We start from the raw sequence: 54,460 nt of genomic DNA, 5'->3' as shown, positions 1-54,460 counted from the left end.
GCCATGGTCAACTTCATCAACGACGAGCGGCAGATGTTCCGTGGGATGTACGTCCCACCCGCATCGCCCGACGACAAGGCGAACACCGAGAGCCGGGGCATAGTCTTCGACCTCAGCAACTTGGCCCGCGAGGCGCCAGCGGACTACGGCTTCTGCCCCCACGTGGTGGCCCAGGGGTCCCAACTGGCCCTGGACGACGTCTTTGACTACCCACGGTTCAGAGGGAACCCACTGGTCAACGACATGGGCGTGCGCTCCTACCTCGGCACCCCGCTCCTGGACAATTCGGGCATGATCCTCGGCACTGTGTGCGTGGCCGACACGGTGGCCCGAACCTGGGACCGCAAGCTGAAGGAGGGCATGCAGGAGCTCGCCCAGACGTTGCTGTCCGAATTCAAGCTGCGTGACAGTCTCCTGGCCCAACAACAAGAGCTTTTCGCCGTCTTCGACGGCGCTCCCTTCCCGATCATGCTGACCGAGGGCCCGAAGCACGTGCTGCGCTACGCAAACGGCAAGCAGGGCGCGGCCTTCGGCATGGTTCCTCAGTTCAGCCAGGGCCGGCAGGTATTGCCCGGCCTCGAGTCCCTCGGTGTCTTCAACGCGATGGACGAGGCCTTCCGGGCCGGTCGGCCCACAACCCTCCCCAGGGTGACGATCAACACGTACGACTCCCCCTCGCCCCAGGACTTCAGCTTCCTCTGCACTCCGGTCCGCACGTCACCTGGCGCACCCATCAGCGGAGTACTGACGGTGGCCATGAGCATCACTGGCCAGTCCTATCCTGGCAGCGACCAGCAGGCGTTCGCGGCCAACGTCCAGGAGCGGTTCGAAAAGCTCGGCTCAGGGGGCTTCCACAGGACGGTCCCCGGGCAGCGGGGCTGAACCACGGCGACGGTGAGCCGCTCACCGTCGCCTTCCCTACCCGTAGCCGTCGTAGTGACTCCTGGAATTCGCCTCGAAGGTGGGGGTCTTCTCTCTATGCCGGTCGGGCTTCGCGACGGACCAGCCCGGCCCGCAGAACGTTCACGGCGCCCACCGTGTCCGCGTGTGCGTGGTGGTCGCACGGGACGGAGTGGAACGTGTCCTCGGCGGGCCGGTTCTCCTTGGTGGTGTGCGGGTCGGTGCAACTGCCAGCAGTACGTGAAAACCTCAGCCGCTGCCGCTGGTGTACGCCGACGAACTGACCGACCGCGCCTGACCGTCCGACCGAGGCCGCTGCCCCGGAAATACCCGCCTGACAGACCCCACGCCGGGAACCGGTGCGACCGGATCCTGCTCGGCCGACGGGCCGGCGGAAACGGTCGGCCCGCGTCGGCTGCGGAGGGTGCGCTGTGGCCACCACAGGACGTACAGGACGGAACCGACCGCGAAGGCCAGCCGGATCAGGCCCCGCGCGGAGTCGGAAGGGACCAGCAGGGTGCTGCCGTAGAGAGAGATCAGGGCGATCCAGCTCACCCAGGGCACCAGCCGCCGCTGACCGATCGAGTCCCAGATCAGCGTGCCGAGCAGGACCGAGGCGTTGTAGTACGTGTACACGCTTGGGTCCAACACGATCCGCGCGTCGGCGGCCAGCACCACCACAGCGGCCCAGCGGTGCCTGCGCACCGCGAGCGCGCCCAGGGCCATGCCGAGGGTCATCTGCGCGGGGCGGTCCCACCAGGGGGTGCCCGGGTCGTTCACGCCGAACCAGCGCAGGGCGGAATCCGGCTGGTTGGGGATGGTGAAGTGCGCCGCAGCGAAGGTGTCCAGATGGGTCAGGTAGAACGGCAGCCAGGCGGCAGCCACCAGCCCGACCACCCAAGCGCCCGCCCTCAGCCGTACCGACCGGGGCAGCGCCAGCAGCAGCGACAGGAAGCCCACCGCCCAGGGCTTGGAGTCAACGGCCAGGGCCAGCAGGACCCCGACGGCGGTGGCGTTGCCGCGCACCAGCGCGCGCACGGCGAGGGTGGTGAAGAACAGCGCCAGCACGTCGTCAAGATGCCCGAAGCGCACCGCGACCTCCACCCACATGGGGATGAAGGCGGCCCCGGCGACCAGTACGCGCTGCTGGAGATGCCGGTGGTTCAGTCCGGTGCCCCGGTAGTGGTCGGCAGCAGTGCGACCTACCAGAACCAGCATGTACAGCCCGAGGCCCGACATGAACGCGTCCGCAAGCTTCTCGCCCACGGCCTCGGGGAACGGCGTGAACAGGCCGGCGACCACGAAACTGACCGGGCCGATCTGCAGTTCGGGGTGGTTGGCGTACAGCCCGAGGCCGCCGCCCGGAATCTCACCGAACAGCAGCTCCTCACCGGTTCTCAGATAGTGCCAGGACACGGCGCCGTGGCGATCGGCCACGACGAACCAGAGGGCCGTCCACACAGTCAGCAGAGCGGTGTGCCACCTCACCGGATGCCGTCCGAACCGAACGAGCCGCGCCCCGGTCCTGGGCGCGTCTGCCGCCGTATCCGCGTTCCGCACGTTCCGCCCTTCCTCCAGCCGCCACGGCGAGCGAGCCGTCTATCGCGAATCGGCGGCAGCATAACGGCACAATTTCCAGATTGCGTAAATATGACGTGACGCGTGGGCGGTGGGCGGAAGGGGGATGACCGCCGCGACATCGTGGTCGACCAGCCGCGCGCCTGAACCCACTGCACCGCGCCGCACGAGGTCAGTTGGCTCGCTGGTAGGTGCTTGCGGGTCCGGCGGCGCGGAATCCGTATCGGGCTCGGGCACGGTCGATGGCGGTTTCGAGGTCGCGTGTCCGCTCGTCGGTGGGGTCGAGGGTGAGCTGATGGGTGGCGGTCTCGGCGGGCTGTAGCCGCTCGGCTCGTACAGAGATCGCCCGGACGCGGGCCCGCTGCAGGCCGAGGGATGCGAGTAGGGCAAGGCCGGTGTCCGCGAGAGCGGGAAAGTGGGCGGTAGGCTCGCTCAGGGTCCGGGTGCGGGTGGTGTGCGTGCGATCGGCGTAGCGGACGGCAAGGGTGATCGCGCAGCAGACGCTGTTCTCGGACCTCATCCGGGCGCCAATTTGGTCGACGAGGCCGAGGACGGCCTCGTGGTGCGCGTCGGGGCTGAGCGCGTCTACGTCGAAGCGATGCTCGGCGGAGGCCGACCGAGGAGCGGCCCGTGTGACGACGAGGCGGTCGTCTCGGCCGTGGGAACGGTCGTGGGCCTTTGGGCCGGCGGCGGTGCCAAGAAGCCGCTGGAGAGTGGTAAGCGGAGTGTCCGCGATGTCGCCGATGCTGTAGATCCCGTACCGGGACAGGGATCGCGCCGCCGCGGGGCCAACTCCCGGCAGAGAAGCCGCACGCTGAGGTCGCAGGAACACGGCGACGTCGTACGGGGAGTCACCGACAACCGTGACAGAGCCAGGCGGGGAGAGCGCGGCCGCCATCGCCGCGACCATCCGCGACGGCCCGACACCCGCACTCGACTGGACCCCATACAGCGCGAGCGCGCGCAGCCGGATGACTGCGGCAAGTCCTTCGGCGTCGCGGTCCCAATACCGCAGGGCGCCGGTGAGGTCGACGTCGGCGGACCAGTCCGCGGAGTGCGGCTGCACGCGCGGGGTGATGCCTTCAAGGAGGGCCAGGAGCTTCTCGTACAGCTCCTCGTCCGGCTCCTGGAGGTGAAAATAGATGCGCATCATGGTGCGCGGGCTGGTCGTCATCCGGCGCTGCCGGGGCTGGTGTGGCCGAGTCGGGTGAAGTCAGCGGAGCGGGTACCGGCGGGCTGGAGGTCCGCGTACGGGTGGACCTTTGCTCCCGCGGTCCCGTTCGTGAGCGTCCGGGCGGGTGTGTCGGCTGGCAGGGCGGGGGTGGGTGCGGGTTCGTGGCGGCCGAGGAGGTCGAGGACGGCCTGCGGTCCGTGGTCGCGGCGGGCCGCGGCGAGCTCATCGAGGTCCCAGACCATTTGCCCGACCACGGTGCGCCTCGGGCCTCGGGCCTCAACTGTGCCGCGGACGAGCAGCATCCCATTGTGAAAGATGGTGTGCGCGCATGCCTCATGGGAGTCGTCGAGTTTACCGACCACTGAATTGAACGGATGGCTGTTGACCTGGGGTGATGCGTCGCGGTGCTGTCCGTGACGTGTGTCAGGGTCAGGCCGTGGTCTTGGCCGGGGCTGCGTGGCGGGCGGTCTTGAACGCGGAGATCAGCGGGATCAGGGCGAGGCCGGGGATGAGGACGATGCCGGGGATCGCGCCGAGGAGGAGCCCGCCGAAGACGGCGCCGGCGACGGAGCCGGCGACGGGGACGAGTCGCAGCTTGCCGGAACGAGCTGGGCCTTCTGCCTCGCCACCAGACAGCGGGCGCGACCTTGACGCCCAGCCAGGCCTCGCCGAACAGGCCACCGACCTGACGGACGCTCGGCAGGCCACTCGAAAGAGTGGGGCCTCGGGCCGACTCGAAAGTGGTTCACTCCCGGGGAGGCTTCCGACCTTCACGAAGATCACTTAACGTGCGCATGCACGCACACACAGCGATGAAAGGGAAGTTGTGTTCCGTACCGTGAAGCAGCGCCTGGCCGTCGGCGCCACCGCAGCAGTTCTCGCCGCCACTGCCGGCTCGTTCACCGCCTCGGCCGCTGATGCCGCGGGCACCGGCCTGACCTACGGCAGCAACATCCTGCTGCAGAACCAGTACGGAGGTAACGGCGGGTACCTCGACACCAACGGCGTCTCCAGCCAGGCCGGCGCCACGTACAACGTCAACACCAACCAGACCCCGAACAGCCGCGGCCGGCAACGTCGGTGTGGAAGGTCGTCTCCGCCACCGGAAAGGCGGCCGGTACGCACGTCACGAGCGGCGACGTCATCTACCTCGTCAACCAGTACGGCAGCGGCACCTACCTCGACACCAACGGCGTCTCCACCAAGAGCGGCGCCAAGTACATGGTGTCGGCCACCGCCACCAAGGACCGGGGCCCGGGCACGGGGAAGTGGCACATCTTCGGCAAGACGTCCTCGCCCACGGACGGCCGGATCCGCACCGACGACATCGTGCATCTTCTGAACGACTACGGGTCCACCAACGGCGGGTTCCTCGACACCAACGGTGGCGCCAACCAGTCCGGCGCCAAGTACGACGTCGTCACAAGCCACTACACCGACCGCGGCACCGGCACCGGCTCCTGGAAGGTCCTGCCCTCGAACTGACCCGGCCCGTGGTGCTGCCGCCCGCACACGGCGTTCACGCGCCGGCGGCAGCACCACGCCCACGCCCAGACCGCCACGGACATACGGGTTCCGTCGTGGAGGTGCCCGGACAGTGCCGGGCCGGGCGATCCTGACCCCAGTCGACTCGGGTGGCTCGGGCCGCGGTGCGGAGCCCTTGCCGCGCGTAGGGCTGTCACTGTGCCCGGCCACCGCGCGGCTTCGAGTCGATGCCGTCGTCACTGCCGGTCGAGGGCGGTAGCGACCTGGTCCATGACGCACTGCCAGTGCGCCCGTTGCCGTTCGCGCTCTTCAGCGCTTGCCAGGTGCTCCTGGTGGAAACGGAGCATCGTCGGGGCTCCGTCGGCTGCGGGGGTGAGGGCGACCTGGACCGTGGTGGTGCCGTGGGTGACGCGGATGCGGTCTGCGGGGCGGTAGCCGCGCACCTCGCCCGCCACTCCTTCGGTCGTCCGGTAGGGGGTGCCAGGTTCCGGGGTGAGGACCGCGCCGGGGCCGAGCCAGAGGGCGATGCCTTCAGGGCTGCTGATGAAGTCCCAGACGATGGCTGCGGGGTGGGGCAGGGTGCGGGACACGCCGATCTGCCAGCCGGCGTCCTTGGTGAGTCCTGTGGGCATGACGGTCATCCTTCCTCGGTGTGGCGGGCGCGCAGCGCCCTGACCTTGTAGCAGTTGCCGCAGTGCTCCATGGAGCACCAGCGGCGGCGGCCGGGGACCACATCAACATGCTCGGCCGCTACTCCTTCTACCTGCCGGACCTGCCCGGGGGATGCGGCCGCTACGTGACCCGGACGCGCCAGAGGACGACTGACTTCATGGTTGGTCCCTCCACTCCCGGCGCGCTGCTCGCCGTCGCGCACCTGCACGCACAGGACGCCCGCCCGCCCGACATCACGGTCCTGCTCGCCGAGCATATCGAGCAGGTGGTCGAGCGCTCAGGGATCAAGGCACCCCAGTAGGCGCACCACACGACGGCGGGCCCCAGGTTCTACCCCTGGGGCCCGCCGTCTCGCTGCCTCGCTCAGATCGCCGTCGTCCCGCGCCCCACGCTCAGGTACGTGAAGCCGAGCTTGCTCATCGCCTGCGGGTCGAGCAGATTCCGGCCGTCGAACAGGCCGGACGGGCCATGCCCGCAAGGGCCTCGCCCCACGGAACCTCACGCAACTCCGGCCACTCAGTGACGACGATCGCGGCGTCCGCCCCGCCCAACGCGTCGACCGGCGGCGCGCGGCGCTCGGTCGACGACCATTGGCTCGTTCGCGCCCAGTCGGCACTGGGCCTCGAACAGGGCCACCAGGTAGAAGCGCAGGGCGATCCCTCGCGGTAGGACCAGCCTCACCAGGGGGCCCGCTCTTCATCGGGCCGCTGGATCAGTTCAACGCGGAGAACGATCTCGGACGGCTTCCCAAGGATCTCGCGTTCTACGGAGGACTCGGTGCCCTGACCGTGACAGGGGCTCTGGAATGGCCGGTCGCCGTGGCCGTCGGTGGTGCCACCTGGCTGCTGCGCAGCGGCCGGAAGGATAGGCGTGACGCAGACGCCCAGCCGTAGGACGTCCTAGCGCACGGGAGGTGCGGCGCCCGGTGGTGGTAAGACTTGCCGAGCGCCGGATGGCTACACGGCGGCCGGTACGACGAAGCCCGTGCGTATGGAGCGTGAGCAAGTGGCCCACAGCTCCCACACGAGGCGCAGGATGATTGCCTCTGCAAGGGCAACAGCGATCTTCATCGCTACGGCTGCCAGGAATTCGGCCATGGTGGCTGACTTTCTGTAGATGCGGAATCTGAAACCCGACAATGCATCCCTTTCCTCCATAACAGGCGCCTCCCGGGCATGATTCTGGCGACTTTCAGATGAACAAACGATGTCGATCATGGCGCCAGGACTGTTTAAGCCAACAGCCACTCGATCGCTGAGCGGCCGCGGAGCTACACACAGACCCTGGGCACACGCGTTCCCTTGGCTCCGGCGCAAAGAAAGGCGGCCCCATCAGCGCAAGATGGCGACCTCCACCGCGGGTGGATGCCGGCGGGCATGGAGCTCGTCGGGCGGACCCCGATGAGTCACCGGCGAGGTGAACGAGGAAGGCGGCTGGCATCTGGGAGCAGCCAGTGTTGTGGACCGGACGAACAGCGCCGAAGGGCGCGAGCTGGAAGGGGCTCGCTTCACAGACGTCGAGATCACCCCGACTGGCTTTGTTAGTGAGTTATGGTTCTGGCTCACTTTCCGTGAACGGGTCACGGTGGGTCATGCGACGTAGTTCAACGGCTGTGGTTCCGGTGCGCTTCTATGGCGAGAAAGTCCTGCGCCGCGGAGCTGATCTGGTCGCGCACGTGCTGGTCCGGATGTTGATCGTCCAGCAGGTCGAGTGCTATCACCAGATCAACGACGGGTTGCAGCGCGTCGGGGTAGCCGAGTTCTGCTGCAGACTCCTGAAAGATCAGCTTGGCTCCGTGTACGGGATCGAGTTGGCATGCCACGATCTGGCCCGCCCACCAACGGGCTGCGGTCCATCGCGCCTTGGCAAGATCTTCCGAGGCCAGCGGCAGCAGACCCAACTCTTCCAGCACAAGATTGAACAGCTCGCGGGCCTGGGGGTACTCACCGCGCGCGAGCCCAGCCAGCAGGGGAAGCGACGGAGCCTCGATGTCGGCCATGAGAGCGTCCAGGCCCAACTGGACCAGGTAAGCGTCCGCGGGACGCTGCCAGGGTTCCATGGTCAAGTCTGCAGCGGCCATGCGGATCAGGCTGATCGCTACTTCTGCGTCCACGCTGTCGCCCCCTCATCATCTTTTCCGTAGAGGGAAGTCCTATCACCGAGAGCCGGGTGGTTGATCAGGTGGCCAGCAATACGCGCTTGCGTAGCAGGCTGAAACCGGCTCGGCCGAACATCTGACGCTTGAGCATCTTGATCCGGTTGACATGGCCTTCGACGACGCCGGAGTTCCAGGGCAGGGTGGGGCCGGCGATGACGGCATCGCGATCACGGTTGATGCCTGCGGCGAGGGTATGGAGGCTGGGTTGTCCGGGTGCCGGAGGATCCATCCGGCGACCGTCCGCGGTGAGGGAGGACGGGCGGTCACCTGCCGTGGCGAGGTGCGCTTCTTGTGCAGGTAGGCGCGGACACGCTGGTAGCTGCCTTTGTAGCCGAGGGGCGCGATCTCCTCCTAGAGCTTCCAGGCGTTCGTGCATCCCTCGCTCCAGCGGTCGTCGAGGTAGACATCTCACGATGCCAAGTTGTCAAGCAATCGCAGCCAGTTGGGAGGGGAACGCGATGTGCTCGTCGAACAGTTCGCCGGTCTGGAGGCAGTGGTAGAGCTGGCCGATCATGCGGTTGAACAGATGCCGCTGGGCCGCGGCGTGCCAGTCTCCTTGCTCACGTCGGCGGCGGTAGTGGGCTTCGGCTCCGGACGAGGACCGCAGGGCGGAGAAGGCCCATAGGCAGCCGGCGTGGTTGAGCCGGTCGTTCTTGACCATCCGGCGACCGACGTGGTGCTTCTTGCCAGATGCGCGAGTGACGGGGCGGATCCGGCGTAGGCCTTGAGGCCGCGGGCGTCGGTGAACCGCTGACGGTCGTCGCCGATTTCGGCAGGGGCGGGGTGAGCACCTCGCGGCGGCCTGCTTCACACGCCTGTGGTCGGCCCACGGAACCTGGGAACGCCTGCTCCAGCAGGTCCGGGCCGAGGCCGACGCGGCTGGTGAGATCGACTGGGACATCTCGGTCGACTCCACCATCGTGCGGGCGCATCAGCACGCCGCCGGCGCCCGCACCGAACCACCCCGCCTCAATGGGGAATGCAGCAGCAGAACAGCAGGGCGAAACGCAGTGGCAGAGCCTCGTCGCCCGCCTGGTGGAGGTGGTGCTGGAGGTGAGGGCCTGGACCGCTCGCGGGGCGGGTTCACCACCAAGCTCCACCTGAGCGCGGACGGCCGCTGCCGTCCGCGCTCCCTGATCGTCACATCAGGACAGCGGGCGGACTGCACGCAGTTCAAGCCCGTGCTGGAGAAGATCCGCGTCCCACGCATCGGGCCAGGCAGGCCGCGCAGAAAGCCTGACAGCCTCACGGCGGACAAGGCCTACAGCAACACCGCCACCACCCCGGCGTCTCGCTCGCTCTTCCCCGGTGGGACCGACCAGCCACCTGTCCGCGCTCCTGAGCAAGGCCGGTATCCCGATCGCCGCCGCTCGCGGCGCCGCCGTCCGGCAGCAACTTCTCGAACTTCCCGCACCCGTCGTCGCAGACGCTCTCGGCTACCACGACAAGACCACCAGCCGCCTCCACAACGAGACCGGCGGAACCTGGAGCCGATACGCCTCAGCGGATCAGGCAAGGTCGCCAGCGGGCTGGACTCCTCGGGGAACCGGCGACAGTTGAATAGGAGAGCCCACCAGTACCGAGGCCGATGATGCACGCACGCCCCGGACCGAACTGTTCAGGTACGACGAGACGGTCCAACTTGCCCGCCTTCGTCTTCTTGGCCGATGTCGACGTGCACCCAGCGAGGTTCGCCGTACATATGCGCGGTCGGCTACCACAAGCTCGGCACGTAGGGATCAATGTCGTCATCGTCATCGGCGGACCGTTCGGGGTAGGTGACCGGTTCAGGGCGGGGCTCGGCCGACGCGGGTGCACTGCCCTTGACGGTGATGGCAACCTGATGGGGCGGCACGGGGAATGTGACTCCACCCTCCCAGCACATGCCGGGAAAGAACAGCCCAGGCCAGGCTCTCCAGGAAACGAAATCGCCGTTCCACACCCCCGGCCAGCCGCATTGCTCCCACAATCGGCCGCCGGGTGCCATCGCCACGCAGCAGAACCGAGTGGAGCGCCCGCTTGGCGCACCGCGCGATTTCGCACCGTACTGCGGCTCGATGGGCAGCACCAGACGGAACGAAGTCACCCCGTTCCAGCGGCGTATCAGAGCACGCCCCGGCCCGCCTCCCGGACAGGACGCTGCCCGGCTCCGCTCCCGGCTCATCCCGGTTTCCACGTCCTTGACGGGCCGAGGGCAGGCCCTGGGAAGAGCACTGCGGTCTCGTTCAAGCCCTTGGAGCTCGCAGGTGTTGACGTCGGGCCAGCTCCTCGTCGTCGACCAGGGTGAGCATGGGCTGACCGGGCGCACACAACATGGTGACGAGGAATCGGCTCCAGGAGTCCGTCCGGTTGTTGCCGTCCTGGTAGTGGATGACATCGCCACCCGGCTCCCAGAACGTCTCCCCGGCCCTGATCACCCGCTCAGGCTCGCCTTCCAGCTCGAAGAGCATCTCCCCCTCCAGCATGTAGCCGAAGGCGGGTCCCGAGTGCCGGTGGGGAGGGGTGCCGGGATCACCGGGAGGGAATTCGACGAGAACCGTCATTGCCTCTGCTCCCTCTGGAACGAACGGCGGTTTCGTCGATTGCAGCACGGTGAGCGCCGTCTTCCACGCTTCCGAGCGTGGTCGGCCTCCGGCGCCGCCCGCCGTCGGTTCATCGTTCGCCATGGGTGAGGCCTCCTGTGGTGGGCGGGCTGGGTCAGGAGAGCCAGTCCGTGTAGTGGTGGGGGCGATGTGGGCGTCGCCCTTGGTGGTCCACGACAGGACCGCGGCGACGAACTCCATGAACTGGGTGGCGCGCACGATCGAGTACGGGACCGGCCCGGACTTGAGGATGTCCTCATGGAGGGTCTTGGCCTGGTAGTAGGCGAGGGCGGGTACGTGGTCCGTGCCGATGATCGAGAGGATGACGGCGTGCCCGACCCCGCCCTTCTGTCCGGCAGCCAACAGGTTCTCCATCGAGGTCTGGAAGAACGCGAGGGAGGCGTCGTCGAACGTCGGGGAATTCGTCAGATTGACGATGCCGTCGGCGCCGGCCACCGCTTCCTCCACGCCCTGCCCAGTGATCACGTCGACGCCCGTGGACATGGAATGCGGCACGGCCTCGTGCCCTGCCGCGCTCAGCTTCCTCACGACCTGCGATCCGATGAGGCCTGTACCGCCGATCACTGCGCACTTTCATCGGTCACCTTTCGTCGCGTACCGCTGGGTCATGCCCCCAGCCTGCGACGGCTCGGTGTGCGGCGCACGCGGGCCGTACCCGGCCGGCCGGCGCCCCCGTGACGCACCCGTACTGCTGAGCTCTGAGGCGCGGCACACCAGGTGCTGCTCTGGCTCGGCAGCGATCTGCCACCGTCAGGTCACCCAGGCCGCACGGGCCGTAGCGGCCGAAGCGGTCCGGCTCGATCGAACATACGATGGTCAGGAGCGTGCTCGGGCAGCTCGTTGTGCCGGCCGCCGGGAGCACGCAGGGCGGAGGGCCATGGCACAGGCCACCGACGCAACGCGGACCGTCATCCTGACTGTGGACGACGACCCGGGGGTCTCGCGCGCCATCGCCCGCGACCTGCGGCGCCGCTACGGCGGCGGCTACCGGATCGTACGCGCCGAGTCCGGCGAATCCGCGCTGGAGGCGCTGCGCGAGCTGAAGCTGCGCGGCGACCTGGTGGCCGTGATCCTCGCCGACTACCGGATGCCGCAAATGAACGGCATCGAGTTCCTCGAACAGGCCCTGGGTGTGTACCCGGGGGCGCGGCGCGTGCTGCTGACCGCCTATGCCGACACGGACGCTGCCATCGACGCGATCAACGTCGTCGACCTCGACCACTATCTCCTCAAGCCTTGGGATCCGCCCGAGGAGAAGCTCTACCCGGTCCTGGACGATCTCCTCACGGCCTGGCGGTCCAGCGACTACCGGCCGGTACCCGCCACCAAGGTGGTCGGGCACCGCTGGTCCGCTCCCTCCTCGCGGGCGCGCGAATTCCTGGCCCGCAACCAGGTGCCGTACCGCTGGTACTCCTCCGACGAACCGGAGGGACGGCGGCTTCTGGCGGCGGCCGGGGCCGACGGCCGACAGCTCCCCTTGGTGATCACGCCGGACGGTACTGCGCTGATCGAGCCGGAGTCGATCGAACTGGCCGCCCACGTGGGGCTCGCGACCACGCCGACCGCCGCGTTCTACGACCTCGTCATCATCGGCGGCGGCCCGGCCGGACTCGGCTCGGCGGTGTACGGGGCCTCCGAGGGGCTGCGGACCGTACTGGTCGAGCGGTCGGCGACCGGCGGACAGGCCGGCCAGAGTTCCCGCATCGAGAACTACCTCGGCTTCCCGGACGGCGTGTCCGGTGCGCAGCTGACCGATCGTGCCCGCCGCCAGGCGAGCCGCTTCGGTGCCGAGATCCTCACCGCTCGCGAGGTCACGGGGTTGGAGGTGAACGGTTCGGCGCGCGTCGTGCGCTTCTCCGAGGGCTCAGCGGTCGCCGCTCACAGTGTCATCCTGGCGACCGGTGTGTCGTACCGGCAGCTGGGGGCGCCGGGATGCGACGAGCTGACCGGGCGCGGGGTGTACTACGGCTCGTCCCTCACGGAGGCGTCGTCCTGTGAGGGCCAGGACGTGTACGTCGTCGGCGGCGCGAATTCCGCCGGGCAGGCGGCGGTGTTCCTGGCGCGGGGCGCGAAGTCGGTGACGATGCTGGTGCGCGGGGAGTCCGTGACAGCGTCGATGTCGTACTACCTGATCCAGCAGATCGACGAGGCTCCGAACATCACCGTGCGGCCCCGGACCGTCGTCGAGGAGGCGCACGGCGAGGAGCACCTGGAACAGCTGACTCTGCGGGATACCGTGACCGGCGCCACCGAAGTCGTCGATGCCCAGTGGATGTTCGTCTTCATCGGTGCCGCCCCGCTGACCGACTGGCTCGGCGGGACTGTGCTGCGCGACGAGAACGGTTTCATCCTCGCCGGACCGGATTTGACGCCGGATGGACGCCCCCCTGCCGGATGGGCACTGGACCGGCCGCCCTACCACCTGGAGACCAGCATCCCGGGTGTGTTCGTCGCGGGCGACGCGCGCGCCCGGTCCGCCAAGCGCGTCGCATCCGCCGTAGGAGAGGGAGCCATGGCCGTGATGCTTGTCCACCGCTTCCTGGAGCAGTCATGAGCGCACAGGTCATGGCCTGCGACCCGCACGAGATCGGCTCGCTGTTCCTCTTCGAGAAGCTCTCCCCGGAGCAGCTGGGACGGCTGTGCTCCGAGGGACGGATGGAACGGTTCGAACCCGGCCCGGTGTACACCGAGGGCGACCCGGCGACCTGCTTCTACGTGATGGTCGAGGGAACTGTCGTACTTTCCCGCCGGGTCGGCGGCGACGATGTGGAGGTCAGCCGGACCTCGCAGCGCGGCGTGTATGCGGGGGCCATGCAGGCGTATCTGGGCGACCGGGTACCGCAGACGTACATCAACTCCATGCGGGCGACCGAACCCACACGGTTCTTCGTACTGCCCGCGCAGTCGTTCGCGGACATCATGCGGGAGTGGTTCCCGATGCCGACGCACCTGCTGGAGGGGCTCTTCTTCGGCTCCAAGAACACCCAGCGGGCCATTGGCCAGCGGGAACGCCTGCTGGCGCTCGGATCGTTGTCCGCCGGACTTACCCACGAGCTCAACAATCCGGCCGCGGCCGCCGTCCGCGCCACCGCGGCGCTGCGTGAGCGGGTCGGCAGGATGCGGAACAAACTGGCGGTCATCGCCCAGGGCCGCTACTCCCGAGAGGCCCTCGCCGAGCTCATCGAGATCCAGGAACGCACCGCCGAACGCGTCGCCAAGGCACCGGTGCTGCCCCCTCTGGAGGTGTCCGACCGGGAGGACGAGCTCGCCGGCTGGCTGGAGGATCACGGCATCCCGGAGGGCTGGCGGGTCGCGCCGGCCTTCGTCCAGGCCGGGCTGGACACTGACTGGCTGGACCAGGTCGCGGCGACCGTGGGCGAAGGTATCCTGCCGGGGGCGATCGGCTGGCTCAACTACACGGTCGAGACCGAGCTGCTGATGGACGAGATCGAGGACTCCACCACCCGCATCTCCCGCCTGGTGGACGCGGCCAAGCAGTACGCGCAGCTCGACCGCGCCCCTCACCGGGATGTCGACGTCCACGAACTCCTCGACAGCACTCTGCTGATGCTGTCCGGCAAGATCGGCCCTCGGGTGAGGGTGGTCAAGGACTACGACCGTTCCCTCCCCGAAGTGCCCGCCTGCCCGGCGGAACTCAACCAAGTGTGGACCAACCTCATCGACAACGCGGTGGCCGCCATCGGCAGCACGGGCCACGACGGCACCCTGACGGTCCGCACGGCCAGGGAGGGCGACCGACTGCTCGTGGAATTCCGCGACACCGGCCCCGGCGTCCCCGAGGACATCCGCAGCCGCATCTTCGACCCCTTCTTCACCACCAAGTCCGTCGGGGAGGGCACCGGCCTCGGCCTCGACATCTGCTGGCGGATCGTCGTCAACAAACACCACGGCAGCCTCCAGGTCGAGTCCATACCGGGCGATACGCGATTCCAGGTGCTGCTGCCGCTGACCGCCCCCGAGACCGAAACCACGACCACCGAGGAGTCCTCATGACCGACATCGACGGCATCGCGGCGAGCGTTGCTCCCAGCAGTACCGGCTGCACGGACTGCGACGCAGTGGGGGGCTGGTGGTTCCACCTTCGGCGCTGCGCGCAGTGCGGCCACATCGGCTGCTGCGACTCGTCACCGGCCCAGCACGCCACCGCCCACTGGAAGTCCTCCGGGCATCCCGTGGTGCAGAGCTTCGAGCCGGGTGAGGAGTGGTACTGGAACTACGCCACCGACGTCCTGTACGAGTCCGGACCCGAACTGGCCCCGCCGACCAGTCACTCGGCCGCCCAGCCGACCCCGGGACCGGCCGACCGTGTCCCGCAGAACTGGCCGGACCTGCTCCATCCCTGAGAGCCGGCAGCGGAATGACCAAGACAGACACATACACGCTCATCTGTGGCTTGAAGAGGGGTGCAGGCTCTACTGGTCACCCAACAGCCCGATCGCAGCGCAACACTCTCCAGCCAGCTGCGCTCGTCACCATGCGTTACTCGGACCCCAGGGAGCATTCCCATGGCTGCTCAGACCGCATCAATCGTCCTTGAGCCCGAGGCACAGGACATCGCCGACGCAACCTCGCAACACCCGTTCCTGTACGAGCTGAAACCCACCGCGGCACGCAAGGTCCTCGACGACCTCCAGGCCGCACCGGTCGACAAGCTGCCCGTCGACGAGGAGTGGGTCACCGTTCCCGCTTCCGTGGGAGACGTACGGGTCCGCATCGTCAAGCCGCGGGGTGCCACTGGAACGCTGCCTGTCGTGCTGTACATGCATGGCGGTGGCTGGGTACTCGGCAATGCCGGCACGCACGACCGCCTGGTGCGCGAGTTGGCGGTCGGCGCCCGTGCGGCGGTGGCATTCGTGGAGTACACACCGTCGCCCGAGGCGCACTACCCCGTGGCCATCGAGCAGGGCTACGCCACCGCTAAGTGGATCGGCCGCGAGGGTGCGTCCAAGGGGCTGGATGCACAGCGCATGGCAGTGGCCGGGGAATCGGTCGGCGGAAACATGACGGCCGCACTCGCCCTCATGGCCAAGGAACGCGGTGACGTCACGTTCGTACAGCAGTCGATGTACTACCCCGTCACGGACGCGGCCATGAACACCGAATCCTACGACCAGTTCGCCACTGGCTACTACCTGAGCCGCAAGCTGATGGAGTGGTTCTGGGACGCGTACACGACCGACCTGGACCAGCGCGCGGAGATCACCGCATCTCCCAACCGCGCCGCCATCGACCAGCTCACCGGCCTGCCGCCCGCCCTGCTGATCGTCGACGAGGCCGACGTGCTCCGCGACGAGGGCGAGGCATTCGCCGCCAAACTCCGAGCAGCCGGCGTGCCGGTAACCACCGTGCGCTATGACGGCACGGTCCACGACTTCATGATGCTCAACTCGCTGAGCCGGTCCAAAGCCGCTCGCGGAGCCATCGACCAGGCCACGGCGTTCCTGCGAAACGCCCTCGGAACAGCCCAGGACTAGTAGTGCTTGGTCAGGTTGGTTGCGGTGGTGCGTGTCCTTCTGGCCTGGTGTGGCGTTGGGAGTGTGTGACTCCGGACGAAATTGCTGTGGTGCGTGGTGAGTTGGAGGCGTTCGCGGCGGAGGTGTTCGAGCCGTTCGCGCGGAAGGATCAGCGTCGGTGGGGGCAGGTCTACCTGAGGGGGTTGTTGACCGACGGTCGGCGCAAGTCGGTCGAGCCGATGGCGGCCCGGCTGGGTGAGGACGGGAATCGGCAGGCGCTGGCCAATTTCGTGACCACCAGCCCGTGGGATCCGGCGCATGTGCGGGCCAGGGTGGCCTGGAGAATGGAAGCGGCGATCCGGCCGTCCGCGCTCATTTTCGACGACACGGGGTTCTTGAAGGACGGGACCGCTTCGGCGTGTGTGTCGCGGCAGTACACCGGCACCGCCGGCAAGGTCACCAACTGCCAGGTCGGCGTCTCACTGCACCTCGCGTCCGACCACGCCTCGGCGGCCGTCAACTGGCGGCTGTTCCTGCCCGAGACATGGGATCCCCCACTCGCCGATGGCCGATCCGGACAAGGCCGCCCGGCGTGCCGTCTGCCAGATCCCCGAGGATGTCGGGCACGTGGAGAAGTGGCAGCTGGCTCTGGACATGCTCGATGAGACCCGCTCGTGGGGCATCGAGGTGCCGCTGGCCATCGCGGACGCCGGATACGGCGACGCCGCCGCGTTCCGGCACGGGGTGCAGGCCCGCGGCCTGAACTACGTGGTGGGGATCTCCAGCACGCTGTCGGCCCAGCCCGCCGGCGCGGTGCCGGTGACCGAGCCGTACTCCGGGACCGGACGCCCACCGGTGGCCAAGTATCCCGACAAGCCGCAGTCGGTGAAGGAGCTGGTCATCGCAGCGGGGAGGAAGGCCGCACGAGGAGTGCAGTGGTGGGAAGGCTCCCGGCCCGGCACCGGCCGCTCCGGCTTCAAGCGCGTCTACTCCCGCTTCGTGACCTTGCGCGTCCGGCCCGCCGGTGAACCCGAGCCAATCGGGTTCTGGCTGTCCGACCTGCCCTCCGGCATGCCTGTGACCACGCTGGTCCGGCTCGCCAAACTCCGCCGGCGCATCGAGCACGACTACCGGGAGATGAAGCAGGCCCTGGGCCTGGCCCACTTCGAAGGCCGAACCTGGGGCGGCTGGCACCACCAGCGCCGCCAGACACGCAAGCAGGACGCCCGGCCGGGGAGCTTCCCCGGCCGGGCGTTCGCGTCGCGGGACGCGCTCAGCTCGCGTCGGCCAGACTCCACAGGTGCACGGCCGTGCGGTCCTCGGCGAGGGTGGCCCACAGGCCGGGGCCGGCCGGCAATGGGCTGCCCGAGACCGGCAGGGAGTAGACGATCCGCCCGCGCAGGGCGAGTGTGCCCGGGTCCACGAGCCAGTGACGGGGCTCGGCGGTGTGCCCATCGGTGCTGACGACGGCGCCGTCCTCGTAGGGGTAGGCGCCCTCGTAATCCCAGCGCGCCATGTCCTCACCCGGCGCGGGTGGCACGACATCCCTGGCGTTGAGGCGTCCGGCCTCCTGCGCGCCGGGGGACTCGTGCAGATACAGCGCCCACTGGCCGGGATCCGTGCACAGGAAGTGCCCACCGGACGGACTGACGTCCTGCAGCAGTACCCCTTCGATGCGTTCGAAGCCCAGGTCGGTACCGTCCCAATGCCCCCACAGGGAAGGGGAGTCCTCATGCCCCTCACCGACGGTCAGTCCCATGTACGAGCCGTCGGGATGCGGGAAGTGGGCGGACGCCGAACCCACGGTCGAGGTCCTGGTCCGGCCGAGCACCGACCCGTCGGCCGCGTCGAGGACCAGCCACTCCTCGTGCGGCCAGTCCTGTGCGTGCCGCACATGGGCCCACACCAGCTTGCCGTCCGGGCTGAACGCGGCGGAACCGCGGCCTGCGCGCCGATGCCGCGAGTCGTCCACGTACTCCTCGAACGAGGCATCGGCCGCCGTGCACTTGGCGGCGGACCAGCACCCGTGCGGGAGCTCCCAGTGGACCTTGCCTGTCCGGTCCACGGCCCGTACGGCGTGCACGCCGCTGAACACGGCGAGGTCGCCCGTGGGAGAGACGGTGACATCGCCGAAGGGCCGAGGCCAGGGGGCGGGGAAGCGGAACTCGGCGCCGTGCTCCTGCCCTGTCGGGCCGAGCCCGACCACGGCGAGCTCGTCGTCCCCGCGCTGGACGAGCAGCCTGTGGCCGGGCCCGTACTGGATGCGCGGAGCGTCGGCGTCCGCGGCGCCGAGGGGGGTGGGGACCGCGGCAACGAGGCGGGCCGTGTGTGCCACAGCGGCCGCGTCTATGGGATCGGTGGACATGGACGGCATGCTTCCACATCCGAGTGGCAGGTAGCGTGCCGCCGCGGGGAGAGCCGCGGGATCCGGACCGAGGCGAACGTCGACGTGAATGCGCAGGCGCACGTCGCCACGGAGCCGCCCACGCTCGACGTGTCGTCCTTGGACCACGTTCTGGAGGCCGGCCTCGAAGTGCCGTCGGGCCGTGCAGCAGCAAAACCTATCGCGGGCTTGATCACGATCCGGCTGTAGCCGTCGGGAGGGCGCTGACGCGGTTCTCGTACCGGCGGCAGGCGGCCAGCCGGTACCTTCCGGATCGGGGGGTGGTGATCAAATCGTTCCCGCACCGCGTACAACCGTGTACAGCCCTCTCCTGTCCCACAGTCAGCCGCGAGGATGAACCTCCGGCCGGTGCGCCTACGCGTTCGGTCCAGGCTGCAGGGGAAAGGGCGAGCTCGAAGATGGGGAAGACGATGTGGAAAGCGGTGGTGGCCGGTGGAGCGGCGGTCGTGTTCACAGGGGTGGCGGCGATGCCGGCTGGGGCGGCGGAGGGTGGGGTCTCCTTCTCCCGGGTCTCGGTGAACGGCGGGAAGCCGATCGTGATCGGGGTCAAGGAGGAGGTCGAGGTGCATGCGGTCTTCCGGATGACGACCAAGCTCAGATACAACTTCGGGCCTACGGTGTTCCCCTACCGGGGGAAGCTCGACACTGGGGAGACGCTGCACAGCTCCGTCATCACCAGCGCCTGTGAGGTCGTGGACCGGGCGAACGGAATCTGCGACTTCGAGGAATGGCTGTACATCGACCCGCGGAACCTTGACTTCGGGAACGAGGACGCCGGCACCTGGGGAACTGCTGCTCGGGTCTTTCTCGCCGGTGACGCCCACGACACTGACGACGAGGACCTCCCGTTGCAGGTCAAGCGGGCCACACGCGTCACTGTCAACGCCTCGCCGGAGCCGGTCGCGAGAGGGAAGACGATCACCGTGACCGGGCGGGTCACACGGGCGAACTGGGACACCCACACCTACCAGGGGTACGCGGGCCGAACGGTCAGCCTGCAGTTCAAGGCGGCGGGCGCATCCTCGTACATAACGGTCAAGAAAGCGACGTCGAGTACAACTGGGGCGCTCAAGACCACGGTGAAGGCCACTGGGCCGGGGACATGGCGGTGGACGTACTACGGGAACTCCACCTCCGGGGCGAAGTCGTCGGCCGGGGATTACGTTGCCGTGCGGTAGGCGACGTGCGCGGACCGCCTTCCCTTCCAGAAGCGTCGTCATCCGGACCAGCCGGACCGAGGTACCTCGTCGACATGTGGCCGACCTCGCAGAAGTCGGAACTCCATGTGCTCAAGCGAGTCCGATCCCCTGGGCTGGCTGACCTAACACCGCTCTGAGATCTGCTCCCTGCGAGCGATGTGCGCGGCGCGGAACCCTGAGCGCGCTACTTGGCCAGCCTGCCCAAGTAGCGCGCTCAGCCCAGGCACAGAACGTGACCAGCGCCACACCGGATAATCTCATGCGGCGTTCACCCTTTCCCGTCCCGCGCTGCCTGTAGTGGGCAGAGTCGGGGCGCTGGGTCCCGGCGGTCACGAATGGAGTGCTGGTGGGTCCGGAGGTGCTGAATGTGGCGGGCAGTTCAGTCGCGATCGTCCTGCTTGGGTTGGTCTTGCGGCCCCGGAAGAACGGCGCGGGGCTGTGGGACGTGCTCCACGAACTGGCCCGCGGACGGACCGCCAACGGAATGGAGCGCGAGCGGCGCGCCACCCTCTCGGTGTTGTTGCGCAGGCTGCCGGACCGCCGGGTTCAGGTGGAAGATGTCGCCCACGGACGGCGGACGGTCATCGGGGAACGCACTGGTACTCCCAATCGGACGCGTTGACCCGGGCGGCAGGAGGGGGCAGCCCATGGCCCGTGCAGGTGCATTTACGGCCCGCGCAGATGAATTCGACCGGTTCTTCCTGCGCTGGGAACCGCAGGTCAAACGCTATCTGCTGTGGCTTGAGGGGGACCATGCGGTCATCGACGATGCGGCCCAGGAGACGATGCTGGCCGCACACACTTACTGGGACTACGTCAACCACCTGCAGAAGCCGCAGGCGTGGCTGTTCAAGGTGGCCGGCCAGCGACTGCAGCGCGTCCAGGCCTCCCGACAACGGCATGGTCTGAGTACCGACCCCGGCGAACTGCCGCACAGGGGGGGCCGGGACAGGCGACGGCGGGTCGCCGAGCCGGACGAGGACTTCGCCGTCCTCGTGCTGGACGTCGTCGGTGCCGAGCCTGGCGACCCGTGTGAGCGGCTGTGCGTAGAGGAGGACGAGCGCGGCGGCCACGCGGTCCTGAAGTGGGACGTCGTTGTGGTTCACGAGCTGTCGCAGCAGCGCGAGCCGCTGGTGCTGGGCGATCGGAGCGGGGTTGCTCGTCGAACGGTGCGGAACGACGGCGGTCATGTGCTTGGACCGCATGGCCCAGCGGAGGAAGGCGTGGGTGAGCCGTCGGGCGGTGTAGCCGCCCGCGTACCAGGGGTTCCGGCAGTTCTCGCCGAAAAAACAACGAAGTAGCTCCTGAGCTGCGACGCTGCTGGGCTACGCGGGCGTCTGGGTCTGGCTGGGGACTTTGCTGAGGTGGCGGTAGATGGTGGGGCGGGTGACGCCGAAGTCGTCGGCGATCTGCTGGACGGTCAGCTCGCCGGAGTCGTGCATCTCCCGGGCGAGCTGGACCTGCCGGGGGCCGAACGCTGCCCACAGGCGGTACGCGTCATGGACCCCTTCCACGTCGTCCAGTGGGCCACCGACGCCCTCGACACCGTACGACGCCAGGTCTGGAACGCCGAGCGCGGCGGCACCGGCCGCGCCACGCCCGGCTCGAAGTCGCTGAAGAAGGCCCACTGGGCACTGTGGAAGAACCCCGAAGACCTCGCCGGCCAACAGGCCCAGCTCACCCTTATCGCCAAGGCCCACCCCGTCCTCCCCGGGGGTCCGGGACGGCGGGCGGGCCCGAGGGATCGCACCCGCGTCAGGTCGGGTCCCCCTCGTAGTCGGGCCGGATGGCGAGCTTCTTCGCGTCCCAGAGTTCGAGGGTGCGCTTCAGGCAGTCGTTCTCGGAGGCCACGTCCATGGCGAGCTGCTGGCCGATCTCGTTGTTCCGCTCGTCCGCCTTGTTGTCCGCGTCCGAACCCGGCCTGCCGGCCTCGTGCGCATTGCCCATTTCGGTCGCGAAGTCCTTGCCCAGCCTCTTGGTGAGCATGCACTGCCAGAAGACGTGACGGACGGAGTTCTGCTTCTCCGGGTCCGTCATGTGCTCCACGACCTTGTACACCTGGATGTGTACGCCGATCCACGGGTAGAGCTTGTCCCAGTTCTCCTGCCTGCGGATGACGTCGACTTCCTCCTTGCTGATGTTCTTTCCGATCAGCGCCACGCACTTCAGGACGCCTTCGAACCCGTCGCGCCGGACTTCGTCGCCGATCTTGCTCACGATGGCGGCGACCGTGCCCATCTTCTCCGCGCTGTCCTTCTTCCTGACGGCGTTGTAGCCCATCCCGACAAGCCCCGCCCCGGCGACGGCGACGGTCAGAGCGGTGGTGATGACCGCCTCGGGAATGAGGACCACGGCGATGGCAACGCCGAGGAATGCTGCGAGGATGTCGCCGCCGATGCTGCGGGGGGCGATCCCGCCGGCCCCTCCGTCCCTCCGGCGGGCGGTCTCCAGCATGGTGTTGTAGACATCCTTGCTTGGAACCGTGTTGCACTCGCAGTGGAACTTGGCGTCGGAGGCCACGCTCATGGTCATCGTCCAGTCGCCCGCCTGCGGATCCTTGACGACCACAAGGCGCACCGAGTCGCCCGACATCTTGACGAGTCGAACGGCCTCGTCGACGTCGTTGTCGTACGCGTTCCCGTCGGGGTCCTTGAGGCTCATGACGACCCCGTCGGGGAAGTCGACCGATTCGTCGTCCTTCGTGACCGCCGCATACAGGAACGGCGCGTTCTCACCGATGGTCATCGTGTTCGTGAGGTTGAACCGCTCCACGTTGTGCCAGCCGTCCGGGACCGCGACGCTGCTGACCTGGCAGTACATGCAGTCGTTGTCGCCCTGCGACTGCGTCGTGGGCGCGGGTACCGGGCTCGGATCGTCGCTGACGTCGAAGATGCCCCAGAGGCCGCCGATGCCCTGGTCGTCGATTTCCGTCGGCTCGTCGAAGTACTGACCCGCGATGACTGCGGGGGTCTTCTTCGCGCACTCCTTCCAGTCGTCGTGGAGGGAGAGGCCCATGAGGCGCGAGCTGTAGCGCGTGTGTCCGTCGGGTGCGCCGTCCTGCTTTTCGACGTGGCTCCAGAACCAGTCCGGGACGTCGTCCTTGTCGCGCACGTCGAACTCTCCCCAGAGTCCGAGTGCCCCCTTGTCCACGATGCGCGTGGGGCGGTTGAAGTACTCCCGCTTGATCACCGCCGGTGCGTTCTGCGCGGCCGCCTTCCAGTCCACGCCGTCCGGGATGTCCCACAGGCGCGCGGAGAACTGCCGCATGCCGTTGTCCTGGGTGCCGTCGTCCTGGAACTGCAGGGCACTCTTCGCCTCCCCCAGGAATCCGGTCGAGTCCCACAGACATTTGCCGGCCACCGGCGTGGGCCCTTCGTGTCCCGGTGCGGGTTCGAGCACCTGGTTTCCCGAGGCGCGGTAGAGCGCCTCGATGACGCCCTTGCCCTCTTCCCAGACGTCGTTGGTCAGTTCCCAGATGATGACGCCCTGGGCGCCGACGTCCTTGAGGAACTTCAGCTTGGCGACGGCGGTTTCCGGCGTCTCGAAATAGATGTTGTGGGCGTACGGGTAGGTCCCCGCAGGCAGCGGTTCGCTGAGCTGGGGGCGCGGAGTCTCGCCGCTCACCTTGATGTTGGCGTCCTTCGCCTCATGGGCGTTCGGGAACGCGTCCAGGATCTCCTTGTACTGGAGCACCTTGTAGCCCGGCGGGACGTCGCCCGTCTTGTCGTCCCCTTCCTTGGCCGCACTGAAGTCGTAGCCGTACACAGGCACTCCGGCGGCGATCTTCTTGCGGTCGATGCCATGCCCGTTGCCCTGCCAGTTCATGAACAGGGGGTTCGTCCAGTACCAGAGGCAGTCCTCGACCGAGAGGATCGGGTTGTCCTCCAGGGCCTTGTCATCCGGGGCGTCGGGCTTCGCACCCGCTCCCGCCGTCGGCCAGCCGCCCTGCTGTTCGTCCAGGTAGGACTCCAGGTAGACGTCCGCCTTGCGGATCTTCTCGGTGTCCTTGCTGCGGATCGCGTGCAGCGCGGTGTGCGGGCCGACCGGCGACCGGTTCCAGGAACCGGTCAGGTCGTAGGTCATCACGCCGAGCCAGTCGACGTGTTCGGCGAGGTCGGGATCGTAGTTGTTGCCGTACCAGGAGGTGCCGAAGACGGCTGCCGAGATGGTCTTCTTCGGCATGGCATCGCGCAGCTTCTTCGCGAACAGCGTCAGGCCCGGGCCCGCGGGATGCGGCCCGTCGCTCTTCATCCGGCCGCCCTGGTCCTGCTGTCCGGGCCGGCCCCACCAGCACTCGAGGTCGAGGTCGACACCGTCCAGGCCGTTCTGCGTGACGAAGTCCACGACCGTGCGGACCGCCTTGTCGAGCTTCGGGGACGCCGGGTCGTTGCCGACCTCCGTCATCAGGTCGAGGAAGGCGTAGTCGTTCGCACCGCCCAGCGCGACCATGACCTTGGTCCCGTACAGGTTCGCGGCCATCAGCACGTCCGACAGGACTGAGCCGACCTCCCGGAGCGAGTCCTCGTCGAAGGCCCCGGAATCCTTCTCGCTGAACGTCAGGAACGCGACGATGCCGTGCGTGAGGAACCGGTACATCTCGCCCTTGGCGTAGTCGAACTCCTCCTTCTTCCGCCAGGAGGGGATGTAGGCGATGACGTTCGCCTTCTCGGTCTCCTGGTGCGGGGTCGTGTCGTAGAGCTCGTCGAAGAAGCGCCAGCCGTTCTTGTTCGGGTCCCCCACCCCCGGCTCGTCGGCCCAGAAGGCGGCGCGGAAAATGTTGCCCTTGTACTTGGTGACGGCGCCCGTCTGGTAGCCGCTGGGATTCTTCACCCACGTCTCGACGTTCGGGTAGTCCGAAGAAAGGCCCACTGAAACTCACTCCCCCTGGCTCTGCGACGGCCGTTGTCGGCCGCCCGCACGATCTGATCAATCGGTCAAGCCTCACCCAACCAAGAGATCCCCCTGACTCGGAAGCGCAGGAATAAGCCCTTCCGGATAGGTGTGCGGGGAGGGATGGTGACGTCGAGGTCCTGCGCGGTCACCTCACCCGGCTGCTCGGTCCCTGCCCGGCGGCGCCGACCCGCGCCGCGGTGAAGGCGGCGCCCATGCTGATCAGGAGGGCCGCCCAGCCAGCGACCTTCGCGGCTCGCGCACGGTCGGGGTCGATGCGCAGCAACCACCCAACGGCGAGACAGGCCACCCACACAGAGGTGGAGACCAGGCCCATGCCGTACGCGAAGACGCCGTGGACCATGTGCGAGAGCAGGCCACCGGCACTCGCGGTGGTCCCGGCGAACGCGATCAGGGTGACGACGACCGCCAGACCCGTGACGCCGCGCAGGATCATCTCGTCCCACTCGCGGGGCGGTACCGGCTCCCAGTCGTCGTAAGCCACCCGGCGGGTGGAAGGGACGCCATCGATGACGGTCGTCTCCGACCGGTAGCGGGTGATCTTGCGATACCGGACACCGGGGATACGCGCCTGCTCGGTGACCTCATCCATCGCTCTTGCCTCTCGTATGTGGCGATACAGGGATGGCGCAGCAAGCCCCGACGAATTACTGAGCAGACGACGCCAGCCCCGGCCCAGCCAACTCGACCCCTACAAGCCTCACCTGGACAAACGCTGGGCAGACGGATCCACCAACGCGATCCACCTGCACGCTGAACTCCAAGAACTCGGCTACCGCGGCAGCTACCAGACGATCAGCGACTACCTGCGACCGAGGCGCCGCCGTCGCATCCGCATCGTCACCCCTGCGCCTCCAGGCGTCCGGCGACCGTCCAGCGGCCGTACCAGGCCTCTTCCTCGGGCAGGCCGTAGATGCCGACGACGGCTCCGACCGAACGGGCGAAAGGCTTGTCGGCGAGCTGGGCGCGGGTGCCGAAGAGCCCGGCGGAGCTCCCGGATCCGCAGCAGCGCAGAACGGAACATCTGCCTTGCCGAGCGGCGGACCTCCTCAAACTCGGCTGGGGCGAAGGCGTGTTCCTCGACCTTCACCCGAGGCACGCGCTTGGCCATAGCCACCCGGACCGGCTGTGCGAGGCGCGGGTCCAGCTGCAGGAAGCCCGCTACCGCGGTGATCTGGACATAGCCCATCTGGGTCTGCGGACGGCTCAGCCGCCAGGCCATCCAGGTCGCGGCCGTCATATCCCCTTCTAGGCCTTCGCCGCGATCGAGGTCCTACGCCTGACCGGCATCCGCAACGAGGAGCTCCTGGAGCTGACCCACCACAGCGTCACCGAATACCGGCTCCCGAGCACCGGCGAAGTCGTGCCCCTGCTGCAGGTCGCCCCGTTCAAGACCGACAGCGAACGGCTCCTGCTGGTCAGCCCGGAACTGGCGGACGTCCTTTCCACCATCATCCGCCGCCTGCGAGGAAGCAGCCGTGCGATCCCGCTGGTGACCTCCTACGACGTCCACGAGCGGGTCTGGAACCCGCCGATGCCACTGCTGTTCCAGCGCGATATCGGCACCGAACACCGCGCTTTCACCCCGACGCGCTCCGCAAGCTTCTGATCAACGCACTGGCCGCCACGGGCCTGACCGATGCCGGCGGAGAACTGCTCGTCTTCTCCCCGCACGACTTCCGCAGGATCTTCGTGACCGACGCCATCATGAACGGTCTGCCACCGCACATCGCCCAAGTGATCTGCGGGCATAAGAGCCTGGACACGACGACGGGTTACAAGGCGATCTACCCGGCCGAGACCATCGAGGCCCACCGCGCCTTCATCGCCCGTCGCCGGGCCAATCGGCCCAGCGAAGAGTATCGGACGCCGACCGAGGAGGAGTGGGACGCTTTCCTCGCGCACTTCGAGAAGCGCAAGGTCTCCATCGGCACCTGCGGTCGCGCCTTTTCAAGCCCTTGTGTTCATGAACACGCTTGCGTTCGTTACTCGCTTCTCCGGCCGGAACCGGCCCAGCGCGGCCGGTTGGAGGAGATCCGCGACAACCTCGTCGCCCGCATCGCCGAGGCCGAGCGCGAGGGCTGGCTCGGCGAGGTCGAAGGGCTCCGGGTCAGCCTGGCTGGCGCCGAAGACAAGCTTGCTCAGATGGACCGACGAGCTTCCGGCGGTACGGCGATCGACCTCGGCATGCCGCGCAGAGCCGCAGCTCAATCCACCCAGGCGGAGGGAACGGCTTCGCTGACACAATCACTGGATGACCAGCAATGACATCCGGTTCGACTGCCAGCATCGTGGCGACGGCGGCCCGCTCGTGATCGTCCCCCGCATCGACGGAGCACCACTCACCGAGCTGATCGACGGGTTCGAGATCGCCGCCGGGATGCAGCCCGCAGGCGACGCCTACGGCGGTCTGATCCCGGAGTTCTTCCGGTTCGGCCCGATGCAGGATCACTTCCTCGGACGGTCCACCAACGCGATGGGGCCGAAGACACCCGTTCTCGGTTGTGAATGCGGAGAGTGGGGATGCTGGCCCCTCATGGCCCGCATCACCGCGACGGCCGACTTCGCGACCTGGGACGCCTTTGAGCAACCGCACCGCAAGGCCCGCGACTATGTGGCATTCGGTCCGTTCCAGTCCGACCGTCACCAATACGATGACGCTTTGCAAGCCCTGAGCGCGGTGATCGGCTCCGACGGCGACAACACGCGCGCATGAGCGCCACCAGGCGCGGCCTGCTGGGCTAAGGGATGGGGAAGCGGTTCATGAAAAGATTCGAGACGGAGAGTCTGGCGCTCATGCCTGGCCAGAAGGTGCAGGCCAGGGTCCTCAGCCATCACCCATGGGGTGTGCTCGTTGAGATCGTTGGTTACGAGAACGCTGGCCTGTCGGCCTCTATCGACATGATCCAGCAGTTCTCCCAGACCACGAGCAGCCACGACGAGCTACTCGCGCTCTTTCCACCCATCGGTTCACAGATCGATGCAGTGATCGAGCATATCCACCGCTGGCATCCGCCGGTATCAGTGCGGCTCACCATCCGACCTGCCGACCTGGAGTCGCTGGTCAGGAGCTGCGACTTCTGTGGTGAACCGATCACGTTGGGCCCAGGTGGAGACGCCCTCGTCCTGGACTCGCGCAGCAGCGACGGTCCAGGAAGCCACACCATTATCTCCCACCGGCACTGCCTGGCCGAGCGCATCCGCCCGGAGAATGGTGGAGAGCGGGCGCGAGCGTTGAAGATCGGGAAGATGTGCTGAAGTCGTGAGACCCGCGCCTACCGGCATGGATGAGCTCGACAGCTCATTCGGCGGGAACCAGGCGATAGTTCAGAGAAGCTTGTGTCAGATGCTCGCTCCTCCGACCTGACCCGGCCCAACGGGCACGGCTTGCCGAGATCCGCGACAACTTGATCGCCCGAATCGCCGAAGCCGAGACGGAAGGCTGGCTCGGCGAGGTCGAGGGTCTCCAAGTCAGCCTGGCTGGCGCCGAGGAGAAGCTCAGCCAGCTTGATCGGGGCCACGGGCAGCATACGGCCGTGGACCTTGGCATCCCCACCATGCGTGGTGATCGGTGAACCCACGGAGGTGGGCTGCCGCATGGCCCTCAACAAAGATCGAGAACAGGTTTAAAGAAGCGTGCCTCAAACGCCCTTCAGAACACGATCAAGCGCCGCCCGGCCTGCAGGTCCCCAGTGCGGCTTGCCGCCGGGAAGGCCCCGATCTCCGTTCTGCCCCATGAGCATCAGGAAGAGGCTCTTCATAGCGGCCAGCCCTCGGGCGCGCCAGATCGCCGCCTCGTCTGCATGCGCGTACATGTCGAAGAACCGCGAGGCCATGCCTGCGGGCAGCAGCACCCATGCGGCGGCGAGGTCCCACGCCGGATCGCCGGCGAACATGGCGCCGAAGTCGACGATGCCCGAGAGCGTTCCGTCTGACACGACGGCGTTCGCGGGATGGAGGTCGCCGTGCACCCACACCGGCGGGCCCTCCCACGCACCGGCCGCAACGGCATCGTCCCAGAGGGCCCGGACGTCGGCAGCGATGTCGTCGGGGACAACGGCCTGGAAGAAGTTCTCGAAACCGTCCGTGCAGCTCCTGGGATGGGCACCGAAGTCCGTAGAGATCGGCGCCTCGGCGGGCGCCTCCACATGGAGCGCCCGGAGGAAGCCCGCCAGCGTGTCGGCCGCGTGGGCGCCGCGGCTGATCGAGCCGTGGTCCAGCGGCTCGCCGGGAACCCACGTCATCACGGTCCAGTGCTTGGGGAAGCGCTCGGACGGTTCACCGAACCGCACCGGGGTCGGCACCGGGAGCGGCAAGCGCGGAGCCAGCACCGGTAGCCACCGCCGCTCCTTGAGCTGGAGCTCGGGGGTGGGGTCCATGCGCTGCATGCGCACGGCGAACTCGTCCCCGAGGCGCCACATTTGGTTGCCCCAGCCGCCCGCCACCTCCCGGATGGCCAGCCCTGCAAGGTCTGGATGTTGCTCCTGCAGCAGGTCGCGGACCAGGTCTGCGGTGATCTCGATCTCGGTGTCGGTCATGCGAAGTCACAGTACTGAGGCGGCAGGCGGAGCGGCTCTCGCTCTCCGGAACACTCGCTGTGATTCCTCTGGCATCACCAGTTCGGTTACAGAGAGCTGCAGATCAGAGGCTCTGGGACGCCCAGCCTCCAATTTCAGAGAAGCTTGTGTCAGATGCTCGCTCCTCCGGCCTGATCCAGCCCAACGGCCACGGCTGGCCGACATCCGCGACAACCTGATCGCCCGCATCGCCGAGGCGGAACAGGAAGGATGGCTGGGTGAAGTAGAGGGCCTCCAGGTGAGCCTCGCTGGCGCTCGGAGCAAGCTGGACCAACTTGATACCGAAGCGGCCCGCCGCTCCTCCGCAGTCGATCTTGGCATGCCGGCCTTCGCCGACATCGCCATCCGCACCACCGGCACGTCGACGGGCCATGACGGCCGCTGTCAGCCCCGTAGCGACCTGTAGAAGGTGCGGAGTTCTTCCGCGTAGCGTTCGGGCCGCTCGATCGGGGCGAAGTGGCCGCCTCCAGAGTCCTTCAGTGAAGATCCGACTGGACCTCGGTCAGTCGATGCCTTCGACGATGCGGAAGTCGCGCTCGACGCCGTCGGAGAGGGCGACCAGCGCCTCCTGGTAGGCCGCACTCTCGTGCGCCGCGACGGCCTGCTCGAAGCTGTCGAACTCGATCAGGACGGTGCGCTCGGCGATTCCGGCGTCATGCGCCACGACCCGACTGCCACGGGCGAGGACCCGACCGCCCCCGGCCTCGACGGCCGGACCGGCCAGCTTGTTGTAAGCAGCCAGCTTCTCAGGGTCTGAAATGGTGCGGTAGGCGCTGACCCAGTAGCCCTTGGGCATGGAACCTCCAGTGTTGGGATGAGTGCATCTGACTTACGGGGTGGTCTCGGACGAGCGTCGGCGGGCGAGAGCGAGGCTTGTCAGCGTCGTGATCGCCATGGCGCCGATGCCGACCAGCGCCGCGGTGGTGTAAGCGCTGTCGTCGGGGAAGAGGTGGCCGGGGCCGGTGCCCGCGGCGAGGATCAGGCCGCCGATGGCGCTGCCCAGGGAGTACCCGACGCTGCGGACGACGTAGTTGAAGCTCATGGCGCTCGACGTCTCGCTCTTGGGGGTGACGGCCAGGATGACGCCGGGCATCGCGGCCGAGAAGCCGCCGACGCCGAAGCCGAGCACGCCCATCGCCGCGAACAGTTCGGCCAGGTCCGACCGGGCCGCCGCGAACAGGGCGAACCCGCCGCCGACCACGACGGCGCTGCCGGCCAGGAGCAGGGGGTCGGCGATCCGCGTCCGGACCCGCGGCGTGAGCTTGCCGGCGACGAACCCCAGCACCGAGAACGGGATGAGGACCAGCCCGGCGACGAAGGTCGTCAGCCCGAAGCCGTAGCCGGCGCCGTGCGGCGTCTGCGCGTACCGGGTGATGAGCGTGAGCAGGAGGTACATGCCGATCCCGCCGACGAACATGGCGAGGTTCGCCCCGGCGACCGCCGGGTGCCGCACCGCCCGCACATCGACCAGGGGCGTCGTGCTGCGCAGCTCGATGACGGCCCAGACGCAGAGCAGCACCACCGCGACGACGGCGAGGCCCGCCGCCACGGCGAGGTGCCGGCTCCACAGATTCCGTTCGCCGGCGAGGAACAGCACCAGGAGCAGCGCAGCGGCCAGGACGACCGCGCCTGCCACGTCCACGTGGGCGGAGCGGCCTTCGGGGGCTTCGGGCATGGAGCGCCACGCGGTCAGGAGAGCGGCGGCGGTGACGACCAGGCCGAGGCCGTAGGCGGCCCGTACCCCGCCGAGCTCGGCGAGCAGTGCGGCCAGCGGGTAGCCGACGCCGGCCCCGATGATCGAGACCACCGAGATCAGGGCGATCACGGCCGCGCTGCGCTCCTCGGGGAGGTGGTCCCGGGCCACGCCCATCATCAGCGCCGTCAGCCCGAGCCCGACGCCCTGGACCGCCCTGCCGGCCAGCAGCCACGCGAACGGCAGCGGCAGCACGGTGAGCGCGCTGCCGGCGACGACGACCGCCAGCGTGGCGAGGATCGTGGCCCGCCGGTGCGGGCCGGCTCCGAGCCGGCCCAGGACCGGCGTGGCGACGGCGCCGCTGAGCAGCGCGACGGTCAGCGTCCACTGCGCGCTGCCGAGCGAGACGTGGAACGAGGTCGCCACGCTGGTGATGAGCGGCGTCCCGAGGCTGGCGACCGCCGCCACGACCAGAGCGATGAACATCAGGGCGGGGACCAGCAGCCGCGCCTCGGAACGCGCCACCGGGAACGCCTTCACCGCGACCCCGCCGACCGGCTGCCCGGTCACTGCTTCGCCCCTTCGCGGTCCTGGCTTTCGAGCTCTGCCAGATGCTTCAGCGCCGGAAGGGCCGCCACCAGCGCCTCGACCTCGTCGCCCGTGAGCTCGCCGATCAACCGCTCGAACGCGTGGACGCCCACCTGGCGCCGCGTCCGGACATAGGAGGCGCCGGCCTCGGTCAGGCACACCAGCGTGACCCGCTTGTCGGACGCGTCGCCCCGCCGCTCGACCAGGCCGGACTCCTCCATCACCCGGACCAGGGTGGTCATCGCGGGCTGGGTGACGCCCTCGACCGCGGCCAGATCGGTGATGCGCCGCGAGCCGGTCCGGTCCAGGGTGGCCAGGGTGGCGGCGGACGTCAGGCTCATGTCCCGGGGCAGGCGTCTCGCGGCCCTGGTGGCCAGGCCGTAGAGGGCTGCCCCGATGGCGGCGGACGCGCCAGGAGCGGTGTCTTGACGACTCATGCTCGAAGCATAGCATTTTTATATTCATAGTTTATGGAAATGATCGACTGGCGCGGGCGGCCTCGACCGCTGGGAGGCGGTGCGCTGCCGCATCGAATTCAAGTACGCCCTCGGCCTGGAGCTGGAAGACCCCGGCTTCCACCACAGCGTCCTGTCCGACTTCCGCGACCGGCTCGCCGAGGGCGACCGCGCCGACCGGCTGCTGGGCCTCGCGCTCACCCGGATCCGGCGGGCCGGCTTGCTCAAGGGCCGCGGCACCCAGCGCACCGACTCCACCCACATCCTGTCCGCCGCACGGGAGCTGACCCGCCTGGAGCTGGTGAGTGCCTGTGTCATTTCCCTTGATCGGTGACCTTCTGTAACTGGTGAGCAAGTTCGTTCGCCAGGGGTCAGGGTTGGGCGGGCTCATGTCTGGTCGGGGTGTCTCTGATACGTATCCAGGAGTCTTTCGGTCATCTCTGGTGACCATGACGCATGCGTCGGACTCTGCTGTCTGTACGGGCCGGAGCTTCCCCGGTCGGTGAGGGCAGGAGTGAGCGCCAGAAGCCGATCTGATCACTCTGTTACGGGCAGGCATTCGGCGAGCAGATCGACGATGTCGCGCCAGGCTCGCTGTGCGTGTCGTGGGTGGTAGCCGACGCCCGGGGGTGTGGTGTGGTTGACCGGCGGGTGGTGGAAGGCGTGCAGGGCCCCGCCGTAGACCACGCAACGCCAGTCGACGCCCGCGTCCCGCATCTCGGCGGTGAACGCTTCCCGTTGCGCGGGCGGCATGATCGGGTCTTCCGATCCGACCCCAGCCCACACGGGGCAGCGAATGCGTGCCGCCTCGCCCGGTCGGCCCGTGGTCAGCGCGTTGACTGTACCGATCGCGCGCAAGTCGACTCCATCGCGCCCGAGTTCCAGCACAACCGCGCCCCCGGTGCCGTAGCCGATTGCGGCGACCCGGTCGAGGTCGGTCCGCGGTTCGGCGCGCAGCACCTCGAGTGCCGCATGGCCAATGCCCCGCAGCCGGTCGGGGTCTGCGAGCAGCGGCAAGCAACGGGCCAGCATCTCCTCGGGGTTGTCCAAATAGCGCCCGCCGTGGAGGTCAAAGGCCAGCGCCACGTATCCCAGCTCTGCCAGGGCATCGGCGCGGCGGCGCTCGACGTCGCTGAGCCCCATCCCCTCAGGCCCGATCAGGACTGCGGGCCGACGCTCATCACCGGCAGGGAGCGCGAGGTGCCCGATCATCGCGAGAGCATCGGCCGGGTATTCGACCGTACGTGTTGTGATCGTCATGAGGCTGGACCGTAGTGACCATCCAGCCAGGTCGGGCCGGTGTTCACCGTCGGCAGAAGGTGGTCCGTCGCAGCTGCACGAGGATGGTGTCGAGTCCCCCAATGACATCCCGATCTCACAGAGCGTTACAGACCGACGGTTCTGGCACAGCTACTGACCGACGCGGTCCGCGCCGTCTTGGAGGCCATGGCCCAGGGCTGAAGTCCCTCAGCCGAAGGCGCGTGCGTCATAGAACGATCTTGTTCCACTGCTGGGCAATCGGCTCTTGGACAACGTCATTTGAGCGACGCCGCGTTAGTTCAGAGAAGTGACGAGGTCAAAGCTGATGGCCCCGTTCCAGATCGTCAACGGCATGCATACCTCCAGAACCCCCTGCGGTCCGGTCGGGCAGCGGTCCAGCCGCGGCCGGGACAGACAACCCGGCCACCACCCGTACACCGATCCTCGTGCCGGACTGGGCCCCGCGCACCTGGGCCAGCCGGATGCGCCCGCCATCGCCCCGGGCCACCCTGGAGGGATGAGCGTCCCGATAGTCGTCCACGGTCTCTCCCCCTCGGGCGGGCGCAGTGTCGCCATCAACGGGCAAACCGTCGGCCTCGCACACAGCGACCAGGACCTCGTCGAATTCCTGAGGCGGGCCGGCCTCAACGACGCCTGGGATCTCCTCGACGACGCGCACTGGATCGAATGGCGCGGCGGACGGGCCCACCGGTACGAAGCGGCGTGACGTGTATCGAAAGTAGATCTTGACCACGCGATGATCTCGGCAAGTGCCGCCGATGTCGCCGACCGGTCAGCCGCCGGGTCCTCCACTGCCAAAAGCCCCACCGTTGTCAACCTTGCGTACGTCCCTTGGCGAAGAGGGCCGGTTGATCTCATATGGGCTGAGACCTTCCCCGAAATCATCTGCAGCCCTCAAAGGCCGCTGGCTTCGGGGGGACCGCTCGGCCCGTAATCCCTGCTGTCGCACCCGAGACCGACGGCGCGCGTCCCACCAGAGGAGGCCAAGCAGAACAGCGACTACGACCACTGCTATACCGAATGGGGAAAATCCAGCGCACAGCCGAAGCGGCCACTGTGATGTCACCGATGGACACCTGGCTCACAAGGTGCCTCATCTGGCCCACGTCCTTCCTGAGGGGATTCCACCGCTCACAAAGCGAGGCAGAGGCTTCCGCTCATTGGAGAGAGCCCGTCATTGGAGAGTCCGCCATGGGGGGCCGGGCGTGATCGAGGAGGTTCAGAGGGTGATCGAGGCCGTGCAAGCGGTGAAGGCGATCGAGGACCCCATGAGGAAGGCGCGCGCCATCAGCGAGCTCCTCAAGGCGCAGACCGACGCCGAGCCCGACCTCCGCAACGAGCGGCGGCGCATCGTGCTGGACCTACGAGCAGAGGTGCCTCCGGTGTCCTTCCGCAAGATCGCCGTGGCGTTGGGCGTGTCGGTGGGGACGGTGCAGGACATCGTCCGCGGTCACTCCGGTCCGTGGGGCAGGCGGAAGAAATCCACGAGTGCGGAGGACGCGTCTACCGATGAACAGGACGGCACAGCAGACGAGTAACGAGGTCAGGCCAGCAGCCGTATACCGGCTGTTCGCGAAGGACGGCACGCTGCTCTATGTCGGATCGGCGTACGACCCGGAAGAGCGGGCGAGGGCTCACCAGCGCAAGGACTGGTGGCCGCTCGTCGCTCGCCGTACGGACGAGTGGCACGACACCCGTGAGGACGCTGACAACGCGGAGAGCCGCGTGATCGTCGAGGAGGACCCTGCTCACAACGTGGCCGGTACGCCCCGGAACACGGGCCCAGCGGAGCGAGGCAAGATCCAGCGAGAGGCGTCGGATGCCCGGTGGCGCGTGGCTATTGCGGCCGTCCGGGCTGGCGCCTCCGTGACGCAGGCGCGCTGCGCGGGCGGGTGGGCAGAGGTCGAGTACCTGGAAGCGTCCGGGGTGTTGCCGAAGATGGCCGCCAAGTACCCGCGGGAAATGGTGGAGGAGGGCGGCACGTACAACTCGCGGAACATGAGCCTGCCCGGCTACTGCAGAGGTCGCCTTACGTGGGAGATGCGTCCCCGCGAGCTCCGCGCGGCGGGGGCTGCTGGCGTGCTTGGAAACGCGTACCCTCCGCCGCAGCGGACGGGACGGAACAACGGCTGATCGCCGGCGGCCGGGCGGCGTAGACGTCCGCCCGGCACCGATCTCACACACTGGACCGGCAGAGAGTACGGCAAGCAGCAGCCCCCTTCGGCTTCGGCCGACAGGGGGTTGTTCGGTGTTGTTCCGGGTTGTTCGACGGCCGGGTGGCGTGGACGGCCGCCTAGCTGTACGAGGCCACGACGTTGGTGACGCCGTCACGTAGTCGGGCAGCTGGCGGTTGCCCTCCCGCGCCGCTGTGGGGCCGATGGTAGTTGTAGTGGATGTTCCACATGTCGAGCGCCTGGCTTCGTTGGTCTTCGGATTGCCAGGTCCTGGCGTAGAGGAACTCCTCGGCAAGGATCCGGTTGTATCGCTCTACCTTGCCGTTGTGGCGGGGCGTGTATGGAGCGATCCGCTGGTGCCGTGACCCGAGGAGAGCCCGAGCGAAGGCGTCGGCTCGGTAGCAGGAGCCGTTGTCGGTGACGATCCGCTCGATGCGAGTGATGCCGTGTGCTGCGAACCAGGCTCGCGCTCTGTGCATGAACGCAACAGCGGTGCTGGCCTTCTCATCGCTCGGCGATTCGGTGTAGGCGAGTCGGCTGTACCCATCGACGGCCGAGTGCAGGTAGGCGTATCCGGCTCGCTGGCCCTTCCGCTTCCGACGCTCGGCAGCCTTGGCTTGATCGCTCCCTCGGCCATGGGCTCGCCAACCGCCGCCGTCCGGGATCCGCCCGACCTTCTTCACGTCGATGTGGACCATGTGTCCGGGCCGGCGGGCCGTGATCCGCCGTGGCTCGCGGTTGGATTCTCCGTTCGGGTCGAGGAACCGGCGATGGTTCAGCCCGAGCGTGCGCAGGTACCTCGAGACGGTGCGGCGGCTGATCTGCCAGCCGTCTCCTTGAAGCTCAAAGGCGATTCGGGAGGCGGACCACTTGTTCCTGCGTCGCAGGGCTTCGATCTGCGCCACGACGTCGGCGTTGATTGCGGTCGGCTGGCGGGATGGAGTCGAGGATCGGTCGAGCAATCCGAGGTCCCCGTGTTGGCGATAGCGGTTGACCCACTTCGAGGCGCACGCCCGGGAGATACCCATCTCGGCGGCGACATGCGCGATCGGTCGGGTGCGGCAGCGTTCGATCAGGCGACGGCGGCCTTCGATGGACAATGGCGCATTGCGGTGAACCATCCGTGTCAGCTGGCGTCGGGGCGCATCGCGGCCGCGGTGTCCGTGGCGACGGTGAGCGGGTCGGTGAGTGGTCGGCCGAGGAGTTGGGCGAGGTCGGGGCTGGTGGTGCTGAGGAACCCGTGGCGGACACTGGTTGCGATCGAGGCGAGCATCGGCGGCTGGAACGGCAGGAGCGTGTCGTCAGCGAGGAGTCGGGCCCGGTACTCCCCGAGCCCAATGGTCCGGTGCGCGACTCCGAGGGATTCGGCGATGCCGACGGCGGTGATCGGTTCGCCGACCAGGTCATAGGTCTTGCCGGCGTGCGCGGTCGGATTGCTGGCCACGACGGCTGCGACGGCGGCCAGGTCCGCCCGCGCCACAGCGGCGAGCGCCCCGTCGCCGAACGCGGATTCCACGCCGTCGGCGGTCCAGGTCAGCAGCGCCCCGAAGAGTTCGGCATAGAGCCCGTTGCGCAGGACCGTCCACCCGAGTCCACTGGCCTTGATCAGCTGCTCGGTGGCCCGGTGCGCGAGGACGAAGCCGAGATGGTCACCGTCGCCGGTCAGGCTGGTGTACACCACGTGGCTCACACCATCGCGCACCGCAGCGTCCAGAGCTGCCCGGTGCCGGGTAATGACCTGGTCGTCCTCGGCATACCCCGCCGAGACGAGGACCAGCGTCGTAACACCGGTGAGGTCGAGGCTCGTGGGGTCGTCGAAGTCGAGTCGCCGCTGCCCGTCCGCAGGTGATCGAGTGCCGCCCAGGGCGGGCACGCGGCGTCCGGCCAGCTCCTGAAGCGTGAGAGAGGCGAGCTGTCCGTTCGCGCCAGTCACCATGATCATTTCGGTTCTGTCTCCTACCGTGGTTCTCTTCAGTAACTACGGTGAGATCTTCAACCGGCCGAGGCCGGCCCACAAGGAGGCAGTTTCGTGTCAGTGACGCACACCGAGGTAACCGCTGGACCCGCTGAACTCGAACCCTGCGGACAGCAGGACCACCCCGACTGCGGAATCCGCGACGTCCTCGACCGGGTCGGTGACAAGTGGTCGGTCCTCGTCATCGTCGAGCTCGCCAACGGCCCGCGGCGCTTCCGGCAACTACAGCGCGCCATCGACGGGATCTCCCAGCGCATGCTGACCCTTACGGTGCGCCGACTGGAGCGAGACGGCCTGGTCCTGCGGACCGTGTACCCGACCGTGCCGGCTCAGGTCGACTACCGGCTCACCGAGACGGGCGCGAACCTGACCCACCTTGTCAAGGCGCTCGCCGACTGGTCACTGGAACACAGGGCCCATATCGCCCGCGCCCGTGAGACCTACGACAGCGAGCACCCCGGCAACGAGATCCGCTGATCAGCGAAACGTCATCAACCTCCTGACCCGCAACACCTAGCCGGGAACGGCACCATGCAACGCCGCTCGCAGCATGAGCACTGGCGCCGAGACGGGCGGCGGCAAGCGTACGCAACTTTCGTGGAGGCGGCTGTGGATTACGGTGAGGCCATCAGCACCGTGCAGGCGTACGAGGGCGCTCCCGGTAACCACCCTGGGGTGGAAGCGGCAGAGCTGTACAGGCGAGTCGTCGAGATGAGGCCAGCCACGAGCAAGGCGCTGGCTCTCGTGCTGGTGGAGGGACCCGACGATGTGGCCCGTGCGGCTCACGAGGCTGTACGGGCCATGACCACCTGGGCGTGCGCGACTGGCGTGTATCCCCCTGGGCACCCCTTGGCAGTCTCTCGCTCCGTGCAGACCGTGCTCCGTGACGGGCCGACTGACGCCGCCGGTCTGTCCGACGTGACCTGGGAGCGTATTCGCAAGTTCGAGACGTGTGCCCGCACGGCTTTGGACCACCCGTTGTGGTTGGGTACGTGAGCGGCTAGGGGTGAAGCTCACGCCCTTTTTGGCGTGGACGGCCGCCGGCCCGGGATCTCGCGCCCGCATTCCGGACAAGACGTGGAGTCGGCCGAATCGGTGGCGTCACGCCACGGCGCCCGGCATTCTCGTGATCTATGCCGCCCAGCGAATCAAGCCGAACACCCAACCGGCCGCGCAGATTTCGCCTGTCGCTCAGAGCCTGCAGACAAAGGGTTCTCATGCGGCCTGCTGATGTCGAACGGCTGGTGGTCGTTCCTGGCCCCAGCGGGGATGGGACGGTGCGCCGGCCAGCTCACGGGTGAGCTTGCGGGTCATGATGAAGGTGGTTGCCCACAGCACCATCGCCTCGTGGTGTTCGGGCTTTCGTTCGTAGTCGCGTACGAGTCTGCGGTAGCGCATCAACCAGCCGAACGACCGCTCGACCACCCAACGACGTGGTAGTACGACAAAGCCCTTGGTGTCGTCAGTGCGTTTGACGATGGTCACCGTCAGCCGTAGGACCTGGGCGCCCCAGGTCACCAACCGCCCGGCGTACCCGCCGTGGGCCCAGACCAGCGTGATGGTGGAGAACCGCTCGCGCAGCAGGGCCAGCAGCGGGCAGGCGCCGTCGCGGTCCTGCACCCCGGCGGTAGTGACGACTACGGCCAGCAGCAGCCCCAGGCAGTCCACCGCGATGTGCCTCTTGCGCCCATTGATCTAATGGGCGGTAGCTGAGCTCGCTGAAAGCACCTTCTCGATGCCGGTCGCCGGCGTCAGCACGACGTCCTCCGTTGATCCGGGCCCTTGAGCCCTCAAAGAAGACTGACGTGTGCTGGCGCTCGCAGTCGGCATCGAGAGCGATCACTTGATCACCGATGATGATCGTGGTCCAAGCCCCCTGCGGGGACTACCTCTTACGTGTTCGGGAGCCACGAGCTCCGGCCAAGACCGAGGGCCCCGCAGGTCGCTGGGGTCATGAACGACTAATCGGATGTCGGGCCACTGAGCCCTTCCATTAGAGAGACGCATGCCCTGCACGGCTGTGACCAGCCACAACACAGATCCGATGAGAAAGCGTGAGGCGAGTGAGAGCGTTCTGCGGCATCGACTGGGCCAGTGATCACCACGACATAGCCATCGTCGACGAAACGGGTTCGCTGCTGGCCCGGGCTCGCATCGATGACACAGCGGAAGGGCTCGATCAGCTGCTTCGGATGCTCGCAGAGCACGGTGACAATCCGCAGGATCCCGTTCCGGTGGCCATAGAGACCTCCCGCGGTCTTCTGGTCGCCTGCCTGCGGGCGACGGGCCGCCCCGTCTACGCCATCAATCCGATGGCCGCCGCCCGGTACCGGGACCGGCACACGGTCTCCCGCAAGAAGTCCGACCACCTGGACGCCATGGTGCTGGCGAACATCCTCCGCACCGATGCCGCAGCTCACCGCATGCTTCCCGCCGACTCGGAGGTGGCCCAGGCCGTCGCGGTCCTTGCCCGTGCCCAACAGGACGCCGTCTGGGACCGAACCCAGGCCGGCAACAAGCTGACCTCCCACCTGCGCGAGTACTTCCCCACCTATCTGGCCGCCGTCGGCCACCGCCGCGAGGGCATCTATCACCCCATAGCCCGCGCTCTCCTGGCCGCGGCGCCCACCCCGCGCCAGGCGGCCAAGCTGAGCCGGACGCAACTGCGGGCCGTGCTGAAGAAGGCCGGCCGCAAGAACACCATCGACAGGGAGGTCGAGCGTCTGCACGGAGCACTCCGTGCTCCACAAATGCGTCATCTCCCCCTGGTCGAGGAGGCCATGGGGCGCCAGGCACTTGCGCTGCTTCGGCAACTGGAGGCCGCGTGCGCGAGCGCCGATGATCTCGCCGAAGCCACAGTGCAGGCGTTCGAGGCCCATGCCGACGCCGAGATCATCACCAGTTTCCCCGGACTGGGACCGCTCAGCGGGGCCCGGGTGCTAGCTGAGATCGGCGACGACCGGACCCGATTCGCCGACGCCAGAGGTCTGAAGGCGTACGCGGGATCCGCCCCCGTCACCAGGGCCTCCGGCAAGAGCGTGTCCGTCACGGCCCGCAGGGTGAAGAACCAGAGACTGGCCGGCGTCGGCTACATGTGGGCCTTCTCAGCGATGGCCCACTCGGAGGGAGCGCGGGCCCATTATGACCGCCGACGCGAGGCCGGAGACCGCCACACGGCCGCCCAGAGGAACCTCTTCAACCGGATGATCGGCTGCCTTCACCACTGCCTTTCTCACCGCCTCCCGTTCAACGAGGCCGTGGCCTTCCCGACCTCGCGAGAACCCCACCTTGCCCTGGCCGCTTGACTCCTTCTTCGCATCGGATGTCTTCTTTCCGCCATCGAATCCCCTGGTGGCGGCGCCGACGGTATCGGCGGCCTTGACCGACTGGGAATCGATCGATCCGGCTGTGGGCAGCTCGGCCCGGCCCAGCTTGATGCGGATCCGGCCGCGCAGCCGGTCTACCAGTCGCTGCGGCAGCTCGCGCCGGGACCAGCGTTCGAAGAACGCATACACTGCGGCGTGCGGCGGGAAGTCGCACGGCAGAGCCCGCCACTCGATCCCGTACCGGACCATGTAGCCGATCGCGTCCACCATCGCGCGCAGGTCGTGCACCATCGGCCGCCCGCTCGCCTTGACCAACTCGGCCATCGCGGCCCGCCCCTCGGGCTCCAGCACCGCCCATTCGGCGTCGGTCAGATCCGACGAATACCGGGGCGTCCGATCCCAACACGCACACCCGTCCGAACCACAACCGGTCGTGTTCACCGCCGTAAAGGAGTAGACAGTCACCTACGGGCTCCTGGCCGCTGAGCTGTTTGAACACCATCTCAGCTATCAGGAGCCCACTCCTGTCTCCCCGGTTATTGATCAGCCCTGACCATCACTCGACGATCTCCCGGCCCAGAACGCGACACTCAAGGCGAGCTCCCCCGTCGCCTCCGGTTGCAACTCTGAATCACGATCTGGAAGAAACTACTTGCCAATTTGGAAAGTACTTGCCGCGGTATCGGCATGGCGATGAACGAACTGGATCCAGCGGCCGCACTGGCGCAGGCGCAACGGCTGAAGAGATCGGTGGACCGGCGCTCACGCTGGGTGGTCCGTTATCAACTGGCGTACGGGACAGTGTCGTTCGCGATGGTGCTGGCGCTCGGGCTGTTGAAGGGCCCGCTGGGCATCGCGGTCAGCATGGCCATCTGGATGCCAGCGATCGGTGTGCTGAGCGTGTACGCGGCGCGGCAGCCGGTCGCGCACCGCGGGATGGCGGTGACGCACGGTGTGATGATCGGCATCTGGGCCGTGTTGTACGGGCTCGTGCTCGGCGTCGGCATCACGTTCTTCCGCGGCGACCTGGACTGGTGGCTGCCGGGTGCGGCGCTGGTCGCGCTGCCCGGATTCGGGGCGGCCTGTGTGACGGCCCGGCGGGTGCGGGTATGAGCCATCCCCGACACGCGCTGGACGAGGTCATCCATTCCCCTGTTCGGTTCTCGATCATGGCGACGCTCGCGGCGGCCGAGAAAGCGGAGTTCGCGTACGTACGCGACGCCGTCGAGGTGAGCGACTCGGTGCTGTCCAAACAGGCCGCCACGCTGGAGAAGGCCGGCTACGTCAAGGTCACCAAGGGGTACGTCGGCAAGCGCCCACGAACCTGGCTATCGCTCACCGCCCAGGGCCGCCACGCGTTCACCGCGCATGTCGAGGCGTTGCACGCGATCATCAAACGCACCTGAGATCCCTTTGTCAGCAGGCCCTCAATGCTCGTCTCGTGATTCTCTGTGCCGTTGCGGCCGTGGTGACGTTGGCAAGCGCCTTTGTCTCCGTCCCGTTTGAGGCCACGCACCTTCCTGAATGGCACCCGCTCGGCCGCGATCTGGAGTGGCTAGAACTCCCCCTCGGGCTCCTCGTGGGGATCGGGGCGATGTCGGCTGTCGACAGGTATCGGGAGGCCGCATCCGATAGAGAGGCTCTCAGCGTTAAATCGGCTGCCGAGGATGATGGCCGGGTGCATCAGCATGTTCCGGATCTACTGTTTGTTCAGCGGATGCCCCAGTTGGGTCGGCTTCACGGCTGGGTGTGTTGCTCGGCGGCGTCGAACGCGGGCGCGAGCGGGGCCAGCGCCGCGCGGAGCTGGTCGGGCAGAGAGCCGGAGGGCACGACCAGTCCTCCGGCAGCGAAACTCCCGGCGGCCTCTGCGTTCCCGGCCGGCCGGAGCCAGCCTTCCAACGCGATGCGAGCCGCCGCGGCCACGCTTGCCGCGAGGACGCGAGCCGTGTGCGCTTCGGCGCCACCCAGGCGTTCGGCGATCACCGCCGTGAGAGGGGGCTCGATGCCGGCGGTGGTATCGAGGAACGCGTCGCGCAGCGCGGCCTGGGTGAGGATCAGCAGCAGCGCCTTGTGTCCACGCTCGCCGGTGTTCGCGTACTGCTCGACCACTGCTTCGGTGACGGCGTCAGCCAGGCGCACTCCTGCGGGCCGGGCCGCGACCGCTGCCGCGATGCGTGTCTCCCGGTCCGCGGTAACAGCCGAGACGATCGCCTGCTCGCGGCTGGCGAAGTAGTTGTTGTAGGTGCGGGGCGAGACCCCGGCCGCTTCGGCGATGTCCTCGACCCGCACTTGGTCGGGTCCGCGCTCCACGGCTAGGCGCAGGGCGGCCTCGCGTAGCGCCTCGCGCGTGGCCTGCTTCTTCCGCTCCCGCAGCCCTGGCGGTGGTGTCGTCACGGCGTCAGCGTTCCACACAGGGCTACACGCACGCAAAATTGCGCACACGCAAAATTGCGCACACGCACTTTTCCTGTCAGTCTCGACCCGCCCGAGACCGACAGAGAGGACGTCACCATGCGAGCAAGAGGAATGACCTACGACACCGGATTCGTCGTGCACGGCCAGATATCCCGCGAGCACTTCGACCCCGCGGTGGTCCGGCGCGAGCTCGCCATCATCCGCGACGACCTGCACTGCAACGCGGTCCAGATCATCGGCGGCGACCCGGACCGACTGGAGCTGGCCGCCGGTGCCGCTGCCGAACTCGGCCTGGAGGTCTGGTTCTCGCCCTATCCGCTGGAGCTGGATCGGGAGCAGATCCTCACACTCTTCCGCGACTGTGCCGAGCGAGCGGAACGGCTCCGGCAGCAGGGCGCCACAGTCGTGTTCGTCGCAGGGGTCGAGCTGAGCGTGATGAACCGCGGGTTCCTGCCCGGAGACAGCCCCGAGGAGCGGGTCGAGCAGCTGATGAACCAACCCGAGCGGCGGTCCGAAGCGATGCGCGAGCTCGGCGCGCGCATCAACACATTTCTCCGCGACGCCGCGGCCACGGTCCGCGAGCGCTTCCAGGGCAGGCTCACCTACGCGTCCATCCAGTTCGAGCAGGTCGACTGGACTCCCTTCGACATTGTGACGTTCGAGCTGATCCGCTCCGCCGAGGTCGCCGACCGGTTCCGGGACGCGGTGCGCACCCTGGCCCAAGGCCCGAAGCCGCTCGCCATCACCGGGTTCGGCACCGCGGCCTACCGCAGTGCGGGAGACCGCGGTGGGCGGGTGCTGGAAGTGGTCGAGTACGACCCGGAGACCAAGGCCCCTGTACGACTGAACGGCATATATGAGCGTGACGAAGCCGGCCAGGCCGCATATTTGAGCGAACTGCTGGAGATCTTCGAGACCGAGGGCGTGGACAGCGCGTTCGTGTTCTTGTTCGCCTTGCCTGGCTACCCGCATCGTCCGGACGGCGACCCCAGGGAAGACTTGGACCGGGCCGGCCTGGGCATCGTCAAACTCCTCGAAGGGCGCCGGGGGCAGACCTACCCCGACATGGAATGGGAACCCAAGGCCGCCTTCGCGGCAGTGGCACAGCGCTATCGGAGGTGACAGGCCCCGCGCACGGTGACGATCTGCTCGGGATCTGCACTGCGCCGCAGTGCAGATCCCGAGCAGATGGAAGCGGTATTCGCCGCAGACCTCGCGCCGGTCTACCGCCGCCGCGACCTGCGGACCAACGGAGTGTTGCACCTGCGCGGGTTAGCTCATGCCGGGCGTTGCGGGCAACTGCTGGTCGATCGCGGAGGCAGTCGGCCTGGACCGGCCGTATCGCCCGCATCACCTGCTCGAACGCGCCCGCTGGGAGGAGGACACCGCGAGAAACATGGTGCGCGCGTTCCTGACCCGGCACCTCGGCGCCGACGGCGGGGTCCTGATCTTCGACGAGACAGGGCAGGCGAAGAAGGGGACGAAGACCGCGGCCGTGGGTCGGCAAGATTCCGGCACGATCGAGAACGTGATCGTCGCCGTGTACACGACGTACGTGACCAAGCGGGCCACGCCCTCATCGACCGGGACCTGTACGTGCAGGCCGACTGGTTCGAAGATCCGGCGCGGATGGCGACGGCAGGTTTCCCTAAGGATCACGCATTCGCCACCAAGCCCGTGCTCGCCCTCGCGCAGGCGAAACGGGCGCTGGCCGCCGCGCGGACGACCACGCCGCCGGGGAACACACAAGCGAGCCATGACGTCCGTGAAGGCGGGTGCGTCACCGGCCTGCCCGGCGGTGAGGACGAACGCCAGAGGCCGACAGTGGGCATCGACAGCGAGGGGGATCTTCGTGGTCAGTCCGCCGCGGGACCGACCGATGGCGTGGTCAACAGGTTCGCCGACCGGGGCCCCTTTTTGCGGGCCCCGGCAGCGTGCTGGTGAGCCCGCACGACCGTGGAGTCCACCGACACGGCCCAGGCCAAGTCCTCATCGGCGCCGGTCTGGGCCATCAGCGCGGTGAACACCCGCTCCCAGGTGCCGTCGACGGCCCACATCCGCAGCCGGTTGTAGATGCCTCGCCAGTTGCCGTACTTCTCCGGAGGGTGCACCCACTGCGTTCCGCTCTGGAACTTGAAGGCGATCGCGTCGATCACCTCACGGTGATCCCGCCAGCGGCCACCCTGCTTCGGCGTACGGACCGGGAGCAACGGCTCGATCCGCGCCCATTGCGCATCTGTTAACGGCACACCCGGTCCAACGACCGAGCGATCCAAACGAAACCGCCTAGTTCTCAGCCGGAGCGACCGAGCGCAGCATGACCGAGAACACTGGCGAGCAGCACACCGCGATCGCTGTGCTGTACGTCCTGGTGAACAACGCGATGAAGCACGCCCTCACGCCCGGGGCGGCTGCGCAGGGCCCCGACGTCTGGTTGCGCATCGCCGTGGCCGGCGAACTCCTCATCGACGTCACGGACCCGGACCCGGCCTTTCCAGACTTCGACAGGGCTGTTGCCGGAGAGCTGGGGCGCGGTCTGTGGGGAGCCAAGCGGCTCGGCGCCGCCATCACCTGGTTCCCTGCTGACGGCGGGAAGACCGTGCGCGCCACCATGCGGCCAGGTCTGGTGCCAGCACGACGATCTCTCTCACCGCTCCGGTTCGGGAGAAGCCCGTCGCCTCTCCTACGCCCAGCATCCCGAAGTGGACGCCTCCGCTCGACGCGGACGCCCTGAGGCACGTCCTGAAGCGGATCACTGCATGGTCTCCGCTCGACGTCGAAGCGATCTTCGACGACGTCGACACGACGATCGGAAACCAGCCGCCGCCCGAGGCCGCGACCCCGGCGCTTATCGAGCGCTTGCGTACCCATCTCACAAGGCTCAGCGTCATCGCGGTAGCCGACCCCAAGTTCCCGCCCACCGATGAAATGACGCAGCTCATCGAGCGAGGACGCCCCATGCAGGATGCGCACCTGCCAGCCGACCATCAGCAGGCCGTCGGGATGGCCCGATGCATGGCTTTCGTGACCTCCGACCTCGTCGAGAAACTGATCGAGGCTCGGTACATCAAGGACGTCGGGTGACGCCTCGAACCGGTCGCCTCCACGGAGCTGTCGTGACGCTCTGTGGAGACGGCCTTCCATCGGGGTCCTCCGGCTCCACCTCGATCGCCCCGCTCTGCTCCGGCGGGCGCCGATCGGCGGAAAGCATGGAGGACCGGCTCACACTCCCCCGACGATCACGGGTGTGAGCCCCGGTCGCCCTCGCCAACTCCAGTCGAGGGCGGCCGGCCTGCCCAACTTCCACCCCGAAACTCCCTCTCCGCTCCACCACGGTTCCTGGGTTCAGCCGGAGAGGGCCCCATCGCAGCACGTCCGAGAGGAATGCGACGCACATGTGCCAGCACCAGACTCCCTGCCCCACCGCGGAAGCGTCGGACCGCGAGGCAGCCAAGACCGTGGCACGAGACGACATCTTGGGCTGGGCCCTGCTTTGCAACGGTGTCTTGCTCTTTGACGACACTGGCGAATTGCTGCCCGAGGGCCGGATCATTTCCCCGCACCGCCCCGCCGCACTGGCAGGAGCAGCCGCATGAGCAGGGTGAGACGCCTCGTCCCGTACATCACGATCCGTGAAGGCGAGGAACCCGAGTTGCACCTGGCCCTGCGCGCTACCTTTGACCGCGCCGACAGGTCAGCCCTGGGCTACTGGGACGAGAGTCGGGAGGACCGCGATTCGCGGGGTGTCCTGTGGGGCCGGTGCTCGCAGCAAATCGGCCCGGGTGGGTTGCCGTCCGGACGGCCGCAGTGGGGGTTTGTCCACCCCTCCAGGCAGCGCGAGACGATGACACGGCTTCTCTGTCAGATCTGCGCAGGACCCACCAAGACACCGAAGGACTGCCCGTTCCTGGAGCCCGCTGCCAACGGCGTCCCGAGGCCTGGAGACATCCTCCCCACCGCGCAGCCCCCGGTTTGTCTGGCGCACTTGCGCGTTGCAGTTGAGCAGTGTTCAGAACTCCAGAAGGGCTACACCGCTCTGATGGTGCGCAGCGCCCCCCTCTACGGGGTCATCGGCACGCCCTACCAGTGGACTGCCCGGGGGATCCAGGCACTGCCCGGGGACGACACGCCCATTCCCTACCGAACATCTGAGCTGCGATGGTTCCTGGCCTCTCAACTCGTCCGCTGCTTGCAGGACTTCACAGTCGTCGATCTGGATGACCTCACACCCCCGACTCGATTGCCTGAACGGAGCGGCCCGTGTCCCGTCGCGCGTGCCAAGTAGCAGTCTTCCTCACTGCCATCGCCTTGATCATCCGCCGAGAGGGCGCCTCGCCGCTCCGGCTGACCATTTCCCGGCCCTCCCTCAACGCCCCAGGGGCTCGTCGGGCGGGCCAGGCCCCAATCCTCCAGCGCCGGGCAGCTTTTCCTCCCCCGTTGCCCGGTGCCGGATCTCCCCTTAATCCGACTACCTGAAGGGCACCTTGTGGACGTAGTACTTCCCGCCGTTGAACTCGCCCCACTTCCCACGGCCGCGCGCGCAGACCCACCTCGACGCGAGAGGCTACGGCGCAACAACCGCACAACACGAGGAGCACCCACATGAACGTCCTGACGACTGATCACCCCGCCTGGATCGAGACCGAGACCGGAGGCCGCGTGCGAGCCGTGCACGCGGCCACCGGCATCTGGGTCCTGTCATGGGATCGAACCGACCTTCACATGAACTGCGTGGACGGTACCGAGGACGTGAAGCCGGAGGCACGAGCCCTCCGGTGATCACTGAGCGTAGAGAACTTCCCAATGACGTTGTCAAGCCGCTGCCGTGACTGGTGGTTTAGCTCGGTAGCACGCTCCGTCGCGGATCATGGCCCACAGGACGTTGGCCCGGCGGCGGGCGAGTGCCAGCAGTGCCTGTTTGTGCCCCTTGCCCTCGGCCCGCTTGCGCTCATAGAACTGTTTCGAGGCGGGACAGTTCCGCAAGCTGGCGAAGGCCGAGAGGTAGAACGCGCGGAGCAGGCCGCGGTGGTAGCGGCGTGGGCGGTGGAGGTTGCCGCTGACGCGTCCGGAGTCGCGGGGGACGGGTGCGAGGCCGGCGTAGCCGGCCAGGCGGTCGGCGGTGCCGAAGATGTCCATGTCGCCGCCGGTCGCAGCGAGGAACTCCGCGCTCAGCATGGTGCCCATACCAGGCAGACTCTAATCACCTCGGCGTGCGGGTGCTCGCGAAACCGGGCCTCGATCAGGGCTTCGAGCTCGGTGATCTCCTCATCGAGGGCCATCACCCCCTTCGCCAGGCGGGCCACCATGGTGGCCGCGAGTTTCTCCCCGGGCAGTGCGGTGAACTGGGCCTCGGCGGCCTCCACGACAGTCCGGGCCAGGGCCGCGCTGTTGCGGACCTTGCGGTTTTTCAACCACGTCGCGATCCGGGAGGCGCCGGCGCGACGGATCGCGCCCGGGGTCTGGTAGCCGGTCAGCAACAGGACTGGCCCCTTCTTCGTCAGGTCCAACGAGCGTTCCAACGCAGGAAAGATTTCCAAGAGTTGGGCGCGCAGGCGATTGATCTGCCGAGTCCGGTCGCAGACCAGATCGGTGCGGCGGGTAACCAGCGTGCGCAGGTCGACCGATATCTCGTCGCCGGGCCGCAGGACACCGAGGTCGGTGCGCATGCGTGCCTGGTCGGCGATGACGAAGGCGTCCTTCGCGTCGGTCTTGGCCTGGCCCCGGTAGCCGGCCGATGCACGGTGGATGGCCAGGCCGGTGATGTAGGTGATGTGCTGGTCGTGGCTGACCAGCAGACCGAGCAGGAGCGCGGCCCCGCCGTGGTTGATGTCCACCGCCCACAGCACATTCCGCGACAGCTCCAGTACGTCAGCGATGAGCTGGAGCAGTTCAGCCTCGGCGTTCAGGATCCGACGCGACAGCAGTCGCTTGCCCTGGGCGTCGATCACCACGCAGTGGTGATGTTCCTTGCCGATGTCCACTCCGGCCCAGATCTCGGGCACAGCCACCTCCGTCAGCTCGTCGTACACCAACCCAGCAGACGACCTCGCCGACGTTGTCCTACAAAGCGATCGCGTCGCGTCTCCCAATTAGCGGTCGAGTCGTCGCGGGGTTCCGGGCGGCCAAGTTCTCTGAGCCATCCAGCGGCGACTCCATGACAGCCATATCCGGAACCCCTGGGCCCCGCCGATCTTACGAATGACCAGCTCAGACCCACATCAAGAAAGGTAGGACTCCATGATCACCTCGGGCTCGTGCCTGCCTTGCGTCCGGGGTGGCGATCAGCGGCCTACACACGCCTACTGCCGGTCGGCCTTACTTGTCGGCCTTGTCCAAGCGCCAGGCAACCATCCCTGCGGCCCCTGACATCCCCTCTGCGTCGATCCTGACCTTGGCCACTGAGGCTGTCAGGCGCTGGCGAAGTGGGGCGCCGTCGCAGTCCACGGTTTGGCGGACCGGGTTCTTCAGGGCTACGGACAGGGTGATCTTGCCCTTTCCGGCACAGGCGACCGCTAGCTTGTACGAGCGCCCCCGTATCAGCTCCGGTTCGGTGTGAATTCCATCGCTGACACGTTCAAGGCCAGCCTCGACAAATAGCGGATCTCTGTCGCTGACTTCCTCTGTGCCGAGCGCTTCCTGAACCTGCTTACCGAGCCTCTCCTCACCGCGGCCAGACGTTCCGGAGGGGTGCTTCCGTTGCTGCCCTGGACTGCTCTCCGACGCGCTCGGCCCTGTTGGCCCGCCGGATTCGCTCTTGCAACCAGCGGCGAGGGCAACGGACAGCAGGGAAACACAACAGAGGGCAAGGCTGCGCCGCCAAGGGCGCCGTTGCGGCGTCATGAACTCGTCGACCAGTAGCGCCAACCGGTCTCCTTGGTAGGAAGCATTGCGGTGCCTGAGCCAATCTTCACCTTCCCACAACGGTTGGCGCGGGGCTTGTACTTCGCCCAATTCACCTGTAGCCCCAAGAACCGTACTGTAGGTGACCGTACAGGTGCGCGGATCGTCGTCGGGGTTGTGGACGGTGCGGCGGTGCGCGGCAAGGCCGGCGCTTCCGCCCTGGATCGGCAGGTGGCAGTCGGGGCAGCCGTGGGCCCACTGGTCTCCGGCCGGGAGGTCGGCCGGGGTGAGCGGGTGCGGGTGCGGGCCGTCGGCGGCGCGGCTCATTCGCGGACCGCGTCCGCGAACTGCGCTTCGAGGTCGGCGCGGCCGTCGGGGTCGTCGTGTGCCGTTCGGAAACTCGTCGCCGCTGATCAGGCGGCGTACCCGTACTCGTTTATGACGCCGCCGAGTACTCGGCGGCGGAGGACTCGGTGCGTAATCAGCTCGGTTTTAGGTGCCGGGTGCTCCTGCGCGAGAGGCGGAAGCTGTCCCCGAGCCTGATGTGGGCGATGGCAGTTGTACTGTCGGGCGCAGGCGTCCAGGACCTGGCGGGCATGGGTCTCGTTCCGGATCAGCAGGTGGTCGAGGACTTCACGCCGAAGGGTTCCGACGACCCGTTCACCGTGCGCGTTCATCCGAGGAGCCCGCGGCGCGGTCCACACGGCCTCGATGCCGTCGGCTGCAAAGACCGCGCCGAAGGACTCGGTGTACTTCGCGTCCCGGTCGCCAATCAGGAAGCGCAGTGACTCCAGGCGCAGGCCCAGCTCGGCGGCGTGGTTGCGGGCTTGTTGCACGGTCCACTGCCCGGTCGGGTGCGCGGTCACACCAGCGATGTGCAGGCGGCGCGTGCCGTGCCCGAAGAAAACCAGCGCGTAGACCCGGCGAAGGACGACCAGGTCGATGTGCAGAAGTCGCATGCCATGAGGCCCTCGGCTTGCGCGGTCGGAACCTCGCGCCATGTCGGCCTGCTGCGGCGTGGGGCTGGATCGACGCCAGCGGCCGTCAGGATCTCCCAGACCGTCGTGGTACCGATCGGATGTCCGAGGCGAGCGAGTTCGCCCTGGCCCCGTCGACAGCCCCAACGCGGATTCTCCTGGGCCAGCCGCAGCACCAGCGCCTTCACCGCGCCGGCGATCGGTGGCCTGCCTGGCCTCCAGCGGCGCTTGCTGTAGTCCCATTTGACCGCGATGAGCCTGCGGTGCCACACGAGCACGGTCGCGGGCGTGACCGGGAACACCCGCGCCCATCGGCGTCGCGGGAACAACGCGGACAGCGCAGCGAACCAGATCCGGTCCGACGGCTCGTACCGCACCGGACCGGTGAGCTGCCTGCGCAGCACCGCGCCCTCCTGCCGCAGCACCAACAACTCGGCATCCCTGGCCGCGCGTCGACGCAACAGCACCGCCGGGGCCGACAGCAGCTTCCGCGTAACCCGATACACCAGTGAGACGATCACCTGGACAGCGTTCCAGGAGGCCCCCGTAGCGCACCAGACCCACTCTGAGCAGCAGCGACGAATTTCCGAACGGCACAAGATACGAGCAACGCGCAACAGAAGTGACCCACCAACAAACCCCAGCTCACAGACCACCAAGCCGTCCGAGACACCCGTACATCACCGCCGCGGCCCGAACCAGCCATCTGAATATCCCAGCTCAACGCCCTGACCACTACCCACAAACACCAGGCGCGGACAACAAGGCCCGTCGCCCGGGCGTCAAGGGCTCGGAGTGCGATGTCGGTGCGCGATCGCTTCGGCGAGGCGCGCGATGAGTTCCCGCGCCGCGGGCGGGTTGATGACCTCGAAGTGGTCACTGAACTGGAGGAGTTGACGCACCCCGTCGAGCCGGTCATAGCCGACCCGTACCAAGACGGCGCCGTCGGCGTCGGTGTCGGCCGGTCCCCTGCTCAGCAGGCGTTTGCCAAGGATCCGTTTGGCAATGTCGAGGCGGTCCGCGTCCAGCCGCACGGTCACAACGACGTCCCGCGCCTCCTCCAGACCCGCAGGGAGTGTCCCGGCGAGCTCGGTGAGCGTGGTGTTCGCGCGTAGCCTGCGGGGTTCGTCCAACACTTCCCAGCCCACGAGGCGGCTGAGCGCGTACATACGCGGTTCACCGTCCGTATCTGCGACGAGGTACCAGCGGCCGGCGCGCAGGAGCACCCCGTAAGGGTCGACGACGATCGGCCGGTGGCGCGGGGCGCCACTGCGTCGGTAACGGACGCGCAGGCGTAGTCCACGGCGCAGATCACGCGTGAGGGAGGCGATGTCCGCCTCTTCGTCCTCGTCCGGGACGAACCAGGCCCGGTGATCGACGGCGACGACCTCCGCCAACGGAATCAGGTCGCTCTTCGGCGAGGCCGCTCGCCGCTGAGGGATGCCCCGTGCCGTGAGCTTGTCGGTGGCGCTGCGTGCGGCGGCTTCCATGCCTAGCTTGCGCGCCTGGACGAGGTCGACTCCGAGCACGGTGAGCAGTTCCGCCTCGGTGTCGCTCAGGCGGGACACGTCGAGCTGAGTGCCGGGGAGCAGAACGATCCCGCCGTATCTGCCCTGCTCGGTGAAGACGGGGACCTCGGCGGCGGCCAGTGCTTCGACGTCCCGCAACACTGTGCGCACCGATACCCCGAACTCCGTCGCCAGCTCCTTCGCGGTGGTGCGCCGTCTCGCCTGGAGAGCGGCGAGCATCGCGAGCAGCCGTTGCTGCCGATTCATGGGATCACCTCGGTTCGTGGGTCCACCTCCCTATAAACACGACGTGAAGTGTCATGTTTATGTGCCAGTGTCGCAGACATGGCAACCCGCCACCGACGCGGGCGACTGTCCGGATCGAAGGAGAGGCAACACCATGGCGAACCCCAATCTGTTCCTTATCTATGTGACCGACGTCGAACGGGCCACGCGCTTCTACAGCGACCTGTTCGAGATCGAGCCGGTCGTCACGACGCCGCGCTACGTGCCGTTCGAGGTGGCGCCCGGAGTGCTGTTCGCGCTGTGGAGCGGGCACAGCGACAACGTGACGCCTGCGACCCCGCGCACGTCCGAGGTCGGACTCATGGTTCCGGGCGGCGCCGCCGCGATCGACGAGGTCTACGAGCAGTGGCGCGCCAAGGGTGTGACGGTCCTCGAGGAACCGTACGACGAGGTCTTCGGCCGTACCTTCGTCGTCACCGACCCCGACGGCAACCTCATTCGTGTCTCCCCGGTGGACTGACCGTGCGGGCCGCGGACCGGTTGTACGGCGGCCGCGCAGGCCGGTCGTGCGCGCGGGACAGACGGGTGGGCGGGTCCGGCCGAGCTGGCCAGGCTGTACGGACGACGCGGGCGCCCGGTCGACTGGGGCCGTCGTGCCTGCGCGCTCCCCCGTTACGTGCTTGGCTGCCTCCTGCACGAGCTGTGCTGTGGGCGCCCCGCGACGCGGGCTGGAAGCCCGGTCAGGGCGTGAGTCGAGGCCGCGACGCTGACGAAGTTTGCGGTGGCCTACAACGCCGACACCCTCAACCTCACCCACGAAACCGGGGGCACATGGTGGGGGCCTTGGACGGCGCAGATTGTGGCTGGACCGGACACCGCGACCCTGACAAGGCCGCCCGCACCCTGCGGACGATCGAGGGCGCCGCCCGCTGGCCGATCTCCATCCCCCGGTGCGGCAGAGCGTTCGGGCCGCGCCCAGACTTGATCGCCTAGAAGACTGCTGAAAATCTCGGGTTTTGGCCCCGGCTCGGTCGAGTTGGGGCCAGTCTTGTAGGCATGCAGGGGGAATGGGCCGGGGAGCTGGTGGGGCCGGATGTGTGGGAGACCTGCCGGGAGTTGATCCCGGCCGGGAGTGTGTTCGCGTTCCTGGCCGAGCACCGTGAGGTGCTGTTCCCGCCGGGGATGTTCGCGGACATGTATCCGTCGTCCAACGGTCGTCCGAATCTGCCGCCGCAGGTGCTGGCCGCGACGGTGGTGCTGCAGAGCCTGCAGGGGCTTTCGGACTTCGAGACGGTCCAGGAGTTGCGGTGTGACCTGCGGTGGAAGGCGGCTTGCGGGCTCGGACTGTACGACACCGCGTTCGATCCGTCGCTGCTGACGTACTTCCGGCGACGGCTGCGTCACTCTGCCGATCCGATGCGGATCTTCACCAAGGTCAAGGAAGTCGTGGCCGCGACCGGTGTACTCAAGGCCAGGCAGCGGCGCGCTTTGGACTCCACGGTGCTCGATGACGCGGTGGCCACCCAGGACACTGTCACCCAGATCATCTCCGCGATCCGCCGGGTGATCCGCGAGGTCCCCGGCGCCCAGGAGGTGGCCGCGGAGCACTGCCGGGCGCACGACTACACCGACCCGGGCAAGCCGAGGATCGCCTGGGACGACGAGACGGCCCGCGCCACGCTGGTGGACGCGCTGGTCACCGACGCCCTGAACCTGCTCGGGTATCTGCCCGAGCAGAACCTGGGCGAGAAAGCGGCGAACGCTGTTGGCCTGCTGGCCCTGGTCGCGGGCCAGGACGTGGAACGCGCCGAGGACTCCGACGGGCGCGACGGGCGCTGGCGCATCGC

General features: G+C 67.9%; 57 protein-coding genes and 12 pseudogenes (1 of these 69 cut by a window edge). 35 read left to right on the top strand and 34 right to left on the bottom strand.

Annotated features, from left to right (window positions below):
- Positions 1-882, top strand: partial view of a GAF domain-containing protein gene (locus tag ACNPQM_RS24155; protein WP_358861148.1) — the 3' portion only. It extends 147 nt beyond the left edge of the window; the window shows 882 of its 1,029 coding nt (coding positions 148-1,029); its start codon lies off the left edge, out of view; it ends in the stop codon at positions 880-882.
- Positions 883-1,149: 267 nt separating this feature from the next.
- Here the strand turns inward: ACNPQM_RS24155 and ACNPQM_RS24150 are convergent, their stop codons facing one another.
- The 4 genes and pseudogenes from ACNPQM_RS24150 to ACNPQM_RS24135 form a co-directional block, all read right to left on the bottom strand.
- On the bottom strand, positions 1,150-2,460 hold the full coding sequence (locus ACNPQM_RS24150) for a hypothetical protein (protein WP_418085678.1): 1,311 nt from the start codon (positions 2,458-2,460) through the stop codon (positions 1,150-1,152).
- Between the two features lie 190 nt (positions 2,461-2,650).
- Positions 2,651-3,652 (bottom strand): DNA polymerase Y family protein, encoded by a 1,002-nt coding sequence (locus tag ACNPQM_RS24145; RefSeq protein ID WP_418085677.1) that lies wholly within the window; start codon positions 3,650-3,652, stop codon positions 2,651-2,653.
- Positions 3,649-3,999 (bottom strand): annotated as a pseudogene (locus ACNPQM_RS24140) (DNA polymerase III subunit alpha); the annotation flags it as partial. The pseudogene ACNPQM_RS24140 and the gene ACNPQM_RS24145, both read right to left, overlap by 4 nt.
- Positions 4,000-4,081: 82 nt before the next feature.
- The gene (locus ACNPQM_RS24135; RefSeq protein WP_418085676.1) at positions 4,082-4,333 is read right to left on the bottom strand and encodes a hypothetical protein; all 252 of its coding nucleotides are present in this window, start codon (positions 4,331-4,333) and stop codon (positions 4,082-4,084) included.
- A gap of 399 nt (positions 4,334-4,732) precedes the next feature.
- Here ACNPQM_RS24135 and ACNPQM_RS24130 point away from each other — a divergent pair, with 399 nt between their 5' ends.
- A complete protein-coding gene (locus ACNPQM_RS24130) occupies positions 4,733-5,137 on the top strand; it encodes a hypothetical protein (protein ID WP_418085675.1) in 405 nt (134 codons plus the stop codon).
- Between the two features lie 236 nt (positions 5,138-5,373).
- Here ACNPQM_RS24130 and ACNPQM_RS24125 read toward each other — a convergent pair whose 3' ends face one another.
- Both ACNPQM_RS24125 and ACNPQM_RS24120 read right to left on the bottom strand, forming a co-directional pair.
- The gene (locus ACNPQM_RS24125; RefSeq protein ID WP_418085674.1) at positions 5,374-5,769 is read right to left on the bottom strand and encodes an SRPBCC family protein; all 396 of its coding nucleotides are present in this window, start codon (positions 5,767-5,769) and stop codon (positions 5,374-5,376) included.
- A gap of 5 nt (positions 5,770-5,774) precedes the next feature.
- A pseudogene (locus tag ACNPQM_RS24120) lies at positions 5,775-5,864 on the bottom strand (CGNR zinc finger domain-containing protein); the annotation flags it as partial.
- On the opposite strand from ACNPQM_RS24120, the gene ACNPQM_RS24115 reads away from it, so the two are divergent.
- Positions 5,832-6,110, top strand: coding sequence for a hypothetical protein (locus ACNPQM_RS24115; protein ID WP_418085703.1), 279 nt, complete (start codon positions 5,832-5,834; stop codon positions 6,108-6,110). The pseudogene ACNPQM_RS24120 and the gene ACNPQM_RS24115 sit on opposite strands and share 33 nt — an antisense overlap.
- Before the next feature lie 62 nt (positions 6,111-6,172).
- Here the strand turns inward: ACNPQM_RS24115 and ACNPQM_RS24110 are convergent, their stop codons facing one another.
- The 5 genes and pseudogenes from ACNPQM_RS24110 to ACNPQM_RS24090 form a co-directional block, all read right to left on the bottom strand.
- On the bottom strand, positions 6,173-6,301 hold the full coding sequence (locus ACNPQM_RS24110) for a hypothetical protein (RefSeq protein WP_418085673.1): 129 nt from the start codon (positions 6,299-6,301) through the stop codon (positions 6,173-6,175).
- Between the two features lie 464 nt (positions 6,302-6,765).
- Positions 6,766-7,026, bottom strand: coding sequence for a hypothetical protein (locus ACNPQM_RS24105; protein ID WP_418085672.1), 261 nt, complete (start codon positions 7,024-7,026; stop codon positions 6,766-6,768).
- A gap of 386 nt (positions 7,027-7,412) precedes the next feature.
- Positions 7,413-7,922, bottom strand: coding sequence for a hypothetical protein (locus ACNPQM_RS24100; protein ID WP_418085671.1), 510 nt, complete (start codon positions 7,920-7,922; stop codon positions 7,413-7,415).
- 64 nt (positions 7,923-7,986) lie between these two features.
- On the bottom strand, positions 7,987-8,196 hold the full coding sequence (locus ACNPQM_RS24095; RefSeq protein ID WP_418085702.1) for a hypothetical protein: 210 nt from the start codon (positions 8,194-8,196) through the stop codon (positions 7,987-7,989).
- Between the two features lie 195 nt (positions 8,197-8,391).
- Positions 8,392-8,741: pseudogene (locus ACNPQM_RS24090) on the bottom strand (transposase); the annotation flags it as partial.
- A gap of 146 nt (positions 8,742-8,887) precedes the next feature.
- Here ACNPQM_RS24090 and ACNPQM_RS24085 point away from each other — a divergent pair.
- A pseudogene (locus ACNPQM_RS24085) lies at positions 8,888-9,190 on the top strand (hypothetical protein); the annotation flags it as partial.
- Positions 9,191-9,275: 85 nt separating this feature from the next.
- Positions 9,276-9,527, top strand: coding sequence for a hypothetical protein (locus ACNPQM_RS24080; RefSeq protein WP_418085701.1), 252 nt, complete (start codon positions 9,276-9,278; stop codon positions 9,525-9,527).
- A gap of 665 nt (positions 9,528-10,192) precedes the next feature.
- Here the strand turns inward: ACNPQM_RS24080 and ACNPQM_RS24075 are convergent.
- Positions 10,193-10,633: a cupin domain-containing protein gene (locus ACNPQM_RS24075; RefSeq protein WP_418085699.1), complete on the bottom strand. Its 441-nt coding sequence runs from the start codon at positions 10,631-10,633 to the stop codon at positions 10,193-10,195.
- A 51-nt stretch (positions 10,634-10,684) separates the two neighbouring features.
- Positions 10,685-11,134: pseudogene (locus ACNPQM_RS24070) on the bottom strand (SDR family oxidoreductase); the annotation flags it as partial.
- Between the two features lie 313 nt (positions 11,135-11,447).
- Here ACNPQM_RS24070 and ACNPQM_RS24065 point away from each other — a divergent pair.
- The 5 genes and pseudogenes from ACNPQM_RS24065 to ACNPQM_RS24045 all read left to right on the top strand — a co-directional run.
- Positions 11,448-13,124 carry an FAD-dependent oxidoreductase gene (locus ACNPQM_RS24065; RefSeq protein ID WP_418085670.1) on the top strand — a complete coding sequence of 559 codons (1,677 nt, stop codon included), beginning with the start codon at positions 11,448-11,450 and terminating at the stop codon, positions 13,122-13,124.
- Complete coding sequence (locus ACNPQM_RS24060) at positions 13,121-14,584, top strand: ATP-binding protein (protein WP_418085669.1); 1,464 nt, start codon at positions 13,121-13,123, stop codon at positions 14,582-14,584. The genes ACNPQM_RS24065 and ACNPQM_RS24060 overlap by 4 nt, the downstream gene beginning before the upstream one ends.
- The gene (locus ACNPQM_RS24055; protein WP_418085668.1) at positions 14,581-14,934 is read left to right on the top strand and encodes a UBP-type zinc finger domain-containing protein; all 354 of its coding nucleotides are present in this window, start codon (positions 14,581-14,583) and stop codon (positions 14,932-14,934) included. Before ACNPQM_RS24060 ends, ACNPQM_RS24055 begins: the two co-directional genes overlap by 4 nt.
- A 162-nt stretch (positions 14,935-15,096) precedes the next feature.
- Positions 15,097-16,065 carry an alpha/beta hydrolase gene (locus ACNPQM_RS24050; RefSeq protein WP_418085667.1) on the top strand — a complete coding sequence of 323 codons (969 nt, stop codon included), beginning with the start codon at positions 15,097-15,099 and terminating at the stop codon, positions 16,063-16,065.
- Between the two features lie 65 nt (positions 16,066-16,130).
- Positions 16,131-17,376 (top strand): annotated as a pseudogene (locus tag ACNPQM_RS24045) (IS701 family transposase); the annotation flags it as partial.
- Here the strand turns inward: ACNPQM_RS24045 and ACNPQM_RS24040 are convergent.
- A complete protein-coding gene (locus ACNPQM_RS24040) occupies positions 17,318-18,409 on the bottom strand; it encodes a hypothetical protein (protein ID WP_418085666.1) in 1,092 nt (363 codons plus the stop codon). The pseudogene ACNPQM_RS24045 and the gene ACNPQM_RS24040 sit on opposite strands and share 59 nt — an antisense overlap.
- Before the next feature lie 437 nt (positions 18,410-18,846).
- Between ACNPQM_RS24040 and ACNPQM_RS24035 the strand changes: the two genes are divergently transcribed.
- The 3 genes from ACNPQM_RS24035 to ACNPQM_RS24025 all read left to right on the top strand — a co-directional run bounded on the left by ACNPQM_RS24035 (position 18,847) and on the right by ACNPQM_RS24025 (position 20,948).
- Complete coding sequence (locus tag ACNPQM_RS24035) at positions 18,847-19,626, top strand: hypothetical protein (protein WP_418085665.1); 780 nt, start codon at positions 18,847-18,849, stop codon at positions 19,624-19,626.
- A gap of 367 nt (positions 19,627-19,993) precedes the next feature.
- A complete protein-coding gene (locus tag ACNPQM_RS24030; protein WP_418085664.1) occupies positions 19,994-20,269 on the top strand; it encodes a hypothetical protein in 276 nt (91 codons plus the stop codon).
- Between the two features lie 25 nt (positions 20,270-20,294).
- Positions 20,295-20,948 (top strand): RNA polymerase sigma factor, encoded by a 654-nt coding sequence (locus tag ACNPQM_RS24025; RefSeq protein WP_418085663.1) that lies wholly within the window; start codon positions 20,295-20,297, stop codon positions 20,946-20,948.
- Positions 20,949-20,972: 24 nt separating this feature from the next.
- Here ACNPQM_RS24025 and ACNPQM_RS24020 read toward each other — a convergent pair whose 3' ends face one another.
- Positions 20,973-21,161 (bottom strand): helix-turn-helix domain-containing protein, encoded by a 189-nt coding sequence (locus ACNPQM_RS24020; RefSeq protein ID WP_418085698.1) that lies wholly within the window; start codon positions 21,159-21,161, stop codon positions 20,973-20,975.
- On the opposite strand from ACNPQM_RS24020, the pseudogene ACNPQM_RS24015 reads away from it, so the two are divergent.
- A pseudogene (locus ACNPQM_RS24015) lies at positions 21,117-21,356 on the top strand (transposase); the annotation flags it as partial. The gene ACNPQM_RS24020 and the pseudogene ACNPQM_RS24015 overlap by 45 nt on opposite strands.
- 46 nt (positions 21,357-21,402) lie before the next feature.
- Here ACNPQM_RS24015 and ACNPQM_RS24010 read toward each other — a convergent pair.
- The 3 genes from ACNPQM_RS24010 to ACNPQM_RS24000 all read right to left on the bottom strand — a co-directional run bounded on the left by ACNPQM_RS24010 (position 21,403) and on the right by ACNPQM_RS24000 (position 25,611).
- Positions 21,403-24,516: a glycoside hydrolase family 18 protein gene (locus tag ACNPQM_RS24010; RefSeq protein ID WP_418085662.1), complete on the bottom strand. Its 3,114-nt coding sequence runs from the start codon at positions 24,514-24,516 to the stop codon at positions 21,403-21,405.
- Between the two features lie 169 nt (positions 24,517-24,685).
- Positions 24,686-25,150, bottom strand: a complete 465-nt coding sequence (locus ACNPQM_RS24005; RefSeq protein WP_418085661.1) for a hypothetical protein — start codon at positions 25,148-25,150, stop codon at positions 24,686-24,688.
- 248 nt (positions 25,151-25,398) lie between these two features.
- Complete coding sequence (locus tag ACNPQM_RS24000; protein ID WP_418085660.1) at positions 25,399-25,611, bottom strand: hypothetical protein; 213 nt, start codon at positions 25,609-25,611, stop codon at positions 25,399-25,401.
- 310 nt (positions 25,612-25,921) lie between these two features.
- Here ACNPQM_RS24000 and ACNPQM_RS23995 point away from each other — a divergent pair, with 310 nt between their 5' ends.
- From ACNPQM_RS23995 to ACNPQM_RS23975, 5 genes are all read left to right on the top strand, one after another.
- Positions 25,922-26,167: a hypothetical protein gene (locus ACNPQM_RS23995; protein WP_418085659.1), complete on the top strand. Its 246-nt coding sequence runs from the start codon at positions 25,922-25,924 to the stop codon at positions 26,165-26,167.
- A complete protein-coding gene (locus ACNPQM_RS23990) occupies positions 26,080-26,826 on the top strand; it encodes a tyrosine-type recombinase/integrase (protein ID WP_418085697.1) in 747 nt (248 codons plus the stop codon). Before ACNPQM_RS23995 ends, ACNPQM_RS23990 begins: the two co-directional genes overlap by 88 nt.
- A complete protein-coding gene (locus ACNPQM_RS23985; RefSeq protein ID WP_418085658.1) occupies positions 26,813-27,274 on the top strand; it encodes a hypothetical protein in 462 nt (153 codons plus the stop codon). Before ACNPQM_RS23990 ends, ACNPQM_RS23985 begins: the two co-directional genes overlap by 14 nt.
- 47 nt (positions 27,275-27,321) lie before the next feature.
- Entirely contained in the window at positions 27,322-27,816 is a 495-nt protein-coding gene (locus tag ACNPQM_RS23980) for a hypothetical protein (RefSeq protein WP_418085657.1), read from the top strand.
- Between the two features lie 149 nt (positions 27,817-27,965).
- On the top strand, positions 27,966-28,133 hold the full coding sequence (locus tag ACNPQM_RS23975; protein WP_418085656.1) for a hypothetical protein: 168 nt from the start codon (positions 27,966-27,968) through the stop codon (positions 28,131-28,133).
- Positions 28,134-28,199: 66 nt separating this feature from the next.
- Here ACNPQM_RS23975 and ACNPQM_RS23970 read toward each other — a convergent pair whose 3' ends face one another.
- The 5 genes from ACNPQM_RS23970 to ACNPQM_RS23950 form a co-directional block, all read right to left on the bottom strand.
- Complete coding sequence (locus ACNPQM_RS23970) at positions 28,200-29,096, bottom strand: aminoglycoside phosphotransferase family protein (RefSeq protein WP_418085655.1); 897 nt, start codon at positions 29,094-29,096, stop codon at positions 28,200-28,202.
- A gap of 103 nt (positions 29,097-29,199) precedes the next feature.
- The gene (locus ACNPQM_RS23965; protein ID WP_418085654.1) at positions 29,200-29,508 is read right to left on the bottom strand and encodes a hypothetical protein; all 309 of its coding nucleotides are present in this window, start codon (positions 29,506-29,508) and stop codon (positions 29,200-29,202) included.
- A gap of 129 nt (positions 29,509-29,637) precedes the next feature.
- Complete coding sequence (locus tag ACNPQM_RS23960) at positions 29,638-29,931, bottom strand: DUF1330 domain-containing protein (protein WP_143604950.1); 294 nt, start codon at positions 29,929-29,931, stop codon at positions 29,638-29,640.
- 33 nt (positions 29,932-29,964) lie between these two features.
- A complete protein-coding gene (locus tag ACNPQM_RS23955) occupies positions 29,965-31,398 on the bottom strand; it encodes an MFS transporter (protein ID WP_418085653.1) in 1,434 nt (477 codons plus the stop codon).
- Positions 31,395-31,757 carry a MarR family winged helix-turn-helix transcriptional regulator gene (locus ACNPQM_RS23950; protein ID WP_418085696.1) on the bottom strand — a complete coding sequence of 121 codons (363 nt, stop codon included), beginning with the start codon at positions 31,755-31,757 and terminating at the stop codon, positions 31,395-31,397. The genes ACNPQM_RS23955 and ACNPQM_RS23950 overlap by 4 nt, the downstream gene beginning before the upstream one ends.
- Before the next feature lie 169 nt (positions 31,758-31,926).
- Between ACNPQM_RS23950 and ACNPQM_RS23945 the strand changes: the two are divergent.
- Positions 31,927-32,178: pseudogene (locus ACNPQM_RS23945) on the top strand (transposase); the annotation flags it as partial.
- A gap of 230 nt (positions 32,179-32,408) precedes the next feature.
- On the opposite strand, the gene ACNPQM_RS23940 reads toward ACNPQM_RS23945, so the two are convergent.
- On the bottom strand, positions 32,409-33,131 hold the full coding sequence (locus ACNPQM_RS23940) for a dienelactone hydrolase family protein (RefSeq protein ID WP_418085652.1): 723 nt from the start codon (positions 33,129-33,131) through the stop codon (positions 32,409-32,411).
- Between the two features lie 517 nt (positions 33,132-33,648).
- On the opposite strand from ACNPQM_RS23940, the gene ACNPQM_RS23935 reads away from it, so the two are divergent.
- The 3 genes from ACNPQM_RS23935 (at position 33,649) to ACNPQM_RS23925 (ending at position 35,285) form a co-directional block, all read left to right on the top strand.
- The gene (locus ACNPQM_RS23935) at positions 33,649-33,858 is read left to right on the top strand and encodes a hypothetical protein (protein ID WP_418085651.1); all 210 of its coding nucleotides are present in this window, start codon (positions 33,649-33,651) and stop codon (positions 33,856-33,858) included.
- A 520-nt stretch (positions 33,859-34,378) separates the two neighbouring features.
- Entirely contained in the window at positions 34,379-34,690 is a 312-nt protein-coding gene (locus ACNPQM_RS23930; protein ID WP_418085650.1) for a hypothetical protein, read from the top strand.
- The gene (locus ACNPQM_RS23925) at positions 34,662-35,285 is read left to right on the top strand and encodes a GIY-YIG nuclease family protein (RefSeq protein ID WP_418085649.1); all 624 of its coding nucleotides are present in this window, start codon (positions 34,662-34,664) and stop codon (positions 35,283-35,285) included. The genes ACNPQM_RS23930 and ACNPQM_RS23925 overlap by 29 nt, the downstream gene beginning before the upstream one ends.
- Before the next feature lie 160 nt (positions 35,286-35,445).
- On the opposite strand, the gene ACNPQM_RS23920 is transcribed toward ACNPQM_RS23925, so the two are convergent.
- Positions 35,446-36,447: an IS481 family transposase gene (locus ACNPQM_RS23920; protein WP_418085648.1), complete on the bottom strand. Its 1,002-nt coding sequence runs from the start codon at positions 36,445-36,447 to the stop codon at positions 35,446-35,448.
- A 5-nt stretch (positions 36,448-36,452) separates the two neighbouring features.
- On the bottom strand, positions 36,453-37,268 hold the full coding sequence (locus ACNPQM_RS23915; RefSeq protein WP_418085647.1) for an NAD(P)H-binding protein: 816 nt from the start codon (positions 37,266-37,268) through the stop codon (positions 36,453-36,455).
- An 87-nt stretch (positions 37,269-37,355) separates the two neighbouring features.
- Here ACNPQM_RS23915 and ACNPQM_RS23910 point away from each other — a divergent pair, with 87 nt between their 5' ends.
- Positions 37,356-37,778: a winged helix-turn-helix transcriptional regulator gene (locus ACNPQM_RS23910; protein WP_418085646.1), complete on the top strand. Its 423-nt coding sequence runs from the start codon at positions 37,356-37,358 to the stop codon at positions 37,776-37,778.
- Positions 37,779-38,516: 738 nt separating this feature from the next.
- On the opposite strand, the gene ACNPQM_RS23905 is transcribed toward ACNPQM_RS23910, so the two are convergent.
- Positions 38,517-38,996 carry a transposase gene (locus ACNPQM_RS23905; protein ID WP_418085695.1) on the bottom strand — a complete coding sequence of 160 codons (480 nt, stop codon included), beginning with the start codon at positions 38,994-38,996 and terminating at the stop codon, positions 38,517-38,519.
- A 368-nt stretch (positions 38,997-39,364) separates the two neighbouring features.
- On the opposite strand from ACNPQM_RS23905, the gene ACNPQM_RS23900 reads away from it, so the two are divergent.
- Positions 39,365-40,606: an IS110 family transposase gene (locus ACNPQM_RS23900; RefSeq protein ID WP_418085694.1), complete on the top strand. Its 1,242-nt coding sequence runs from the start codon at positions 39,365-39,367 to the stop codon at positions 40,604-40,606.
- A 171-nt stretch (positions 40,607-40,777) separates the two neighbouring features.
- Here the strand turns inward: ACNPQM_RS23900 and ACNPQM_RS23895 are convergent.
- A pseudogene (locus ACNPQM_RS23895) lies at positions 40,778-41,068 on the bottom strand (transposase); the annotation flags it as partial.
- A 252-nt stretch (positions 41,069-41,320) separates the two neighbouring features.
- Here ACNPQM_RS23895 and ACNPQM_RS23890 point away from each other — a divergent pair.
- Together ACNPQM_RS23890 and ACNPQM_RS23885 are read left to right on the top strand one after the other, a co-directional pair.
- Complete coding sequence (locus tag ACNPQM_RS23890; RefSeq protein ID WP_418085645.1) at positions 41,321-41,740, top strand: hypothetical protein; 420 nt, start codon at positions 41,321-41,323, stop codon at positions 41,738-41,740.
- Positions 41,737-42,033: a winged helix-turn-helix domain-containing protein gene (locus tag ACNPQM_RS23885; RefSeq protein ID WP_418085644.1), complete on the top strand. Its 297-nt coding sequence runs from the start codon at positions 41,737-41,739 to the stop codon at positions 42,031-42,033. Before ACNPQM_RS23890 ends, ACNPQM_RS23885 begins: the two co-directional genes overlap by 4 nt.
- Positions 42,034-42,364: 331 nt before the next feature.
- Here ACNPQM_RS23885 and ACNPQM_RS23880 read toward each other — a convergent pair whose 3' ends face one another.
- Positions 42,365-43,021, bottom strand: a complete 657-nt coding sequence (locus ACNPQM_RS23880; RefSeq protein WP_418085643.1) for a TetR/AcrR family transcriptional regulator — start codon at positions 43,019-43,021, stop codon at positions 42,365-42,367.
- A gap of 132 nt (positions 43,022-43,153) precedes the next feature.
- Between ACNPQM_RS23880 and ACNPQM_RS23875 the strand changes: the two genes are divergently transcribed.
- Positions 43,154-44,164 (top strand): hypothetical protein, encoded by a 1,011-nt coding sequence (locus tag ACNPQM_RS23875; RefSeq protein WP_418085693.1) that lies wholly within the window; start codon positions 43,154-43,156, stop codon positions 44,162-44,164.
- 157 nt (positions 44,165-44,321) lie between these two features.
- Positions 44,322-44,597 (top strand): annotated as a pseudogene (locus ACNPQM_RS23870) (transposase); the annotation flags it as partial.
- Positions 44,598-44,898: 301 nt separating this feature from the next.
- Here ACNPQM_RS23870 and ACNPQM_RS23865 read toward each other — a convergent pair.
- Entirely contained in the window at positions 44,899-45,291 is a 393-nt protein-coding gene (locus ACNPQM_RS23865; RefSeq protein ID WP_418085642.1) for an IS5 family transposase, read from the bottom strand.
- 68 nt (positions 45,292-45,359) lie between these two features.
- On the opposite strand from ACNPQM_RS23865, the gene ACNPQM_RS23860 reads away from it, so the two are divergent.
- The 4 genes from ACNPQM_RS23860 (at position 45,360) to ACNPQM_RS23845 (ending at position 47,821) form a co-directional block, all read left to right on the top strand.
- Positions 45,360-45,776, top strand: coding sequence for an ATP-binding protein (locus tag ACNPQM_RS23860; protein ID WP_418085641.1), 417 nt, complete (start codon positions 45,360-45,362; stop codon positions 45,774-45,776).
- Positions 45,683-46,126 carry a DUF6415 family natural product biosynthesis protein gene (locus ACNPQM_RS23855; protein ID WP_418085692.1) on the top strand — a complete coding sequence of 148 codons (444 nt, stop codon included), beginning with the start codon at positions 45,683-45,685 and terminating at the stop codon, positions 46,124-46,126. The genes ACNPQM_RS23860 and ACNPQM_RS23855 overlap by 94 nt, the downstream gene beginning before the upstream one ends.
- Positions 46,127-46,437: 311 nt before the next feature.
- Positions 46,438-46,638, top strand: a complete 201-nt coding sequence (locus ACNPQM_RS23850; RefSeq protein WP_418085640.1) for a DUF5999 family protein — start codon at positions 46,438-46,440, stop codon at positions 46,636-46,638.
- Positions 46,639-47,644: 1,006 nt separating this feature from the next.
- Positions 47,645-47,821 carry a hypothetical protein gene (locus ACNPQM_RS23845; RefSeq protein WP_418085639.1) on the top strand — a complete coding sequence of 59 codons (177 nt, stop codon included), beginning with the start codon at positions 47,645-47,647 and terminating at the stop codon, positions 47,819-47,821.
- A gap of 33 nt (positions 47,822-47,854) precedes the next feature.
- Here the strand turns inward: ACNPQM_RS23845 and ACNPQM_RS23840 are convergent.
- The 4 genes and pseudogenes from ACNPQM_RS23840 to ACNPQM_RS23825 all read right to left on the bottom strand — a co-directional run bounded on the left by ACNPQM_RS23840 (position 47,855) and on the right by ACNPQM_RS23825 (position 52,634).
- Positions 47,855-49,050 (bottom strand): annotated as a pseudogene (locus ACNPQM_RS23840) (IS110 family transposase).
- Positions 49,051-49,357: 307 nt separating this feature from the next.
- Entirely contained in the window at positions 49,358-50,209 is an 852-nt protein-coding gene (locus ACNPQM_RS23835; RefSeq protein ID WP_418085638.1) for a hypothetical protein, read from the bottom strand.
- A gap of 86 nt (positions 50,210-50,295) precedes the next feature.
- A pseudogene (locus tag ACNPQM_RS23830) lies at positions 50,296-51,380 on the bottom strand (integrase core domain-containing protein).
- Positions 51,381-51,641: 261 nt separating this feature from the next.
- The gene (locus tag ACNPQM_RS23825; protein WP_418085637.1) at positions 51,642-52,634 is read right to left on the bottom strand and encodes a helix-turn-helix transcriptional regulator; all 993 of its coding nucleotides are present in this window, start codon (positions 52,632-52,634) and stop codon (positions 51,642-51,644) included.
- Between the two features lie 133 nt (positions 52,635-52,767).
- On the opposite strand from ACNPQM_RS23825, the gene ACNPQM_RS23820 reads away from it, so the two are divergent.
- Positions 52,768-53,133 carry a VOC family protein gene (locus ACNPQM_RS23820; RefSeq protein ID WP_418085636.1) on the top strand — a complete coding sequence of 122 codons (366 nt, stop codon included), beginning with the start codon at positions 52,768-52,770 and terminating at the stop codon, positions 53,131-53,133.
- Between the two features lie 536 nt (positions 53,134-53,669).
- Positions 53,670-54,460: transposase (locus ACNPQM_RS23815; protein ID WP_418085635.1), on the top strand; the 791-nt coding region annotated here is incomplete at its 3' end.

The sequence above is a fragment of the Streptomyces sp. NPDC056231 genome, from assembly GCF_048270745.1.
Lineage (GTDB): Bacteria > Actinomycetota > Actinomycetes > Streptomycetales > Streptomycetaceae > Streptomyces.
Note: the sequence above shows the minus strand (reverse complement) of the source record. Positions and strands in the feature narration are given on the sequence as shown.

What these genes read in the sequence shown, in the direction of transcription:
- ACNPQM_RS24145 (WP_418085677.1), bottom strand. Translation starts at nt 3,652, where the DNA reads ATGACGACCAGCCCGCGCACCATGATGCGCATCTATTTTCACCTCCAG.
- ACNPQM_RS24125 (WP_418085674.1), bottom strand. Translation starts at nt 5,769, where the DNA reads ATGCCCACAGGACTCACCAAGGACGCCGGCTGGCAGATCGGCGTGTCC.
- ACNPQM_RS24105 (WP_418085672.1), bottom strand. Translation starts at nt 7,026, where the DNA reads ATGATCGACATCGTTTGTTCATCTGAAAGTCGCCAGAATCATGCCCGG.
- ACNPQM_RS24095 (WP_418085702.1), bottom strand. Translation starts at nt 8,196, where the DNA reads ATGGATCCTCCGGCACCCGGACAACCCAGCCTCCATACCCTCGCCGCA.
- ACNPQM_RS24075 (WP_418085699.1), bottom strand. Translation starts at nt 10,633, where the DNA reads ATGGCGAACGATGAACCGACGGCGGGCGGCGCCGGAGGCCGACCACGC.
- ACNPQM_RS24065 (WP_418085670.1), top strand. Translation starts at nt 11,448, where the DNA reads ATGGCACAGGCCACCGACGCAACGCGGACCGTCATCCTGACTGTGGAC.
- ACNPQM_RS24060 (WP_418085669.1), top strand. Translation starts at nt 13,121, where the DNA reads ATGAGCGCACAGGTCATGGCCTGCGACCCGCACGAGATCGGCTCGCTG.
- ACNPQM_RS24055 (WP_418085668.1), top strand. Translation starts at nt 14,581, where the DNA reads ATGACCGACATCGACGGCATCGCGGCGAGCGTTGCTCCCAGCAGTACC.
- ACNPQM_RS24050 (WP_418085667.1), top strand. Translation starts at nt 15,097, where the DNA reads ATGGCTGCTCAGACCGCATCAATCGTCCTTGAGCCCGAGGCACAGGAC.
- ACNPQM_RS24040 (WP_418085666.1), bottom strand. Translation starts at nt 18,409, where the DNA reads ATGTCCACCGATCCCATAGACGCGGCCGCTGTGGCACACACGGCCCGC.
- ACNPQM_RS24035 (WP_418085665.1), top strand. Translation starts at nt 18,847, where the DNA reads ATGGGGAAGACGATGTGGAAAGCGGTGGTGGCCGGTGGAGCGGCGGTC.
- ACNPQM_RS24025 (WP_418085663.1), top strand. Translation starts at nt 20,295, where the DNA reads ATGGCCCGTGCAGGTGCATTTACGGCCCGCGCAGATGAATTCGACCGG.
- ACNPQM_RS24005 (WP_418085661.1), bottom strand. Translation starts at nt 25,150, where the DNA reads ATGGATGAGGTCACCGAGCAGGCGCGTATCCCCGGTGTCCGGTATCGC.
- ACNPQM_RS23985 (WP_418085658.1), top strand. Translation starts at nt 26,813, where the DNA reads ATGACCAGCAATGACATCCGGTTCGACTGCCAGCATCGTGGCGACGGC.
- ACNPQM_RS23980 (WP_418085657.1), top strand. Translation starts at nt 27,322, where the DNA reads ATGAAAAGATTCGAGACGGAGAGTCTGGCGCTCATGCCTGGCCAGAAG.
- ACNPQM_RS23970 (WP_418085655.1), bottom strand. Translation starts at nt 29,096, where the DNA reads ATGACCGACACCGAGATCGAGATCACCGCAGACCTGGTCCGCGACCTG.
- ACNPQM_RS23965 (WP_418085654.1), bottom strand. Translation starts at nt 29,508, where the DNA reads ATGGCCCGTCGACGTGCCGGTGGTGCGGATGGCGATGTCGGCGAAGGC.
- ACNPQM_RS23960 (WP_143604950.1), bottom strand. Translation starts at nt 29,931, where the DNA reads ATGCCCAAGGGCTACTGGGTCAGCGCCTACCGCACCATTTCAGACCCT.
- ACNPQM_RS23950 (WP_418085696.1), bottom strand. Translation starts at nt 31,757, where the DNA reads ATGAGCCTGACGTCCGCCGCCACCCTGGCCACCCTGGACCGGACCGGC.
- ACNPQM_RS23940 (WP_418085652.1), bottom strand. Translation starts at nt 33,131, where the DNA reads ATGACGATCACAACACGTACGGTCGAATACCCGGCCGATGCTCTCGCG.
- ACNPQM_RS23935 (WP_418085651.1), top strand. Translation starts at nt 33,649, where the DNA reads ATGAGCGTCCCGATAGTCGTCCACGGTCTCTCCCCCTCGGGCGGGCGC.
- ACNPQM_RS23925 (WP_418085649.1), top strand. Translation starts at nt 34,662, where the DNA reads ATGAACAGGACGGCACAGCAGACGAGTAACGAGGTCAGGCCAGCAGCC.
- ACNPQM_RS23920 (WP_418085648.1), bottom strand. Translation starts at nt 36,447, where the DNA reads ATGGTTCACCGCAATGCGCCATTGTCCATCGAAGGCCGCCGTCGCCTG.
- ACNPQM_RS23915 (WP_418085647.1), bottom strand. Translation starts at nt 37,268, where the DNA reads ATGATCATGGTGACTGGCGCGAACGGACAGCTCGCCTCTCTCACGCTT.
- ACNPQM_RS23890 (WP_418085645.1), top strand. Translation starts at nt 41,321, where the DNA reads ATGAACGAACTGGATCCAGCGGCCGCACTGGCGCAGGCGCAACGGCTG.
- ACNPQM_RS23885 (WP_418085644.1), top strand. Translation starts at nt 41,737, where the DNA reads ATGAGCCATCCCCGACACGCGCTGGACGAGGTCATCCATTCCCCTGTT.
- ACNPQM_RS23875 (WP_418085693.1), top strand. Translation starts at nt 43,154, where the DNA reads ATGACCTACGACACCGGATTCGTCGTGCACGGCCAGATATCCCGCGAG.
- ACNPQM_RS23860 (WP_418085641.1), top strand. Translation starts at nt 45,360, where the DNA reads ATGACCGAGAACACTGGCGAGCAGCACACCGCGATCGCTGTGCTGTAC.
- ACNPQM_RS23850 (WP_418085640.1), top strand. Translation starts at nt 46,438, where the DNA reads ATGTGCCAGCACCAGACTCCCTGCCCCACCGCGGAAGCGTCGGACCGC.
- ACNPQM_RS23845 (WP_418085639.1), top strand. Translation starts at nt 47,645, where the DNA reads ATGAACGTCCTGACGACTGATCACCCCGCCTGGATCGAGACCGAGACC.
- ACNPQM_RS23835 (WP_418085638.1), bottom strand. Translation starts at nt 50,209, where the DNA reads ATGAGCCGCGCCGCCGACGGCCCGCACCCGCACCCGCTCACCCCGGCC.
- ACNPQM_RS23825 (WP_418085637.1), bottom strand. Translation starts at nt 52,634, where the DNA reads ATGAATCGGCAGCAACGGCTGCTCGCGATGCTCGCCGCTCTCCAGGCG.
- ACNPQM_RS23820 (WP_418085636.1), top strand. Translation starts at nt 52,768, where the DNA reads ATGGCGAACCCCAATCTGTTCCTTATCTATGTGACCGACGTCGAACGG.